Below are 56472 nucleotides of genomic sequence, written 5' to 3'. Positions count from 1 at the left end.
GTAGAGACCGTTTCTCTAGACGTGGCAGAATCCTCGATGCCCTATGCCAACCTCTATATCTGGCGGGAAAAGCGCAAGGATGCTCCGGTTCATGCCATTGGCGCAACCGTGATTCACAACGGCCAGAAAGTTTTGGAGGTTAAGCCGATTCACTGTGCCGGATATCGGCGACGACAGTTAGAACGCTATGTCTCTCAAAAGATGCTGCCCTATCTCACGGAACGCTATGGAATCACCCACTTTTCCAATGAGATTCGGTTAGAGCCTATTGAGTGTCCCATTCCTGACTGCCCTTTGAAGGGAGGCTTTGATCATCTTGGAGTGGGCGATGGTTAGTGTTCGTCAGCTGGAGTTAGATTTGGGTGATGCCTTTGAAGATGCCGCCTATGTGCCGGAAGAAGCGAATATTTTAGAACTTTGGCAGCAGTTTGAGGGGGTAATGATGGAGCTGCCGTGGCGCGAGCAGTTGCGGCTCGGTGGGGAAGTACTAGCCCAGCTGGCTGATATTTGTGAGGCCAAGTCTGAAATCCTATGGGATGACTGGCAAGATGTTCATAATACGAATGGCCCCGTGTTAGATGGTGTTAGATGGTGACTGGCTTAAGGGAATCACCCTACAGACTCAAGAATTGGACTTTTCAGACCTGGTACAGCGTGCCAACCAACGCGATCCGTTTGAGCCCGTGGCCGATGATGAGTCTGTAGTGGGGGATGTGGATAAAGCCTCTGTTCTGGCGTTAGTGGATGCGTTAACTGAGGAAGCGGTTAAGGAGCAAGCGCTGGCCGTGGCGCATTCAGAGAATGTATCGGTTTGGATCGACAACTTATCGATGCAAGGGACCGGCGTTCCTCAACGATTAATTGATCTACAACGACAAGTAAAGATGCCATTGGTGGAGGTGTGGATGGCGGCACTCCTGGGTGACTTTAGATTGGAGCAGCGTGGCGGATTTTATGGGACTGAGCACCTTTGGATTGCTTAAGATCTGTCCACTTTTGGGTTCAGTCTAATAACTCTGGCTAGTTTGCATTCAAACAGGCACTGGGCGAGGCGGTCAATAATTCACAGCCTCGCCCGGTGCCGCTGGATAATTAGCCGAAGGCCGCCATCCTCAAATCCTCAATGTAATGCACTCCTTTGGGTATCAAGCGGTGGAAGCAGTGGCTGACATAGTTCCGGCGACCAATCACTACAACCTGTTGGCCCGAGCGTTGGCAAGTTTCGATCAAACATCGAAAGTCACTGTCACCCGTCACTAGCACAACGACATCAGGTTGTAAGGTGCTGCATAGTTGCTGGCAGTGTTGGATGAGCAATGCATCGAGCTTATTTTTGCCGTTGCCTGCAATATCAATACACAGCCAGCCATCGGTCAGAAGTTTTTGTGCTTTCGTTTCCTTGAGCTGTCGCCAGTTATGGTAGGCCGATAACTGGGAGATACGCCCTAGTGTTTTGGCGAATGCAATGATCGGCTGGCTGTCCTTGAACAGATTAATATTTTGCCCATCGGCAAAGATCGCCACGGTTGGTGGCGCTTTTTTCTTGCTTTGAGACATGATGAGTCCTCTGTGATACGAGGCTCAGAGATGCTTAAAAGAACGCTAACTATGGCTATCCAACAGTATGGTTCTTGAAAAAACACACCGTTGGGTGGCTACAGCTAGAACTACATAGCAACCGAAGATAGGCCCTGTCTGCCCTAGCAGTTGGGGCATTTTCTTGGGTTACCCGTATAGCGCGCACCTGCGATCGCTATGTAGGCCTAGTTATAAGCTTCGCGACTTTATCAGCGGCTGAGCTGTCCAATAGTATAGCCGTCTATTTTTTGAGCCGCCAGGAGCTGCTGATTATGGGGGGCAATCCAGTTTGGTTCTGATGTCCTCGCAGATCCAAGTAAAACAAGTTTAACCAGGACAGCTTCCACCGTTTGACACTCCGTAAGTTGCTTCTGCAACCATTGGATTACTACCAGATCAGGCCTAACTCTGAACCTGACGTGCGACGTCGCACGTCAGGTTAGCTCCTGAACTTGGGCGACTAATTCATTGATCTGATCAAGGATAGTGCCGACCTGCTTATTCTTCTTTCTCAAGACATCGCCCTTTAATAGTAGACTCAGCCCATCAACGGCTGTTGTGGCCCGTTTCATATTTGGAGATGGCTTTTTCTCTTTGGCAGTGTTCTTAGATTCTGCTTGTTGACGCTTGGCTTGACGGATTTCCTTTACTGGTGGATTCACATCAATAATCCACGACAGTAAATCGTCACGATCTTCATCGTCTCTGACGCTACCTATCTCAAGGGCTTTCGAGGCATCAATTTGCCCTGCGTCTAATGCCTGCCTGACATCATCGGGTAGGCTTTTGAACTTAATTAGTTTTGTGCGGAAGCTGGTGAGTTTGCCACCGTTATATCGGTCAAGGATCGCCTGATACATTACCAGACGAGTTTTGATATCCTCTGATATACCATTGCCACGTTTGGCAGAATTGCTCATCTGGTTTAGCTCTTGCTCAACCACATCTGGGGTGGTTGCAGTTTTATCGGCCATCAGTTCCAGGTAGCCCAAAAGTACCTCAAAGGCATTGAGGTTTTTGCGCACCATGTTCTCATCGAAGCGGATGCGTCTGACTTGCTGTGGGCTTAATTCTTGAATTTCAGCACGAATGATTTCGTGGTCCAGTTCTTCACAAGCGGTGACGCGACTGGCACCAAAGACCAATTCATATTTAAAGCCTTGGGACAGGGCCTCACTTTTTGGAGGTAGGGGAGTAACTAAGACTGCTCCGCGAAATCCTTCTTCTTGAATAGCGGTCTTTAACTTTTCGATCTCCTGGGGATCAAAGAAAAGACGTTGCTGTTTGGGTCGCCAGATTTCGGCAATCGGCAGTTCAACGAAAGAATTATCTGCTGTTGGATTCTCAATGGACGCTATGGTCTGGGCCGTATCCTCAGAGGTTAAATTTCCTAAAATGTTGCCTACCATTGAGGTAGAGCGTAGTTTAGTTGCTGAACTCATACGGTTACCTCAACTTGCTGGGCAATGGCTTTAGAAATTGCTCGCATGACTTTAAGACAGTCATTTTTAGGATCGAATTGGGCAAGGGGTTGATGCGCTTCCTGTGAGTCGCTCACTGCAGTGCGCACGGGTACTGGATCAAATACGTTCATGCCGTCAAACATGGGTAGCTGCAGCTGTGCTGCAATTTCATGAATGGCATCATTGGCCCTGCGTGAACCAGAGGTTCGTTTGTCGTACATGGTTGGAATGAGACCCAGTACTCTCAGGTCAGGATTGACTTTTTGGGCAAGTTCAATGCTGACTCGAAGCAGGCCCATAGTTGCCTCGACTGCTTTGTAATTGGTGCTGAGGGGGACCAATAAGAAGTCGGCAGCTACCAGACAATTGATGGAAAGTAAGCCTAAGCTGGGAGGACCATCAATAACGATGACATCGTATTTATTGTGTGTCTGCTCAAGGGTATCTCTGAGACGATACTCTCGACGTAGTTCGCCAGCTAGTAGTAATTCTGCCTGAGCAAGCTGAAGATTTGCAGGAACGAGATCGCACCAATGGTTGGAATCAATGGGCAAGGGTGCTCGGTTCATTAAGCTGTCAAAGATGGTTGCTTCTAAACCGTAGGCATCGAGGCCAAAAAAAGTGGTCAGTGAGGCTTGCGGATCCATGTCGATCGCAAGGGTGTTGACATGCTGCTCCCCAAGTAAATGGGAGATATTCATCGTCAGCGTAGTTTTGCCAACTCCCCCCGACATATTAAAGAAAGCTACTACTGTCGCCATGTTTAGGTATGGAGGATGCGGTGGAGGGCTGACGTGCGATGTCGCACGTCAGTGATTGATGGTCAACATACTAATGTAGGATGCGACATCTGCACACACTAAATCCGAGGATTTTTAAATTGAAAAACTTATCGAGTAAGGTGCTCGCTCACTCTAGAGTCGCTTCAGAATTCACAGTATGTTACGTGACAAAAGTCCCCTGACATGGCTGCCAGGGGATACGGACTGTGCTATTTAGAGGATTTGAGAGATGGGAGAGCGGGTGATTTCTCACCGTTTATTTCTCTGTGTAGGGATTCAGGCTGTTCCAGGTGTATTCCAAAGTAGTTTTGTGATCTTCGTTAGTTTTTGTTGTGTTGTTACTCACCTGCTTCAGTGCATTTCAATGGCCTGTTGCACAGCTTGTTGCCGTCGGGCCTGGTCCCAGCGGATAGAGTTTAGAGTATTACCAAGACCAGGGGCATTCCAGCGACCGCTATCAGGATCGAGAAAAGCGCGGGTTCTGGCCCAAATGATTCGGTCAGCTTCACTCATGGATTGCTGGCGGGCAATGGCAAGCCAGTCAATATAACCCCGATCCAGGGCGGCCAGCGGTGCTTGATTAGCTAGATCTATGCCATTAAGTTCTTCGGCTAGGGAAAGGGAGACCTGGTGCTGGCTGGCCTGTTGCCGTAGGTCAAGCGCCTGTTGGTATAGTCGCTTCAGCTGTTTGGTATCGGCATCGGTGGGAGACCTGGCCCCATGCTGATAGGAAAAGCTGCCCAGGTTCCATTTTTGGTTGCCAGGGTCTACATGGCCATAGTAGGCAGCGGTGTAACCACCATCGGGGGTGCGGGTCCCCTCGGCACTGCCCACAGCGCGAGCAACGAGGGAGTTGCTGCCACTGTGGAATAAGGTTTCTAAGGCATAGCGGACGACTTGGGTAATTGGTGTTGGGGAGGCCTGTGTGGGGTTGGGGACAAAGCTGAGGCTAACTGCGTCACTGCGGGGGGGTGCCTTTGCGGTCTTAGCTGGAGGTGAATCAAAGGTAAGGGCGATGTCCTTGGCCGGGGCCGGAGTGGCCCATAGGAAAATGAGGCCGATGGGTATCGACCAGGAAAGCGACCGGTGCATGGAGGTTACTCCGTTAGAAATTGTTCAATTAGCTCAGTGGCAGGTTCGATCAGAGCCCAGGTGCCATCGGGTTCTTTGCGAAAAGCAGCAAAAACTAGTCGCTCTGCGCGACCAATGGTGTGACCTTGGGAACGCTGTCCCAGGTTAGGACGGTTGATGCCGCAGAGGCGAAACAGGTAGGCAGGCACTTCTGGACTGGTGAGGGCAAGACAGTGATCATCCATAGGTTGGAGTTTGCCATCAAAGGGCATCTGCACTGGGTCACCGCCCATTTCCAGGGTGATATCGCCGAGACCGCTGCTAATGCGGTAGTTGCCCACCTGTTTGCCCACCTGGAGTTCCCAGGTTTGTTGGATGGTGATGGTACGTGGTAATGGTGGACCTGACTGGCAGGCAGCCAGCAGGGTGAGCAGTGCCCCGCTGGCTATCTGCAATGTGCACCTAGTGTTGAAGCTTAAAGCCATAGCCCACATACTCCTCATCTTCGTACAGCACTACAAGCCAGGTATTGGGATCAAAGGCCAGGGGATAGGCAGCGCGTTCGGCTGAGACTCCGGCCCGCACTTCGATGGCCGTTAGGGTGCAGTAGGGGTCTTCGGCAATCGCTTCGATGGCCTGACGGTTTTCTCGTTCGGGGACGGTGAGTAGCTGGGTGAGTTGTTGTCGTGAGAGAACGGCCTGGCTGGATATTATGTCCTGGCAGAGGTCTTTCTTAGCGGAGGCGGCTTTGGCTTGGAATCGGAGGCCGAAGCCAAGACTAAAGCTGAGTAGCATGAGTAGGCCACTGGTGATGAGGCGGTAGCGTCGTTGTCGTCTAGGGCGTCGTTTGGATCGTTGTTTAATTTTGGGGTTCATGGGGTGCTCCTTGCTGGCTGCGTCCAGGTGATGTGAGTATAGATGCATTTTTCTACAAGAGACAAGGGCTAAATCCTTATGAAATCAGGGCTTTAGGCTTTGTGCAATAATCTCTAAGGCCGTGGCAACAAGGGTTAATCGGTTAAGAAAAAAGTTGACATTATTTTTGCAACAACAATGTCATGGCGACGTAGGTATGGAGCGGTAGAATCTATAAATGTTGTGATCGCAAAGAAGTCAAAAGTTACTCTATAGCCTTCACGAAATACGCCAAGAGCATCATCTATTGCTCATGTGACGACCAATGGTGTTGCTTTTGCTCTGGTTGTCATCAATGAGGATTTTGAGAATCCCTATCAGTGAGAATCTGTGCAATAGGTGCAAATCCTGGGTTCTGTTCTGGTTTCAACCAGCTGTTAGCACTATAGGTATATAGCGAGGCGTCCTGTGACATCCTCAAACCGGTCCAATTGGTTACTCGAATGACATCGGTGTCGAGCAAGCCATAGTGTTGTTTAAGAGCTGCCCAGATATTACCCTCGATTTCAGTCAATGATGGTCCTCTAAAGGTGACTGATTCATTGCCGGAGACTGCCAGAGTAATGTGTGCTGGATCAAAACGATTGGCTAGCGCAATCATGGCCGATAAAACTGATAGCTCATGGGCGGAGGTGACAATGACGAATGGCTTATCTGGGTAACCATTCATTTCATGCCGCAACCATTGCTCAGATTGCTGAGCGTTGAATTGACTACCGACAAAAATGTCGCTATTGATGATGACTAGCTTAAACTGGTGACCGAGTTCCACGACCCTATTGATTGGTTTAACGATATTCTAGATGATCTATCCGTGGGCAGTTCACAAGTTTCAGAGCATATAAGAAAAGCGTTAGACATGTCCTTTGGGCTGCACGCAACTCTACAGCTGTGGTTAATGCAGTTCAAAAAATGACTCTTGTCCTAGATGGGGTAAGTAGGTCTTGACCAGCACGTCTAGCGAGTCTTCATGGCCAATGTGGATCCAATCATCAATTCTGCCAAGGTAACAATACCGCTCCGTTTGAAAGCGTCGCTTTTGCTTGTCAATCAGGGTAAAACGTAGGTCAGATGTATACCGAATTGACTGCTGGATAAGCTGTTCTATCGTATCGGCATCTCGATTAAACTGATCTGCGGTTGCTCTGACAAATTCTGATAACTGGTCAGTGTTGTTACTGGAGGTAAAAATATAAATAATCTCTTTTTTGACATCGATTATAAAAGGCTTGACTTTAGAAAAGTTCTCCATACCCTGCTTGACGACTTGCACTTCGGCATCTGTAATAATCTTCTTTGGAATCCTACGCAAAAAGACCTGGGTATGAGGACTTTCGTAAATTTCAAACCCATCAGGAATTTGCTCGACCAGGTTTCCCTCGGATTTCTTTGAGAAAAAGTACTTGGACTTGCCGGTTTTTGTGGTGCCCTGATGCAGATAGTAGGTCTGTAAACTGCGGTTGGTGTAGGTGATGGTCATTTGTCTATTCCTGTTCTCCCGCCGTGTTCCGTTAGCATACGACAGTGTGGTTAGGAGACAGAATGTAAGATTCAGAAGCCTCCTGTATTCTGCTCCTGACTTGAGCCCCTACCCCCAACGATGTTACCGTCAGGTCGCCATTGCCATTGGGAGCTTGCCAGATGCCTCAGTACACTCAGGAGTATCGCCAAAAGATCTATGAAGGGTTTGAAACGACTCGGTTGCTGAGTGCGGTGGATCATGTTGATCAGTTGAGGCAATTGTTGGGGGATGATGAGGATTTTCGGCCACCTCAGATTCGTCAAGACCTGCTGCGGTTACATCAATTGGCGATGGAGTTTGTGAATAATGGCGTTATGAGTAAAGGGCCGGAAGTATTTGATCTGGCGTTTGATTTGGATGCTCAGATATTTACGATTCGTGAGGCGCTAGATGAAATTGAAAAGACGATCCAAACTTTGACTGATCTGGCCCCAGATCCAGATGAAGATTATGAGAATGGTGAGGACTGACTGACTGATTAATGATTTTGTTCAACAAAAAATCCCCCACCAATTGGTGAGGACTCTAGAGTGTGTGTAGGGAGAGTCTGAGTAGGAAAAGGGTGCCCTGAGAATGAAGCCTTTCACAGATTACGGAGTCTGCACCGGGCACCCAAGCTTGTGCTTCAACTTCTGTCAGGTTCGTTAAGGCAATGGATATCTCTTGAGCATTGAGCAACAACAGCTCACCTGACGCGCAAATAACGAATGCATCCGTCATTTGCTTGGCTTGAGTACCGCAACAGCTCAGCAATCTGTTAGCGGATGGACTTAGTACGAGCATCGAGGGCCTCTAGGCGAGCTTCCTGGATGTTGTCGACAGCTTTGGTGCGTGCATCCAATGCTTCCAAACGAGCGGCTTGAATATCTTCAACGGCTTTAGTCTGGTTGTTGAGGTGTTCTAAACGTAGCTTGTGAACGGTGTTCTTGGTACGAGCGTCTAAAGCCTCTAAGCGAGCTTCTTGGACGTTGTCGATTGTCTTAGTGCGGGCATCGAGTGCTTCTAGGCGAGCCGCTTGGATATCTTCGATGGCCTTGGTCTGATTGTTGAGGTGCTCAAGGCGTAGTTTGTGGACGGTGTTCTTGGTGCGGCGGTCGAGTGCTTCGAGGCGAGCTTCTTGAATATTGAAACTTGTGGGTTCAACGGCGGAGGCGACGGGTGCGATCGCAGCGGAGGCAACAAGAATAGTTAAAGCGGAAAGGATAGTGCGTTTCATGGTTAAAGCTCCTTGGGAATCAGTGATTAACTTCATTGATTCCTAGAATGCTGGGGGTACCTGAACGCTGTCTGACCGATACCTGAAGGTTGCTTAAGGGGTTTCTGAGATTGGCTGAGGGAATGTGGTGATAGAGGTCACAAGGAAGGTTAGGCGGTTGCGATACTCCTCTGGAGTGGCTTCACCAACGCGCCAGTACTGACCGGCCAGTTCGCAACTGGCCAAGATCCATTCAATATAAGAAGCCCCCATGAACCTTAGCGTCCATGGGGGCTTCGATTTAGATATAGAGGGTGCCTAAATTTAGAGGTATCTAAAATTTAGGTAAGTAATACAGTGTGCTGTCTACTTAGATATAGGGTTCGAGATAGGAAGTTATGCAATAGTATGCTTTGTCCGTGAATCCACTGTATGCCGATATGTGGCAGACCAACCCCCTTGGCAAAATAACCCTATCGCCTGCTTACACAACCATCATTTTTGCTTAGGTTGGGTGTGTGATCACAGCGTAATGAGTTGTTTTGATGTTGACTAAAGGATTCTTGGGTTGCCTTTTGCTGTTGCCCAGTGAGTTGTAGCGTTGGGCGATTGAGCTTGTGAAGCTTTAAAGCACAACAGCACCCAGAACAATCGACTGAGGGACTCTTCTACATTAAACAAGACTTCTCAGAGTTGTTGTATACCAGGTGAACCTACTATAAACAGGGCTCTCTAGTGCAAGTAAGAAGAAATATCAGTGCTGTGTTTGGGTGCTGTGTTTGAACTGTCGGATGATTCTATCGAAATATCTATCGTTAGACCTCCTTGTGTAGCGACTATGAGCTTTTCAACTCATGTGTACAGCATATTCTTGTAGTGCTTCAAAATCTCTTCTCTGATACAAACGTTAATGTTGTTATTTTTCACTGCTGTTTCTGCCTATCAGTGAGATAGCTCTATGGAGTGTTGTGGTTGATGTCACCGCGAGCGGTAATGTCATCCGTTTAGAATCAAGCCGTTCAATTGTAGGATAAGCACTGATGCGCCGACCGAAACAGCTAATTGCCAGCCAGGTAGTCGCCCCGTTGCCTAGATCGCAGCCAGCGACGGGCAAGCTGAAGTATTTTCGACCTTTGCCGTATCATGTGGCGTTGAGTCAGGCGGCGCGGTTTGAGGCGTGGATGCAGGATGTGGATGAGGTGGGTGGTCCGGCGGAAGCGGTGGATAGTAGTGATTTTGATCCGAGGTTGATGGAGTGGTAAGGGGTGTTGCGATCTCAACGCTAACACTGCAATTCCTACCAACACAGAACTGCAACGCAGAACATCGCTACGATGGAAGCGTGAGGGCGTGGGTTGGCTCTAACACACAAAAGCTCGAACCTCTTGGCCCAGGCTTTTGCAATTTGGATGATTGTCAGTTGTTAAGCAGTCTGTATTTGTACATTCTCTGATGCACGTATAAACACAGCCGATCCATCGCTATGCTGCGCAGCCAAACAAACTATCCAAATAGAGCTTGTTTACATGGGGCTGATTCACCCCATTTTGCATGAGAAAGAGAGAAAGTGCAGCCTGCATTACGCGCTCCTGACTCCATAGCTCATGGGTATTTAAGTAGTCCTGCATCGATAGATGTAACGTTTCGGGGACTTCTACCATAAGGCTAACAGTGGCTGTGGTTACAGCAACGGTGGTTGCAGTAGCTGTTGTCATAAGTCTCACACCTCATTAATTCTAGACACAACAAATTAGGGCCTGGTTGTATAGTCTTGCCCTATCGCAGCTATAAGCGGGGTAGCCGCATCGGGAACACAGGACGAAGGAGACTTAACCAGGTCACCTCAATCAGTGGAGCTTCATTGTGCAGGAGGGCCTAGTAAATGGCAATGTCTGTCTCTCTTTATATTTTTCTAATGCGAAAAAATGCCTAACGAAACCAAGAGGGTTAGGGGACTATTTTCGTTATATTCATTTACAAATTGAGACTGATCCCCATGCATTTACGTTTTCCCCAGATTACGGGAATGCCTTGAGCGTTGGTAGCAACCTGGGGAGAACCCTGCTCGACCTGGGGAAAAGCTAAGGAAAACCCTGGGGAAAACTCCGTCTATTGTTAAGAAAAATAAAGTGGTGAATTTACGCAGGTTGGCCTAGTTCATGAGAATTTTTTGACGTTCAAACCTATGACTAGTAAGGGTTTACTGCCCTAGGTCAACCCTACTTTGGTTTAATCGTCTTCAATTGCAGCAGCGTGGCTGAGTGCTGGTTTGGGTTCTTGCCGACCTTTTTCGCTCAGCGCTGGGTGGCGGTCGTGGGTTATTCAGCTTTAGTGCGCTCGGTCTCCGACGGTCCTACGCGGTTTGTTGTCTCGGTTCCGGTCACTGTGCCTCAGGGGTCTATCCGGTTGCCTGGCGGCCAGCGAGGTGGGCGCGTCCGGGTGGTGGTTCATCCGCCGTCTGCTTACTAGCGGCGTGGGGCTTCGGCCCCTTTTTTACTGCCTCATTAACCAAAAGCGGTGCTGTTCAATCCGGACAGCACCGCTTTCTCTTAGATCAAAGTGTTATCAAGCTTGAACGGCCTATGCAGTAATGGAAGGAGCAACCAAAGCAACAGGAGCTGCTTCACCAGCGGCCAAGTCGAGCGGGAAGTTGTGAGCATTACGCTCGTGCATGACTTCCATACCCAGGTTGGCACGGTTGATGACGTCAGCCCAAGTGCTGACCACACGACCCTGAGAGTCGATGATCGACTGGTTGAAGTTGAATCCGTTCAGGTTGAACGCCATCGTGGAGATACCCAGTGCAGTGAACCAGATACCGACGACAGGCCAGGCACCCAAGAAGAAGTGCAAGGAACGGCTGTTGTTGAAGGATGCGTACTGGAAGATCAAACGACCGAAGTAGCCGTGTGCTGCAACGATGTTGTAAGTCTCTTCTTCCTGACCAAACTTGTAACCATAGTTCTGGGACTCAGTCTCAGTGGTCTCACGCACCAAGGAGGACGTTACCAGAGAACCGTGCATCGCGGAGAACAAGGAACCGCCGAAGACACCGGCCACACCAAGCATGTGGAAGGGGTGCATCAGGATGTTGTGCTCAGCCTGGAAAACAAGCATGAAGTTGAACGTACCGGAGATACCGAGAGGCATACCATCAGAGAATGAACCCTGACCGATGGGGTAGATCAAGAACACTGCAGTTGCAGCTGCTACAGGAGCCGAGTAAGCAACACAGATCCAAGGACGCATACCCAAGCGGTAGGACAGTTCCCACTCACGACCCATGTAGCAGAATACACCGATCAAGAAGTGGAAAATTACCAGCTGGTAAGGGCCACCGTTGTACAACCACTCATCCAAGGAAGCAGCTTCCCAGATGGGGTAGAAGTGTAGACCGATAGCGTTGGAGGAAGGAATAACAGCACCAGAAATGATGTTGTTTCCGAGAATCAGAGATCCTGCAACGGGCTCACGGATACCGTCGATGTCAACGGGCGGAGCGGCGATGAAGGCGATTACGAAACATGCAGTGGCAGCAAGTAGCGTGGGGATCATCAGCACACCAAACCAACCTACATAGATACGGTTGTCGGTGCTAGTAACCCACTCACAAAATTGGTCCCACAAGCTAGCGCTTTGGCGCTGTTGGAGAGTTGTAGTCATAACAAAATAATGGCGGTTGTGCCTAACTAAACCGATGGCTTAATCAAGCGGAACAGGTATGTATGTAATTAGATTAGCAATTACCGTAAACTTTTGTAAAGACAGCCGCCCATAAATATGAGAAACCCCTGTGATAAGACGCTCTTATTACAGGGGTGTAACACAGACATCCCCATGTCCTGCTTCTAGTCTAGGGTCTATGCATCGAAAGGTGCTCGATGATAATCAGGCTGAGGGCACTGATCACACTGAGGGTCCAAAACCAGCCAGCTGTGGCTGTTATGCCGAAAACGCCATCATCTCGGCAGCCCGTTACCCATAACGACCAGGCTTGGGACAAGTTAATGGTTTCGAAGTGATTAAAACTGGCTCGAAATACAATCGGTTTTTGTAGCTCCGCATCGCGCACATCAAAGTCTGATAGCTGACCGACTCTGTTGAGATCTAAACGACTCATAGGCCACGCTCCCCATCCTGGTTCTGCGCTACATACGCTAACACCCAGGCCATAAGACCTGGGTGTCATGCTTGAAAAAATTAATGTGTGGATGCCAGTGGCTTAGAAGGATGCGCCTAGCCATACAGCCATCAATGTCCCGATGCTAATGCATAGCACTCCGATGATGTCTTGAGCGTTGAGCCGCTCAGGGGTTGCCATCTGTGCAGCGTAAACAGCGACCTTAACATCGTCATGAGGGCGGCGAGTGTGCATCGTAAATGTCCTTAGCGAATCAACAGCTTGTAGGGCAGCGTACCCTGCGTCATCAAGAATAAATAGGGCGACAGCTGCGCCCTGGCCTGAGCTGAGGTAACCGAGGAGAGTCGGCTTTGCAATCCCGCTCAGCAGTCATCACTAAATTAATTATACATGAATAAATGTAAACTTTTTAATTTTTTATTGACATATGAGCGATCTGTCTTGGCAGATATGGTCTTTCTGGTCGTTGCCGTAAGCCTTGAGTCTGTCAACTCCATAAAAAAGCCCCCACCATATCGGTCGAGGCTTGAAGTGTGTGTTGTAGGAACGAGAGAATTTGAAGAGAGAAGGGTGCCTCATGAAAGATAATGAAGCTTCACGGATGTACGGAGACGCACTCGGCACCCAAACTTGGTTAGCCTGAATACGCCCCGCTCTGTCAGCGGACGACGGACTTAGTACGAGCATCCAGCGCATCTAGGCGAGCTTCCTGGATGTTGTCGACAGCTTTAGTACGAGCATCCAACGCTTCCAGACGAGTAGCTTGAATATTCTCGACGGCCTTGGTTTGGTTGTTGAGGTGCTCCCGACGTAGCTTATGAACTCTGTTCTTGGTGCGAGCATCCAACGCATCTAGGCGAGTCTCTTGGATGTTGTCAATGGCTTTGGTACGAGCATCTAATGCGTCTAAGCGGGCTTCTTGAATGTTGTCGATTGCCTTAGTGCGGGCATCCAGTGCGTCTAGGCGAGTGGCTTGGATATCTTCGATAGCCTTGGTTTGATTGTTGAGGTGCTCAAGGCGTAGTTTGTGGACAGTGTTCTTAGTGCGGGCGTCTAGAGCTTCCAGGCGAGCGGATTGAATATTGAAGCTAGCGGGCTCAGCGGCGGATGCGATGGGAGCAACGGCAGCGGAAGCAACGAGAATAGTTAAGGCGGAAAGAAGTGTGCGTTTCATGGTTAAAGCTCCTTGGTGAATCAGTGAAGTGTTTGTTTGCTTCATTGATTACTAGAATGCCGGGGCTACCTGAACGCTATCTGACGGATAACTGAAGGTTGCTTAAGGGGTTTCTGAATTTGGCTGAGTAAGTTTGGTGATGGGGGTCACAGAGATGGTTGGGCGTTGCGATCGCAACTCTGATTTGTTTTAACGGAATTACTGGACTACCTGACGACAAGACCTCTTCTGAAAATGAATCAATCTGATATTGAACATCGTGATCAAGTGCTGCGCGCCTATTTTGCTGGAAGTGATTGGGATTTGGTTGGAGAGTATGGCCTCAATCGGGAGTTGGTTTTGAAAAGTTCTCAGCTGCTACCCAACTAGCCTTTTCTGATTGATGATGAATGGGAGTATGACCCAGGTCGAGCAAATGAGGGGCGAGGGGATTTAGTCTTTACGGATGGGAATGGTCAGTTTGCTGTTGTGGAGGTGAAATATCTCGATTTGGCTGATCAAGCTGGTGCAGAAAATCAAAAGAACGGCAAAAATCGAAGAACTAGCAATACTAAGAAACGTCGCAAGGTAGAAGGCCAGGCGAGTGACTATGCTAAGAAACTACGAGCGAAATTAGGTAATGCTCAGCCAGTAGAGGCTTACTACTTCACTAATGATGACAAGAATGAGCTAAAGCGTTTGAAAAAACAGGATGCTCTATAAGTTTTTATTGTGATCGCAACCTGTACTCTTAAACCTATGGTAATTGCTCAACTCCCCCGGAGGGGATTGTTTTCCTAGAGCCGAATCTGTAACGTATTTGAATGCAAGAACTTCCTGATCTAAGCCAGTTAAGTCCAGAGGCAAAAGATACTCTGATAAGGATGTTATAGCGTTTCCCATTCAGATAAGGTAGAACTCTAGTATTGCTCAACAGAATGAAATTGCCAGTATATGAAGCCGTATTCAACTGACTTGCGTCAGAAAGTTGTGGAGACCTATCTCGCCGGTGGCATTTCCCAACGTAAGGTCGCTGAACGCTTTAGAGTCGCTCCCAGTTTTGTGGGTAAAGTGCTCAAGCAATATCGCGACACGGGCCGTGTTGAGCCCAAAGTCCGTACCCAGCAAACCCCTCCAAAACTCAATCCAGACCAATTAGCCATCCTTGAACAATTGGTGCATGACCATAATGATGCGACCCTGGCCGAGTTGCGGAAGAAACTCCATGACGCCACTGGCGTACTCATTGGACGGTCTACCGTAGACCGCATGATCAAACGGCTGAATCTGACCCTCAAAAAAAACGCTCCATCCGAGTGAAAAGGAAAGCGAGCGTGTTCAGCGCAAACGCTTTGAATATTGGCAGTTGGTGCAGGGGATTCTAGCGAAAGACCTGATTTTTATCGATGAAGCCGGGGTCAACCTGGCGATGACACGCTTGTTTGCCAGAGCTCCGAAAGGTCAACGAGCCCATGGCAACCGTCCGAATAAACGAGGCAAAAATGTATCGTTAATCGGAGCCATTAGCCTAAATCGTGTGATTACTCAGCTCTCCATTTTGGGAGCTGTTGACAGTATTACCTTCGAGGCATTTATTTCCCAAAAGCTGGTCCCTAATCTGTGGAAAGGCGAGTGTGTCATCTTAGACAACTGCAAGATTCATCTTGGAAAGGATGTGGAGGCCATGATTAAAGCGGCTGGCGCTCGATTGATTTATCTACCGCCCTACTCTCCTGATTTTTCACCGATTGAAAACTGTTGGTCCAAGATTAAGACTCGATTACGGGCCATTGGCGCAAGAACCTATCCCGACTTAGAAAAAGCTGTTGAGGAGGCCTTTGAAAGGGTGTCATTAGAAGATCTTTTAAGCTGGTTTACCCACTGCTGCTATTGCACCTCACTAGACTAGGAAACGCTATATGGGAAGAAATGCAGAGTCTGCGTCAGCGTTTAGACGAGATAGAAAAGCGCCCAAAAAAGACCAGCAAGAATTCAAGCAAACCGCCGTCACAGGACATCAAAGCCAATCAGAAAACCCGCAAAAAAGGTGGCGTGCGGCGAGAGGCTAGCGTAGGGCGAAAAGGCGGGGGACGTCCGTTAAGCCCAAATCCAGACCGCACCGTAGAAGCCCGAGTGACGGCATGTTCAACGTGTGAAGCTGAAATTCCCGAAACCCATCACCAATTGCATAGTCGTTACGACAAGTTGGAGTTGCCCGAGATCAAACCGATAGTGACCCGTGTGGAACGCTATCAAGGAACGTGTCCGTGTTGTGGGCAGCAGGACTTGGCTCCGGTGCCGGACGCCTTGGCCGGTGGATCACCTTTTGGGGCTAGTATCGAGAGCTTGGTGACCTATCTACGGTATGGTCACGCCATCAGCTATGAACGGTTGCATCAATTGCTCGACGAGATCTTTAATCTCTCTATCTCCGAAGGAGCCTTGGCCAATCTGTTAGCGCGAGTACGGCATCAATTAATCGAGCCTATGGCCGAGATGCATGCTCACCTCCAGCAGTCACGACTGATTTGCTCGGATGAGACCAGTGCTCGGGTGAAGGGCCACACGGAATGGGAATGGGTGTTCCAAAATGAGGATGTCTGTTTTCATGTGGTGTGTGCTACTCGAGGGGCAAGTGTCATCTACGATGTCCTAGGTGACCATCGTCCTGAGGTATGGGTCTCGGATTTATTTAGTGCTCAAAAAAGTCATCCCGCCGCCCGTTGGCAAGTGTGTCTGGCTCATCAGCTCAGAGACTGCCAATTTGCTATCGATGCGGGAGATGCGGTGTTTGCCCCGGTCATGAAGCACCTATTGTTACGGGCCTTATCCATTCACAAACGCCGTGAGTCATTGGCCCCCTCGACACTCTATCAATATCGATTGGATATTAAACGGCGATTACGACGGATCCTGGACCTGCAGCCTGACCAAGCGGATGGCATCCGATTACGCAACCGATATAACGATATTCAAGAGCACTTATTTGTCTTCCTGGAAGATGTGACGATCCCACCCACCAATAATTCCAGCGAGCAAGCCATTCGGATGAGTACTGTCTTCCGAAAAGTAACCCATGGGTTCCGGTCTGAGTGGGGACGCGATTTGTTTGCCGCTGTTCGCTCGGTCATTAATACTGGAAAACGGCAAGGATTATCGGCTCTCAAGGCTATTCAAACTGCTCTCTCTCCTGGCTTATCTCTCTTTCAACCGAGTTGAGCAATTACTCAAAATCTCACTAGAATCCACGAAGAGTCAAGCAAAGAGGCCCTTTATGAATGTTCCATTTTCAGGTGGCTGCGCTTGCGGTGCTGTCGGAGCCGGAGGATGGTCCGCCGGCCCGGCGGTATCGCGCCGGTGATTTAGAGGGTCATCGCTGAATGTTCATGCAGCGTAACAGAAACGCCGCCTAACAAGACAAATGCAGCCGACGCTCGCCCCTTGTGCGGCTGATTCGCGGCGTTATACCTCCCGGCTGACTGTAGCTTAAGGAGAGGGGAAGCAGGGAGCTCCTGGCTTGTTTCTCCTCCTCCTTTGAAAAAGTCAGTATCCCCAAGACTCAACAGTCTCCTGATTAGTGTCCATCCAAGTACGCGCTGCCTCGCGAGGGGTGAGTCCGTCAACATTGACCATTCGGTCCATTTCGGTGACATCTTCGACACTCAAGCGAACATTAGAGAGACGTTCCAAAGATTCCGGTGAGAGTTTATCTGCTAAACCTTTATGCCCTAAAAGATAAGCACTGTCCGGGTCTCCGTAGGCATTTAGGGGCTCTTCGAGGGCGCGCACATCATACGCAGCATTAACCCACTGGGGCTGCCAGAGGGGAAAGACAACCCAGGTACCGGCAGCGATCGCATCTTCAAACGTGCTCAGCCAGTCAGCAGGCGGAGCCGCGACCAGTTCATACCCAGCTTCATCTAGGCCATAGGCTTCAACCACGCGCCGTCCTCCAGTGGTCAGACCAGTGGCCTCAGGTAATGAGGTAATCTGGTCGGGAAAATTCGCGCGAACGTCTGGATCGGTGAGATCGGCAATGGAGTTGACCTCATCTTCTGGCACATAGGACGGTACAACCCAGAAAAATCGCGCGTCTTCATAGAGGGGTGCGATGGGAAACGTGACGTCTTGAACGGGCTCGTACAGAGCAGCATGACCATTGGGCAACCAGGTCGCCGCGAGAATATCAACGTCACCCTCACCCAGCATCGGAAAGATTTCTGCATGGGAGCCTTCTGTTACCTCAACAGTGTAGCCATCGCGCTCTAGTAGTTCTTGGACTACCCCGCCCTTGACTGCATAGAACGACAGACCGACCTGCCCCAACTGAATGTTTGTGGCCTCAGCTGCGTAGGCAGCCATGGGAACGAGCAGTGCGATCGCAGTCGTTGCTGCGCCAATCATAGTTTTCATAGTTTTTCCTCAAAGTGGATATCTCTTTGATGTGGACGCTCTATTGGCCAAATTCTTTATGTAAAGAACGGTTGAGTGCAGCCGCGTCAGATGCTTGATTACAGACTATTCGATCTAGAATCTCCTGTGAAGAGGCTGAATTTCACTTCTCTTTTTACTTTTTTTCATTAATCCGACGTGAAAAGTCTGTCAAACATCCAAGCATTTGTGCGGGTTGCAGAGGCGCAAAGCTTTACTGGGGCCTCTAATAGTTTGGGCCTCTCGGCGTCGGCTGTCAGCAAAGCCGTTGGCCGCTTAGAAGCCGACTTGGGCATTAAGCTATTTCATCGCACTACCCGTAGCATTAGCTTGACACCAGACGGGACGAGGTTTTACGAGGGTTGCAAACAGCTTTTATTCGACCTCGATCTGCTCGTAGCTGAAATTCAGGGGAATCATCAACTTGCCCCGAGGGGGCAATTAAACCTCAGTGTCCCTGAGGCATTTGGGCGAGTATGTGTGGTCCCTGTGTTGAGGCAATTCCTACAGGCATTTCCAGACCTAATGCTAGACGTTTCAATAGACGATCATGCTGTCGATCTAGCTGCTGAGGGGATCGATGTCGCGATCCGCACTGGGCCACTGAGCGACCGCGCCAATCTGATCGCAAGTCGATTAACTACCTACTCGATGGTGGTGTGCGCTTCGCCGGAATATCTATCCCAGCATGGGTCGCCACAGCATCCAGAACAGTTGCCGCAGTATGCTTGCCTCAATTTTCGCAATCGAGCAACGGGGCGATTCTATCCCTGGACGTTTTCGGTCAATGGCAGCAGGGAACAGTATGCGGCGACAGGTGCCTTGGTGGTAGACAATTCGGATGCGATTGTTCAGTCTACGATCGCAGGTTTGGGCCTCAGCCAGATGCCAGAATTTCTTGGAGCTGAAGCGCTTTCTAAGGGAGATTTAGTAGAAGTTCTTCAGCCCTATCGACCACCAGAAATTCCGGTCTGGATTTGTTATCTTGACCGACGTTTTGTAGCCTCTAGAATTCGAGCATTTGCGGATTTTATGCTGGGACGAAAAAACGATTTTGCAGCGATGCATGTGCTCTCTAAAGGCAATAATCACGGCATAACAAGTCGATGAAGCGAGCGCACGAAAGTTGGTGGTGATGCAAAGGTTATCTATCGCCGCTTATCTTAGTCGTTAACCTCAAATAGAGTTGCGAGGCTCGCAGCCAATCAAAGCGAATCTACACCCCGTTGACTAGGTGCCGCCTTTGAGCAAACAGTCTGTCTTGGGAGTATTATTTCCAAACAAGACGTTTAATTAACGTATCCCTTGCTCCGAAGGCTTTCAAGCTATTTGCGCTTAGTGAACTGAAAATCTTGTTTGCGAGCCCTTATCAATCACTAACGACATTTGGATGTTCGCCCACTACATCAAAGACTTTTTCTTTTTTCAATGGATACACCTCTTTGTTCCTGCCTTGCGCCCCTCTCTCGTTACTGTTATGTGCTCCTTTCAGAGGTGAAGAGCGGCTTCGTTGCCATGCGTCCTGGTGAAATCATACCCGAAGCCTCCCTCTTTTCGAATCATGTTCATTGCCTCACATCCTTTGAGGGTGTGCCTGGCTGTATTGAATGAATCAAACACTATCGAGCAGCACCGCTGTTTGTAAGAGACTCAGATCCGACAGTTTCCTCCTCGCTCAGCACATCAGACGCAAAAGCCTCGGTGATGTCTTGCATCATGTCCATTTCTGTCGCAAACAGCATTTGAGTCATCATCACGATGGCCGTGTTCTGGCTCGGTACGGCCGTGGCAATGGCCGAGGCCGCGCTGGCGAAGCCGTAGGTGCCAACGGGTTCGATATTGGTTGACCGAATCCAGACGCGTCCACCCGCACCAAACCCTTGCCCCTCCGAGGAGAAGGCACCGAAACCATCGAAGCTGATGTTGTCTGGAAGAAGGTTAGATATAGCAAGGGCGACGGCGGCGTTCGGCAGAGCCTGCATGCCTTCGACCTGCCCACCATTCGCCAGTGCGCTCATGAACCGTAGATAATCTTCTGGTGTCGTGATGAGGCCTGCCCCGCCTGACGGGAAGGGCGGCGCAGCGGCATAGGCACTCGTGTTCGGCGTCTCGTGGACAACGATCTCGCCGTTCAGTCACGCATAGTTGGTGGTCAGGCGGCTGAGATCCTCGGGTGCAACCACAAAGCCAGTATCGTCCATGCTGAGCGGGGCGAAGATGCGAGCCTGAACGAAGCTTTCGAAGGACTGGTCAGCCGCTGTCTCAATCACGGCAGCGAGGACGTCTTGCCCGATGCTGTAGTGCCACTCGGTGCCGGGGTCGACGCGCAGCGGCAACTCCGCGACCTTTTCGGCGAAGGCCCGCAGCGAACCAGGCTCCTCGCCATAGATCGGGGCTAGTGGATGCGGCAGACGCAGGCCGGGTACGATTCCAGCGCGTGCATAGGTTTCCGATAGGCCACTTGGGATGGTGCTGTATCCAAGGCCGGACGTATGGGTCAGCAGATGACGGATGGTGATCTCCCGCGCGGCAGACCGCGTCTCTCCATAGCTATCCGGATCTATGAGAACCTGCATGTCGGCGAAGGCCGGTATGAAGTCGCTGATTGGCTGGTCGAGAGCGATAACGCCGTCGATGATCAGTAGGATAGCTGCAAGGCTGGTAACCGGTTTGGTCAGCGAGTAGGCGCGGTAGAGGCTGTGCTCGTCTGCCTCTCGGTCACTCTCGAAGGCTAGTGTGCCTTCGCGGATCCAGACCGTCTCGCCGTCCGGCAGCAAGACGCCAATTACCATGTTGGCGGTTAGGTCTTCGGAAATGGCACGCTCGGCGACGGCCTCGAGAGCAGGCAGGCGTGATCCATCTTCGGTGAGCATGACCTCGCCATCAAGGAGAGAGACACCGATCTTCTGATTGGCGGTAAGGCTTTCTGATACGGTGCGTTCCGCCACCGCCTGCACAGATGGCAATTTCGGTTTGGACTCGGCCATCGCTACATCTGGGACAAAAAGGGCAATGGCAATGGGGACTGTCTGGCGGAAGATGGTGCGAAAGAGGGACATGGAACTTCTCTTGGTAGTAGGAAATAAAAAGAAAGCAGTGATTTGGACAGAACAAATGCGTCAACGATTGGCGAGATTTAGTGCTGTGGCAAGAGCAACGCAGGCACTAGCCGATCAATCGTGTTTTGTTATGGAACGGTGAGGGTATTTTGCTAACTCCGATTTACGCTTTTTCTATGGGGTATCAAGTAGTTGAGTAAGATAAACGTTGAGATCGCAAAGAGGCTACCCGCGTAAAAGACACCTCTGATTTCCCATGCACTGAACGCTAACCCGCCCAATAATGGCCCCATTGCCTGTCCCAGGGGGACTGCAATGGCGACCACTGCCATAAACCCGGCCCGATGAGTGTTTGGGGCCAGTTCTGCCAAGAGGGCTTGGGTTGTGGGAAATACGATGCCATGGGCTATCCCAAAGAGGATGCTGGGAATGAGTAACATCCAGATGTGCTCAATGGCAGGTGTGATAACAAGTGCCAACGTATAAACCAAGAAGGAAATCTTGATGAGTGTCAATTCAGAGAATGATCGCGCAAATAACCCCAGCTGTGATGAAATCAATGCAAACGACAGTGCCATGCTGGCCAACAAGATACCAATCACGATCTCAGAAGCCCCCAGGGACGCTGCCACGGTGGGAATGTAAGTCAAGTAGGCCCCAAATAAGAGAACAAAGAGCGCAACGACGATGAATATCAGTCGAATGACCCGACCCCGACGAATACTGCCCCAAATAGTTCTCAAATAAACCTTAAAATCAAAATCTGAGGATTGTTCCTGTTGGGGCAGTCGCAGCGATCGCCACAACCAAATCCCCACTAGAAAGGCCAGCAGTGGTAAAGCAAATGTGTAACGCCATTCCATGGATGCCAATCCACCACCCAGCAACGGATACACCGCTAAACTCAACCCGATCATGCTGGCATTCAATCCCATCGCTGCGGTCAATTGCTTCCCTGTATAGAGATCACCGAGCAATGCCAGTGCTAAGGCCTCTAAACTCGCTGCCCCAACCCCTTGTAAGAAGCGCCCCACCAACAGGAGCTGAAAACTTGGCGCAAAGGCGCAGGCAATGCCCGCGATCGCAAACAGAAATAATGACGGCACTAAAAGGGTTTTCCGGCCAAAGCGATCTGCCAGGACACCGCAGATAGGTGCTCCGATCGCAATTGGGATAACAAACGCCGTTGTCACCCAACCAATCTGCTGGGGGGATAGATTAAAGGCTTGGACAATTCCAGGCAGGGCAGGATTGACGCTCATTGTCCCCAAAAGCTCCATCAGCGTAATACTGATAACGATTTGAAGATTCACGTCTCGATAAATAGGGGGAGTGCTTCTAGCGACAGGATTCAACTTGTTAGACATCTGCAATTTCCTTTGATGACTCATCATGCTGACTGCTCTAGTGATGGGGTTCAACAATACTGGTCTATTTTTCATGGGGATTTTTTTTAGGGAGAAGCGACTCGACCGCAACACCATCAGTGATATAGGGCATCATGAGGCTATCTCCTTGAGCAGGGACTCGCATCAGGTCTGCGATGCCCACTCGCTCCATAAACTTCCGTTGCATGGTTGCTTGCAAAGCTACAACTGCATCAGCGCCATGATCCTGGGGGTCTACGATAGTGCGAAAAGGACGCTGCCCTGGGGGTGTTTCAACCAGGCGGAGCACAGTGTTAGCCACATCTTGAACGTCGGCTTTACGCCCTGTCTCGACGATTTTCCCGAGTCTGTCGACAAGCTGGTTAGGAAGGTCAGCAATCGGGACGTAGGTATGAACGATATCCTCATCGTGAGGACGTTGCGCCCCTGGGAAGTGATTTGTCCCTGAGATGTATGCTCCAGGCTGCAAAATCGCGGTATCAATCCCAAATCGAGAAAGCTCATAGTGCATCGTTTCGGCAAGTTTGTCCTCGGCTGCCTTACTTGCCACGTACGGCCCCTGAAACGGACTGATAATGTCACTAGTCACACTGCCAACGTAGAGCAAAAGCCCTGAGCGCTGCTTGCGCATGTGTGGAAGTACAGCTCGATTGACACGGAGTGGGCCTACCGTATTAACATCGAAGACATTTAGAACCTGTTCAGGGGTGAATGCTTCGGTAATCCCAAAAACAAGCGTGCCTGCATTGTTGATAACAACATCGATCCGATTCTGTTCTTTAACAATGCGGTCAACTGCATTGCCACAGGAGTTAACATCGGTCACATCCAGTTCAATAGGATAAATAGCCAGCCCCTCAGCGGCAGCGAGATCATGGCAAGCTTGAGCCTGGTCAGCGTTCTTGGTGTAGATGCTACGCATAGAGGCGTAAACAGTATGCCCTGCCCGACTCAGCGTTTGAGATATGACCTGACCAAATCCACTAGAAGCGCCCGTGACAAGAATTACTTTTCGGTCGTTCATAGTTTTATCCCTTACCAGTAACCACCATTGGCCCCAATAATCTGCCCGGTTACCCACGCTGCTTTTGGGCTAGCCAAAAAGGAGACAACGTGAGCAACATCCTCTGGTTCACCAATCCGTCCGAGCGCAGCTTGTTTAGCAAAGTGTTGGACCAGTTCGTCACTCTTCCCGTGCATAAACAAGTCAGTTCTGGTCGGACCCGGTCGAACTGCGTTGACCGTGATTTCACGGGAGCCAAGCTCAACAGCGGCCACCTCAGTCAGCTTCTCAATAGCCATTTTGCTGGCGGCGTATGGACCATAGCCAGGAATAGGTGCGCCTTGAAAGCTAGCTGAGACATTCACAATGCGACCGCCATTGACAAGGCGTCGAGCCGCCTCTCTAAGCATCAGGAAAACTCCCTTAAGATTGGTTTCCATGACGGCGTCATAGTCTTCTTCGGTGAATTCGGCGAATGCCTTACGGACAGCTAGTCCAGCATTATTAACGACAATCCCTACCGGGCCAAAGGCAGCCTCAGCTTCCTCAAACAGTCGAGCAATATCGGCTGTTTGAGAGACATTAGCTTGGACCGCCACTGCGCGTCCGCCGTTCTCAGTAATATAAGTGACGACCGCCTCAGCTTCGGCACGACGACCGGCATAGTTGACAACAACGGGATAGCCATCAGCGGCAAGCTGGCGAGCAATACCAGCTCCAATGCCGCGAGAAGATCCTGTGACGATAGCAGTGGGTAGAGTTGTCGGTGACATAATGACCTCTGAGTTGGAGACTTTGAAAAGTTGTCTTTAGCGACACTATCTAATAAACCAAACTCAGACGGCGCTCAACAGAGCACTGCTATGGTATCAATGTGCAGATTTATGGCATTTAGCCAAATCGTAGGGAGTGGGGGTGGGAAAGGGCAATTACAGGTGGAAGCTTGCTCGAAATTGTCCTGGCGAGTCTCCCTGTTGTGCCTTAAACCAACGACCGAACACAGAAGGGTCACTGAATGAAAGGACATGGGCAATTTCGGCAATGGTATCTTCTGTATGGATGAGAAGTCGCTTGGCCTCTAATATCAGACGATCTCGTAAGAGATGCCCAGGTGTTGTCCCGGTTATTTCTCGTACACTCTGAACCAGGTGATTGGCGGTTACGCCAAGCATATTGGCATAGTCTTGCACCTGCTTGCGGTCTAGATAATGTTCCTCAGCCAGAAGATGAAAGTCCCTGGTGAGCTGAGCCGCAGCACTCACTGACCGATGAGACGGAGAAGCTTTATAGGCGCGCAGCGCTTCGATCAGCGCTGCGGTGAGATAGGCTGTCACTAGCTCTTCGCGTTTTTCTCCAGGCTGGTAAAAAGCATCCAGTGCAGCTTCGGATAGGAAGTCGAGATGTTGTGCACGGGAGGTCATTTGCAGTAATGGTGGCCCTTTATAGGTCGAGAAAAACGGGAAGTCACGCCGGAGATTGCCCTGACCAATGCGGAGCGCGACGGCCTCCTCAAAGAAGCAAATGACAATTCCGCTGATGTCTTGAGACACTACCCATGTATGGATCTGCCCAGGTGAGACAAACACCAATGTCTGCGGCCCAATCTCATAAGAGGCAAAGTCATGAAAAAGTTTGATGCCGCCTTCTCTAAACCAGAACACCTCGAAGAAAGCATGTCGATGAGGATGCTGTCGTTCCGGCCATTGTTGGAGACCTGTCTCAAAACGTCCCACATAAATTTGCTCAGACGTGTAGGCAGGATCAGCAGGGCCAGGAAAGGGTTGAAATAACCGGTCAGTCTTTTTTTGTTGGGTCATTTTTAGTTGAACCACCGCTCGAGATATCCTCCTTTGACACTATCAATGGCGTTGTCAAGTTAAGCTTGATGAGACAATTTTAGATCAGGCTTGTTGAGTGAGTGTCATCGGCTCGAAATTGTCAGGATTTGAAATGGGCCCCGAAATTCGCTTAGAACTGAAAAGTTAAATCCACTATCTTCCAGAGATAAACTGAGGAGATATTTCCAATCTATTCGACTTCTTACTGAGTCTGCCGCTTGGCGATCTGAAAGATTCTCGATGAATTGCATGACCGTAATCAAGGCCAACCTCCAAGGACTTTCTCCTGGACGACCTTGATGGGCGTATAACTCTGAGACATCTTCGTCTTTGTACAGCACACCTAATTCCTCTCGTAATTTGAGGTAGATATTTCCTTTCTTAAAGGCGGCACGCGCAACACGCGCTGTTTCTGCTGGGACAGGGGAAATTGGGTCAGGGGAGGCATATGGTTCACACCTCTTGTGGGCATTATCCCATTATCCTCTTCTTAAAATTGCGTTAAACTCCCTTATCGTAAGACTTTTATTGGCTTTCAATGGATTCGCCAACAGTATCACAGGGGGTCCCTTCAGTACCAAAGTCTAAAGTTCTGAAGGGAGAGTCGTGCCTACGGAGCTTCTCACAGCGTGGCAAATTTGTTTTTTGAACATCCATACCAATATTGCTAGCGTTGCCAGCAAGATGCCCGTCAATCCATAAGTGGCTTGCATACCAATGCTCTGGCTAAACGGCTGCGCTACGATAGGCGAGAGAAATTGACCTAAAAACATGAATGTCGTCAGGCCACCCAGTGCCCTCCCTCGCATGGCATTGGGAACCTCGTTGGAGACCCAGACATTTAAATTAGGCATCATCAGCCCCAGGCCAATGCCTGTCGGCATCAAGATCAAGAGCACCAGCCAATAACTACCCACTAGACCAATGCCGATATACCCCACTCCCATCAGCCCAAATCCCATCGCCAAAATGCTGATGAAGCTAAAGCGCTGTTTAGCTTTGCCATAGCGCATGGAAGCGAGAGCGCTGAAGAGCGTGGTGCAGGCGATCGCAAGCCCAGTTTGTGTCGCCCCAACACTGGCAATCTGCTGCAAATGGAATGGTAACTGTACTGGAATCAGATAAAAGGCAATCTGCTGAAGCAGTACTGAACTGTAAATGAGCCCGAGCAGCTTGAGCGGCATTGGTGTTTGAGGCGAAGATGCAGCACCTTTTACATCAACCTGAGGACGGGGCGGCTCATAAAGCACGAACAGAATCGTCGGTAGCAGCAACCAGGAGAACAAATAGATTAAAAACGGGAATCGCCAGCTCAGCTCAGCGATAAAACCGCCAACTGATAAAAACAGAACGCCGCCAAACCCCATAAATGCGGCCTGCAATCCCATAAAATTAGCGCGATCGTCTCCCTGGTAGTAGTCTGCAATCAGTGTGGTTGCACTGATCATAATGCCCGCCACCGCCAGCCCCAGCAGAGCACGTCCACCCAGAATTGCGAACAGGGAATTCAATACAAAGCCTGAGCTACCTGCCAAGCCGTACAAGATAGCCGATCCCAACAACAGTGGTTTGCGACCAATCGTGTCAACTAGCTGTCCTGCAACAGGAGAACCAATGACGATAAACAGAGCGGGCATCGTCAACACCAAACGCACCCAAAATTCTACATTTTCAAGTTCGGCAAACTGTACCTGCATCGCTGGCAGAGAAGGAGCGATCGTGGCTCCCGACATCACCGTAAGGGTGCTTGCCAGTAAGAGCGTTGCCTTAATGACAAACGCGTTGGGATTCGGTTGTGAGGAAGGGACTGTGCTGGCCATGGGGATACTCCAATTGGCTAAGAGCTAAACAATACGAAAAAGATGGGGAGACGGCAATCACATTACGAGGTGTCGTCATGAGGAAATCCAAATCCAGGCTTTCGGAACGAGTCGTTTCTGGGTCGCTGTGGGCGAAGAGAGGTTAGAACGAAAAAACTGTTCGTAAGGTAAAAGCCGCAATCGTACCATTGCTACTCTGGTTTGCAGGATTAGTCACGACCTGGATTAGGGGCGTGACACGGATGCGATCGCAAACTGGGAAATTGTAAAACGCTTCGAAGTTGCTTTGAGTAGCATTGCCGACTGCATCTTCAATAAAGGGTTGCCCAACGGCAAATCCGGCGATCTCACCTTCGGCAAAAAGGTCTTGAAAGGTAATCCCTGCCGACCAATAGTGAGGATGAATATCCCCAATGGTGGTGTTGGGATACGACCCAGAGCCATACCGTCCAAAAAGACCGATGTATTCACTGAGGGCAAGTTCGGCATTGACCCCTAGCACACTAAAAGCACTGCCGAATACCCGTCCACCACTATATTGCAGCCGCACGGCAAACTCTTCGCTGGGCGCGTACTCCAGCTCAAACACCCCTTGATAGGGATCGCCAAACAGCCCACCTGAGGCACCTCCACCCCCAACTGGAAATAAGCGAATATCATCTGGGCTGCCTCCCCCAAAGACCGCTTGGTTCTCTGGCAAGCTGTTGTCCGCATCACCAGCGATGTAGACAGCCCTGAAACTGAATGGACCGCTACTGGGATTCCAATCAACTGCTGCGCCCGCACCTCGTCCTCTGGGAAAGAGAATAAAGTTGTTGACCAAAGCCTGAGTTGAGAAATCCCGGAAACTCGCCCCTGCATAACGATTTTTGTCCACGGTATCGGCGGCAGTCATCGCCCCACCCACAGTAAGGCTCACATCTTCAGAGGGAGCGAAGCGATAGTACGCCCGAGCCAAACTGACTCTACCATTGCGCCCCTGGTTTGAGAAATCTAAACCACTACCAAAGTTCGGTTCCAATAACCCGGTAGTGTTGTCGGTTGTCCCATCACTCCCCGTCACCAAGCGAATCTGTAGGAGGTCACTCCCTCTAAAACTAGTGTTGAAGTTTAGGCTAACGCGATAGATGAAATTAGCATCGGGTTGATCATCTGTGATCACAGCTCCCCTGGGCGCAATAATGCGATCGCTGCCAAACCCGCCCGTGTTCACTGCAAAGATAGCTTGCCCACTAAGGGTAGTCGTGGTCGAGAATTGGTTATTTTCAATGTCAATCAGGCGCGTTTCTAGACCATTCAGATTTGACCTTATCTGTTTTAAATCTTCGGCAAACTCAGTCTGCAGTCGCTGTAATGTCTCAAATTCGGCCTCGGTTAGCTCACCCCTTGCTAAAAATGGCCCAAGATGGTGCAACAGGAAAATAAGTGATGCAGCAAACTCATTGCGAGATAGAGGGCGATTACCTTGGAAGGTACCGTCAGGGTAGCCAGTCATAGCCCCATAGGTTTCGATTAAAGACTGTAACGCTTGAAATGCCCAGTCTGTGGGTTGCACATCAGATAGTTGATCTACCAAAAGGACTTGTGATCGCTCAGATGACGTTTCGGAGGAATCTGGGAGCTGACTGGCCAACTCTTCTACCGGGAAACTCTTTAAGTTTGTAGAATCAATGGCTAGAGATTTAACTTGGGCGTTAGGTTTGGGCGTTAGTGTCAAGACAGTTTGTTCATCTGTGGCTAGCGCAGCATGACTACTCAATACCAGACTGAAGCTAACACTGACAGCTAAGTAAAATTTCACCTTAGTTCACCTGCTATTTATGTTGGCAACGACAGATGCGGGTTTGGGCGAAGTAGTTTGATGCAATATCTTCAGAAAGTCCTGACCTTTGACCGCTCTGGTGAAGGGTTTAGCCTTCCATCAGCCAGGTAAAGCGGAGGAAGCGACAAAAACTCCACAACTCTCTGAAGACATTGCTTTTCTGCGCTGTCTGTGTCTTTGTCGTCGCTCTCCTTCAAGACACAGCAAGGGAACACAGCGGCACAACTCCCCGCCAGCGCATAGCTAAAGCTTTTGTAACCTTCAACTACTGGTTCTTCACAAGCCAGCCCAGTTACTATGCTGCTGATAAATCTCACCCACCTCGGCTGCGTTAGGTCTTGTCCAATCTCCCATCAGCTCTGAGGCAAGGGCAGTCCAATTGATCATCACTGCACCTGCTTGAGCTAATCGCATTATTGCAGTTGGCTGATCAAGCCGCGAGGATGTCACATCCCATCCTGTCTAGAAGAGAGAGATTATGAGCTATGAATTAATGAATTTCTTTTATTAGGTTGAAGTCAAAGAGTTAGCGGATGATCTCGACAACGTCGTACAAACCGTGTTCATTGTTTGCATAGTCTTGCCAGTAGTTTGTCTCTGGGTCAAATCCTGCCTTTTGGCCAAGGGATTTAAAATCATCACGACTGTTCCATCGGGCCAGTAACGCAATCGTAGATTCGTCGGTACTAGAACACATGGCTGCCCACTGCAGACCGGAAATCATATCCAACACGCCTGGCATCATCTGACTAATGACCATCGCCAATTCAGATTGCGCTTTATTTGGCTTCATCTTGAATTGACTAAACATCACCACATCTCCCTGCTGGAACTTTGGCGACGCTGCTCTGGTCTCGGTATGCTGCACCTGGCAGGCAAAGGATTGGGCCGACTGCCCTGCCGGGATACTTAAAACATGCTCTTTCGCGTAGGATTCAAAACTGGTCAAATCTTTGCCGTTCCATTGCGACAGAGCAATGACCTGACTGTCATCCTGGGCTTTGAGGATAGCCGAGTCCTTAAAGCCAGGAACGCTGGCGAAGGTAAATGCTTCAGCTTCAGATACCTCTGACAGAATTTCCGATTGAGTTTCTGAAGTGGTCGGATAGACGGTCACAACATTGACCAAATCCGGAGTTTTATCGAGAGAAACCGCTGCCTGCGCTGTCTGGGATAGCCCAACGAGCACACTCACAACAACTAGGGTAACGACGGCAAACTTGGCCAACTGACGAGTCAACAAACTGAGCATGATGATTTGACCTCTTAAATACAACAAGATCTAGTGGGTGAAAATGAAATGAGCCGACAGCAGAACTCAACTGAATGGAAATATCGTATTGAGATATGGTTAAGAAACTATGGCTATAACTTTACGCAATCAGCGGGCTGACAGTACCCATCTGCAAGACTGGCTTGACCTGTCCAGCTATTCAAATTTGACCTGTACTAGAGGTTAGGTGAAGTCTCACCTAGCGATCAGGTCGCACCGGGTCACTATCTTGATATGAAAGTTAGGGAAGCTGCACTGCTTTAGAGTAGAGCTAATCACATCTTCAATAGCGGTGAGTTGCGCTATGGTGCCTAAGTCAACCCAGTCTCAGAACGAAACCTGTCCTGACTATCAGGATTATTGTGCGCTCCAAGCCCAATTACTCGAAGAGCAAAACCGGGCTGCTCAGGCGCGCGCTCGCTTACTGTCTACGGTGGCGCAAGTGGCAAATCTGCTGCTTAAATCCCCTGACTACACCACAGTTTTACTTGACGTAGTGCGGCTGTTAGGGGAAGCGGTAGGGAGCGATCGCTGTGCATTTGTCCAGTCAAAATCAGCCAGCGATTCCGGCAGGATATTTTACAAAGTTCTGTCTGAGTGGTCTCGTGAAACTATTTTGAGCTCTCTGGTATCTAGTTTAGAGCATGAATCAGTTGAAGAAGATTATCTTGTAATTGATAACGATCTCTTGGGTCTTCACAGGCAATTAGAACAGGGAGAGATTGTTAATTATCTCGCTGATGAGCTTCCAGAAAGCTTTCGCCATCTATGTAATTTACAGGGAACGACCTCAGGGTTAGTTGTCCCTATTTTTGTACAAGAAGCATTTTGGGGGCATGTCTATTTTGACAACTGTGGTGAATCCTGCCTCTACGATGAAGCCGAAATCGCCATTCTGAAGGTCGCTGCCGACAGCATTGCTGCTGCTATTGAGCGTCAGGCAAAAGATGAGGCGCTACAGGCTTCAGAAAAACACTTTCGTGAACTATTTGAGGCTAGCAACGACAATATCCACTTTGTTGACTTTGAGCCACCTGTTTCACTTGCTTTGCCCATTGAGGAACAGGTTGATCAAATTTATCGCTCTTTCCGATTTACCGATATCAATCCTGCTGGTGAAAGACAACTTGGCCTTGATCGATCAGAGATTGTTGGTCAATCCCTAACGGTCATGCATTCACCCAATTCAGACGGGCATCGATCGTTAATGCGTCGGCTAATCGAAAATGGCTGGCAGCTCACCAATGCAGAATCAGAGGATATTGGGCCTGACGGCAAAAAGCGCCATTGGCTTAGCAATCTATTTGGCTCTACAGAAAATGGGCATTTAGTCAGAGCGTGGGGGATTACAAGTAATACCACCCCTTTAAAGGAAGCACAACAAGCTCTCCTTAAAGCAGAACAGGACCGCACTCAGCGTCTGCGAACGATTGCCACTCTTGCCAACAAACTTCTGCGCTGCAGTGACTACACCACCGTACTGCCGGAAGTTTTAGAAATTTTAGGGGAAACAGCGGGGAGCGATCGCAGCTCGCTGGCCCAAAACGTCCTCGATCCGCAAACGGGCAAAGCCGCCGTGAAGCTGCATACTCAGTGGTGTCGCGCTGAGGTACCGGCTTCCACCAAAGCGATTCCTGAACTGAATTCGGCGCTGCTGTGGAACTATTTCCCGGACTTTGAGACGCGGCTGTCTCAGAGTGAAACGATGTGTGTGCAGGTGGCTGACGTGGCCGAGCCCGCCCGTAAACTGATTCAGGCGCTCGGCAACAGTTCCATTATGATGGTGCCGATTATCGTCAATGCCCAATTCTGGGGGGTGTTTAGTTTTGACTATTGTCGCGAAGCGAAACAACTGGATGAGGCGGATCAGACCATTTTTGCGATCGCCGCTGATAGCATTGCCGCTGCCATTGAGCGCGACCTAAACCAACGCGAACGAGAGGAGATGAGGCAGCAGCGGGCGATCGAATTAACGCAGGTCAATAATGTGCTAAAAGCCAGCCTCAATCGCTTAGCCAATGAAGCTAATTTGGATGCTTTTTTAGGGCATATCCTTGCCAAAATCACCCAGCAGACGGGTGCAGCTATCGGCCACGTTTTTATCTATGAATCAGTAAACAAAACCCTGGAACTTCATTCATGTGTGGAACATGGAATTCTCCACAGAGGGGCCTATGATTATCACCCAACGTTATTTAAAGCTCCCTTCCCCGCCGATATCAACCCAACTTTTGCAAGAATGTGCGAAACGCAAGATATCGTTTTATTGAGCCCTGATGAAGATCATAGTCTCTATTGGCCAGGCACTTTAGAGTGGCTTGTTGGACTGGGTATGAGAGAAGCCACATCCTTTGCCTTGATGTCTGGCGATCAACCTGTTGGGTTATTAGGGCTAGCCTTCACAGAAGAAACACACTTTACAGATGACAATATAGCGCTACTTCGGGCCTTAGCCAATCAAGTTACTCTTGCTATTCAGCTAACCCAACTAGCGGAAACGACGAAACAGGTGGCGGTGTTAGCGGAACGAGATCGCGCCTCACAGCAGCGGGCTGCTGAACTAGAGGAACATAACCGAGTGCTGCAGGGGCGCGATCGCATTCTAGAAGCCACCGCAACCGCAGCCAACGCCCTGCTGACCACTGAGAACTTAGACGATGCCGTCAACACCGCCCTGCAAATTATTGGCGAAAGTTTAGAGACTGATCGCGTGGGTGTTTTTGAGGTTGAACCTTTCGATCAGTCTTCCAACTTGTCATTAGTGGGTTGGCAGTGTTTGTATGAGTGGCATTCGTCTCATACTATTTCTCAACTCTTGCATCCTGAAGGAGGGCAGGGTAATTCTGAAGGGATTGAAACTGGGGTTGAGCGTTTATCAAACGGTCAAAGCATCAGCTACTTCACCGCAGAGCTACTTGAACCTTTTCGCAGTTCGATGGCTGCGGTTGGCGTAAAGGCACTCCATAGTGTTCCGATTTTTATCGAGGGCCAGTTCTGGGGAGTCCTTGGAATCCATGATTGCCGCAGCACCAAACATCGAGAATCTTCTGAGTTAGAAGTATTGAAGGCAGTGGCAGCCGGTATTGGCAGTGCCATTCAGCGCGAAAGACTTCGCCTCGAAAAGCTACGCACCCAAAAAGCCGTTTTGCGTGCAGAACAGGCGAGATCGCAAGAACTTGCCCATCTCAACACCGAACTTCAGCAAACCCTTGATCGCCTCTCAGAATCGGAAAAGCGCTTTCGCACTCTGTTCGAGCTGAGCAGTGAAGGATTCTACTATGCAGAGGTGAATCCACCTTGCCCGGTCACGCTTCCTTTCGAAGAACAGTGTGCCTGGTTGTACCAAAACTTTCGTGTGGTGGAAGCCAATCCTGCCTTTGCTGCCATGTACGGCGTCAACGATCCCGATACGCTAATCGGGCTGAGAAATGTCGATGTGCATGTTGCAGACTCAGAAAAGAATGCGGCTTTTATTCCAGCAATCATTAAAAATGGCTACCGTGGCCATAATCTAGAAACCGAAGAGATTGATCCACAAGGACGGCGGCGTTACTTCCTCAACAGCGGTGTTTGCACCGTTAGCGAAGGTCATATCGTAGGGTGCTGGGCCACCCAGGTAGATATCACCGAGCTACGCCGTACGCAAGAAGCCCTATTAGAAGCCGAAAAAGACCGAGTCACCGAGCTAGCTAGAGCCAACGACGCCATCAGCCGCACCCTCAATGCGCTCACCGCAAATCTTGAAACTGACAAGTTCTTGAGCCTACTGCTAGCAGAGCTGGCCCAGCAAGCTGGGGCCTGTAAGACTTATCTATTTCTCTACGATGCTGATACACATACGCTAAACCTACACAGTGCCGTTCAAGAGGGGCAGGTGTACCTAGATGCGCCACCAACAGCCCCTGACATGTTCCGCCATCCGATTCCGGCTGACACCACCGAGGCCTGGCAGATGATTCTAGATGCGCCCAAGCCGCTAACATACTTCGAACTCGGTCTACCAGACTCTGAAGATCGCCGCATTTTTTGGCCCGAGACTATCCCCTGGCACTGTACCGAGGGGCATAGCGACGTGGCCTGTGCCCGCATGAAAGTGAAAGACCAGCCTATCGGATTTATTGGCTTCGCCTTTCGTCACCAAATAAGGCTATCCGATGAGCAGCTTGAATTTATTCAGGCCCTTGTCAACCAGGCGACCCTAGCATTTCAGCTCACTCGTCTGGCTGAGCAAAGCCGGCAAGCGGCCCTCACTCAAGAGCGCACCCGCATAGCCCAAGAAATTCACGATACTCTAGCCCAAACCTTTACTGGCATCACTGTACAGCTCAAGCTTGCTCAGTACCTGGTTAAGCAAAACCTGATTCGTACTGCTGACAGCGAGGACTGCAACCTCGCCCGAGTCAAAGACATCCTTGATCACATTGGCAACCTGGCCCAGACTGGACTCGCCGAGGCCCGCCGCTCGGTCTGGGCCGTCTATCCGGTCGATGAAACCCAGACGGCGCTCCCGCAGGAACTCGCTGACCACATCGAACAGGTCACCAGCGGCACCGACCTGCAAACCCAGGTGACCGTCACAGGCACTCCCCAGCCGCTGTCCTATTTCGTGAGTCGTACCCTCCTGCGCGTCTGTCAGGAAGCTATCACCAACGTCCTCAAGCACGCCAATGCTACGACGCTGACAATCTCGCTGTCCTATCAACCTCATCAGGTCAGTCTGCATATCTGCGACAACGGCTGCGGCTTCCAGCCTCAGGTCAAAACCGAGGGCTTTGGGTTGGTAAGTATGTCCGAGCGAGTAGACCAAATCAACGGTCAACTCTGCATCAGCACCCAGCCAGGAGAAGGGACCGAGATTTTCGTGGAGGTTTCCACATAATGACCGAGTCGATTCGCGTATTGGTTGCCGACGACCACCCCATCGTTCGCAATGGTATCGCGCAGATGGTGAACCTGGCAGATGGCATGACAGTAGTGGCGGAGGCTACGACCGGATTGGACGCAGTTCAACAGTTTCGCGAGGTTCAGCCCGATGTCACGCTGATGGATCTACGAATGCCAGATATGAGCGGGGTTGAGGCCATTACCACGATTCGCCAAGACTTTCCCGATGCCCGCATCGCCATCCTCACCACCTACGACACCGACGAAGATATCTTTCTCGGTTTGCAAGCAGGGGCAAAGGGCTACTTGCTCAAAGATACTGAAATCGACGACTTGCTCGACGCCATCCGTACCATTCACAGGGGCAACAAATACATTCCCCCTGCCGTTGGGGCCAAGCTGGCCGAGCGCATGGGCCTACCCCCGCTCAGCGAACGCGAGCGCGAAGTCATCCAGCTCATGGCCGAGGGCAAAACCAATCAAGAGATTAGCGAACAGCTTCACCTTAGCGAGAGCACCGTCAAGTTCCATATCAGCAACATCTTTAAAAAGCTGGGGGTGAGCGATCGCACCCAAGCAGTTCTTGTTGCCCTCAAGCGCGGTATCACCAACTTGTAATAGGAGATTGGGAAAAATGGGGAAAGCCTGACGTTACCCTCATTTGAAGCAGCCCAACTATCTATATCAACGTCAGATCCGCTAGATAACACCCAATTTCCCTGTTTATTTATCTCTACTTACTTATCTCAAATATTTGTAGACGAAATCGGCAGGTAGACCGTAAATCGGGTCCTCCCAGGTTTAGAATCAAAGGTAATCGTTCCGTGATGGCGATTTTCGACGATACGACGCACCGCATCCAGGCCGAGCCCAATGCCGCTGCCGACTGGCTTAGTGGTGAAAAAGGGTTCAAATATGCGGGATTGAATTGCTGTCGGGATGCCTGCCCCAGAATCGATCACCTCGACGCGCAGGCGGTCTGCCTCCTGGCAGGTTGAGATTTCTAGCACTCCCTCGCCAGCAATCGCCGCAATCGCATTATCAATCAAGCTGGTCCAAACCTGATTTAGCTCACCCCCAAAAGCGAGGATTTGCGGCAGGCTGAGATCGTAGACGCGGCGCACCTCAATCTTCTGGTTTAGCTGGCTCGAAAATAACCCCAAGGTGTCTTCGAGGCCGTGATGAATATCAATAACCTGCTGCGGCCCCCGATCAAGGTGGGAGTAAGACTTCATTGATTGCACCAGGTCGTTAACTCGTTCGGCCCCCTGTAAACCCGCTTTGAGCATTGACATCACATCAAGCGAAAGAGACAGCCAGTGCAGTCCTTGCTCCCTCAGCTCGGTCGGGTCATCTCGCCAGCGCGCCATGAGGTGGTCTAAGGTCGCGGGCTGGATGCCGCCAACCGCCAGATTTTCTGCCAGTTGCCAACCTTTCTCGACGCCGTAGTCGTCTAACCACTCCAGCAGTTGCTCCTCGCGATCGCTCAGCATCATGACATCAATCTGCCCCTGAAGAATCGCCTGATAGCCCTGCTCCCGAACGTCTAACCACTCTTGAGTATGCTCAGGATCGACGTTCCGCTGACCGTATGTCAGGGTCATTCGCTCTAGGTCTTGAATCGCGGGCACAACGTCTCTTAAAGCCCGGACCACCGCCGCTGCCGGATTGTTCAGCTCATGGGCCAACCCAGCGGCCAGCGTCCCCAGCGCGGATATCTTTTCTCGACCGAAGAAAAACGACTCTAACCCCCGCAGTCGTTGCTGCACTTCTTCAAAGATCGCCTGTTCAAATTCGCGGCATTCGTGCAGCAGGGTCAAAAAATCTGTCCCAGAAAGCTGGTGCAGGCAACAGTCCGTCAGGGTGCGGACGGTCGCTAACACCGGCTTGCCGCTCAAGACCGCGATTTCTCCCAGAAAGTGCGGGGCATCAAAGCGGCCAATCGGCATCTCCACCCCTTCTGTCATGCGGGTAACGCCAATCTGCCCCGACACCAGAATAAAAAATCCTCGCGAAGCCGCGCCTTCCTGCTCGATGCTGCTGCCGTGCTGGAGGTTGAGTTCATGGGCGCGATCGCAAACCCATTGCAGGCGAGCCTCAGACAGTGTCTGAAAGGCGCTGAGCTTGAGTAAGTCATCGATACATAGCATTGGCCTCGCCCCGCGATCTCGCCTGTACCCCTATCGTGTCAGATAACCCCCGTTAATGAGGACGACGCTACAGACCTTCTACAATGCCGGTCGTTTCCCCTATAAAACTCCGAAAGGAGACTATTAGCAGACTTCAAGCGTCTCCTTCCGAAGGCCAACAGCGTCACAGGCAACCTTATGCCTGAAGATAGCCATTATTGATGTACAAAGTTTCTCCGTTCATCCACATCCCCTCCGGCGAGAGCAGCATCCGCACAGCAGGCATCATCTCCGCCACTGTACCTAATCGGTTCATGGGTGCCAGCTGACTAATAAAGGCGACCGATTCTGGTGTTTCTTGATTATGAAAGAAAGGCGTATCGAGTGGGCCAGGGTTGATAGAGTTGACCGTAATTGAACGTGGGCCTAGCTCTTTGGCCATCGCCAGGATCATGCCGTTCATAAAGGCTTTGCCACCGGTATAAACGCCATACTGTGGCGGTGGGCCACCGGTTACAGAAGACGCAATGCCGATGATGCGCCCACCGTCCTCAATTCGACGACTGGCCTCGCGGAAGCCGTAGAATGTCGCATCGACATTGACCCGCTGCATTCGCACGTAATCTTCATCAGACAGCTCAGCGACAGGCCCCTTCACTAAGGCACCCGCGTTGTGAACAAAGATATCCAGCCGACCGAAGGTGTCAGTCGCCATATCAAACATGCGCATCACGTTGTCTTTCTGCCCAAGATCGCCAACTGCAAGCGCTGTGTTGACGCCATACTCTTGACACATGGCAGCGGTTTGCTCAGCCTGGTCGCGAGTTTCGGGGCGATGGTAATGAACAACAACATCGGAGCCCATGCGAGCCAGTTCGACGGCGATCGCCCGACCGATATTGGCACGGGCACCTGTCACGATGGCTGTCTTGCCTGATAGCCCATCACCAGCAGCCACCTCTCTAGTGATTTGCTCTGATGCCCCGACGACTTGAGCCGGTGCTGGAGAACCCAACGTGCTAACTCCTGCAGCTGCGAATCCAGCAAGTCCGATCGCTTTTAGGGCGTCACGACGCTTGGGACCCAATCGATAGTTTTCCATGATGCTCAACACTTTTTAAAGCTGACACCAATCAGAATAATTGCCCAGCACCGAGCATTAAGAGGGTATCTTTGCTCTGATTTGCGGGTGATCTTGCGGTTTTGCTGCGCCAGCATTGCGCGACTGTCTTAACACGTTAAGGCGATCACCCGAATATGTTTCAAGTCGATGAGCAGCCAATTAAGCACGGCTGCTCGTGGCTCAGCGACAGGTCTGACGATAGGTACTTGGGTTGATGCCCATCTGCCGACGAAATGCCTTGGCAAAGGCAGCAGGATCGCTATAGCCCACCTCAGTCGCAACCATCGCAATCGTAAAGTAGGGGCGATCGCGTAATATGCGCGCGGCTCTTTCCATACGTAGGCGACAGACAAAGGCCGCAGGTGTCTCTCCCGTTGCCGCCTTAAACTGACGAGCAAAATAATAGTCGGACAGCAGCACTTGCTTAGCCAGCGTCGTCAGCGTCAGCTCCTCGCTCAGATGTGTACGCACATAGGCTTCAACACGGCGAATCAGGTTGGCTGCAAGTTTGTCGTTGTGGGCCTTGAGCGCGGGCTGCCTGGGGGTGTACTTAGAGACAAGATGAACCGCCACGGTCTGAATCAGTTGCTCCGCATAAAGCCTTCCTGCTGAGGCTTCTGACTCTAGCTCCGAACCGAGTGCCCGCAGCAAATTTTCTAAAACCGGATCTGAACTGAGGGTGTGGGGAATCAGTTTGGTGCTGGTGTAGTCGAGGTCAAGGGTTTGGGATGCCGCCTTTATCTGAGTTGGCTCCAGCATTAAACTGAGGATGCTAGTTCCCTCCCCGTCAGATGATTTCCAGGTGGTGCGTCGATCCTGCGCTGTAAATTCTGCCGACGTTATCAAAATATCGCCAGGAATCAATACCTTATTCAGGTAGGGTTTGTTGCCTTGGATGCGCTCTGTCAGATAGACCGGCGTGAGGTGATAGATAACCTGATAAAAAGGCATTTCACCAGTTGGAGTAAATTCAGGCTGATCGGGAAGATTGCGTACAACATGGACGTGACCAGCTATCCAGGGGTCAGGTATGCCAACTCTACTGTTTGCAACAAGTCCGTCCGCAAACGTGGATTCCCAAGCATCCAAGCCGGGAGCACTCTGCTGCCTTCCCATAGCCATTCCTCATCTCCTACATGCCGTTCATTGTTTTTAAGCTATCAGACTTGGTTGTGCCCGTTATCCATCTTCAATACATAGATGTCGTCGACTTTGTGGACATTGCTTCACCCGCGATCTAACGTTGTCCATCACCTGCTGTAGATGACCGCGAAGCGCTCAGTCGATCACCTTCAGGCGGTCAGGTGCATGGGTATGTGTACGCCCGGCATGGGCGTGAACTAACGGGGTGAAAGTCCCCTGTAGGAGGACCCCGTCAAAATGCTCGAAAGTTATAGGAGCCGAGAGACGAGTACTACTAGCTTAAGGCAAGGGCGCTCCCGTGAGGGAGGGTCTGAAGGAAGCCAGCGGCAAACCTGCGAGCCGACGAACAGAAACGTCATAGCCTGAATAATTCATCAGCATCTCAGTAGAGTGCAAAATCACACTCACTTCGGGCTCATGGCCACTTTTGATACTGGTGGCGAAACATTCCTTAACCTACCGATTGCTCCATCAGTTTGACGAACTGAGAAGTACGTGTGGCCTCTTGGGGCACACCATTCAGCCAGTTATGGATGCGCTTGACATTAATTGCTGTCGCTGTCATCAGATGTTGCAAATGGGTTTTAGCCAAGCCGATATAACGCGCCCGACGTAACCCATGGGCCCGGACACCTTCCGACAGGGTTCCTTCGATACCTGCACGTCGTGCATACTCTTTTTTGTACGCAGACGTTTTCTCTTGTTGTCGTCTCATTTCCAGCGCTTTATACTGAGCTTCTGGGCGAATTGTTACGGTCCGTCGTTTGCGCTGACTACGGGTACATAATTCTAAACTCGGGCAAACAGAACAATCGGCACTAGCAAATTTGATTTTGATGACCTCATTATCTCGACCATCAATAGCAGGTGTCCAAGAGGCACTTACTTTTCCCTCCGGACAGGTCAAGGAGTGGTTGTTCCAATCGACAGTAAAGTTAGCGGCTGCAAATCCTTTCGCATCGTTAGCCTGCCATCGATGGTCGGAGCGAGTCGGCCCAAATAAGTCTACTTGATAGTTAGCCTGAGTTGTAACCAAGAGTTCAGCATCGAGATATCCCGTATCTACAATATGTTTATCTGGAAGTAAGTTGTTGTTGTCGAGTGATGTATGAATGACCTCAGTCATCTCTCCGTCATCAACTGGCCCTGCTGTTGTTTCAACGTTAGTAATCAAATGCAATTCACCAGGTTCACACGTCTCACTTAAATGTACTTTATAACCAACCCAAGATGTTGTCTTTTTCTTCGCATAGTGGGCATCTGGCTCATAAGGAGAACTGATCATTACTGATGCAGGAGGGATCTCACCCTGTATGCGCCAGCGAATCTTGTTGTTGAAACAATAATATTGTTGAATCCACACTCGTCGCAATGTCTCTACTGCTGGAATGTGACGTAACCACTGAGGACTTGTGCTTTCAAAAATAGCATTCAACAATCGAAGTCCATCGTTTCCATAAAGTTCCGCCTGTTCTACTCGTTTCTTTTTAGACTTGGGCAGATGATAGTCTTCAATTCGCTCACTATAGCGTTCTACCCACTCCGGCTGACTCTGAGGTCGCAACCAGTCTGGTGCGGCCACTGCCAAGGCATTTAACGCCGCTCGAAGTGTTTCTCCGACACATTCCAATCGAGTAACTGCACGAATGGCCGCTAAGACATGGGTTGAGTCTGTTCGTTGACGAGTTCGGGCTTTGAGCCAACCTTTGTCCTGGCACAGGCTCAGAAGTCGCTCAAATACTAGGCACTCAGCTTGTGCTGTAATCAGGCGAGTTCGAAACTCGCTCAACACGGTATGATGAAAACCCACGTCAGTCAACTCCAGACAAAGCAAATATTTCCAGTCAATGCGGCTGCGCACAGCATCAGCCGTCTGCCGATCTGTTAAGCCTTCGACATACTGCAAAATCGTGACTAATGCTAGTCGCCAGGGAGATTCGGCGGGTTGACCTTGAGTCGAAAAGATTTCACTGAAATCCTGATCGCTTACACACTCACTTAACGTATCGGCTAGGGTGAGGCAGAGGGTACCTTTTGGGAAAACTGCATGGGCGACTTTAGCGGTTTCTTCAGGGACAGTATATTGCTCTTGTAGTTGTAGTGACATTGGACAAAACCCCTGATAGCAGTGATGTCTGACCATCCTACGGAGTTCTTAATTAATGTCCATTCTTACGTTAAGGAATGTTTCGCCACCAGTATCACTTTTGGTGATCGCGCTACCCTCACTTGAACCATCGCCTCAGGAGACTATTTATTCGTCAAAATCAGTCGCTTGGCCAATAGATCCAGCCCAGCGCGACCAAACATTTGTCGTTTAAGCATTTTTAATCGATTATTTTGACCTTCTACCGGTCCATTGCTAACGTCTAAGATCATGCCTGCCTTGACCGCATCATAATCGTCTTCTATCCCTTTAGCGAAACTCTGAAATGTCTTTATTGTGCTATTCTTAGCATTCTCCAACCAGCTGTCTAGCTGCTTGGGAAGTCGCTGTCGGACAAGGTCTATAAATCCCTGAGTGAGCCGGATTGTCTCCGAGAGTTCAACTCGTTGAGTCAGGCGTTCCAATAGTGTTTTTTGCGTGTCAGTTAACCTGTCTGGTCGCTGGAGGACTAACCAAGCCGCACGTCTGGCACTTAACGGTTTTTGGGGCTTGATAGTCATCTTCGGGGCCGGGCCTCGACCGGGCAGCTCCTTTAAAGAGTCGGGATGGGGGAGTGGTTGAGGCTGAGCTGACCGTAGCGTATGAGTATAGCGGGCCACGGTTTTATAGGTTCCTGAATACCCTTGTTGTTGAATCTCCTTAAAGAGCTGTTTAGTGTGCTGACGTCCCCGGCCCCATTTCTCGATGAGATAGGACTTGTAGGGATCTAACATGCTGCTGCATTGTCGGCTAGACGACTGCCATTCTGGAAATGTCTCGTGAGACAGATAGGTGTACACCGTCCGCTTACCCATCCCTAGATGATAGGCAATGTCTTTGATTTTGTAGCCTTGTTTGCGTAGGCTGTGGACCTGTTCATAGTTGTCTAACCGTTCAGCTCGCTTTTGAGCCGTTTTCCGTTGTTGGGCTGTTTGGGTGTCAGAGCGTTGTGGTTCCGAGACGTTAGATACCATAACACCCTCAGCTTGAAGCTGGTCTTGCTCAACCTGTTTGAGGATTTTTGAGTGCCCCTTCAAGGCCTTTTCTAGTGTCTCTTCAAGATTGTGTAACAGATGAAAGCGATCTGCGACCTGAATGGCATCGGGAGCGCCCTGAGTCATCCCGCGTTTGTAGGTCTTGGACCGGTCCCGTGACAAGATTTCGATGCCAGGGTGGCCTTCTAACCAGGTTGCCAAGGTTTCTGCTGTTCGGTCTGGCAATAGGGCAATGGGATGGTTCGTTTCGAGATCCACCAAGATAGTCCCGTAATGATGACCTCTACGGAAGGCAAAATCATCCACACCCAGAATCTTGGGGGTGACGATGTTGGGCAGCGACAAGCTAGCAAGAAGCCGCAGAAAGGTATTCCGACTATAGCCATATCCCACCTGATAACTTAATCGAGCGGTCGCTGAGCCGCCCAATTCCAGTCCCATGGCGATGAGATGGTTTGTGTAACGAGCCGTGCATCTCGCCCACGGGGCGACCAGGCTGGGTAATCGCTCGGTAAAGATGCGTCGCGGACAGGCGTCATTGAGATAGAAAAACTGACACACCTCTAATAAGAGAGTGAGGCTGAACTGGACCGGTGATAACGAACTGGTGAGTTGCCGTCTCTAACTCCCAGTGTTTCAATGACAAGGCTGACGAGTCAGGGAGTAGATGCTGGAGGAGATTCATGATGGGACGTACGCAAAGGCCATCCCTATCTACGCCTTGCTATCTCATTTGGATCACCAAAAGTGGCCATGAGCCCGAAGTTTGGTGTGACTGCCTGCCGAAGTTGTGTGAATCAGCATTCAGATAGCGATTACCTTTGGGAAAGACTTGATGAGCAATGCGAGCGGTTTCAGCTGGCACTGAGCCAGTGGGTTGAACTTGTAGCATGAGTCCCCATTCCTCCTAGCTAACGTCACCACCCCATGTAGTGGGGAATTGCTAGCTCAATTCTGCCACGGACACCGTGTTTTGACTTCGCCAACAGTATCCATGTCGGGTAAAGGAGGCCATGTCGCCATGCCTCCCTCCCCTCAGAACGGCTCGTGATGGTTTCCGCTCAAGCCGCTCAAGCCTTCTGCAATTCAGCAAGATTCCCGCCAGCATGGATGTGCTGGTGACATGTTTGATGAAGGTGAATCAGGTTGTTAGCCCCATCAGTTCCTCCGTCTTTGATGCGTATCCGATGATGGATATGGAGCGGCTCGCCGTTGAATAAAAGGTCACCACAGACGGGACATCGCCAATCCTGGGCTAAGGCTACCTGGTGGTACTTAGACCCCTTGGCCCAATACGTTTTACCGTATCGAGTTTGGCGATGCTGCCAGTAGTCATGGAGTGAAGGATCATCTGGAGAGGCGGTTCCTTTGACTTTGATATGACGCTGGATAGGCATATCTGCCACCTTCATCAAGGTCAATGTTCTCAGGCCGCCTCGGCGGTTTCCAGCCGTTGCGAAGAAAGTCCAATGTCGTCCCTTATGGAACTTAAAGTATTTCCTGGCAACCCATTTTCCTCCTTTATTCGGATGTCGTTTTCGGCACCATCTCCAGAGCGCTTTCCAGAGTTGGTCATCCACATAACTGAACACCCGTTTGCTGACCCCATGACGGTAGTAGTTTCCCCATCCCTGTAATCGTGGATTGAGGTATTTGATGACAGACTCAGGTTTAGCTTGAGCGTTGACCTTCAGCCAGTCTCGAATGCCTTGGATAAAAGCGGTCACTTTCTCCTTCTGCGGAACGCAGAGGCATTTGCCCCCCAGGTGCCGAATAGTGAAGCCTAGAAAGTGACAGCCTTGTTGGACGTTCACAATCTGAGTTTTATCCGGGTGGAGTTTGAGTCCTCTTTCCCCCAACCACTGCTCTAAAACGGGGATGATAGCTTCAATGTCTGCCTTGCGCTTAGCGGTTACCAGAAAGTCATCGGCATAACGACAGTAGCCGTAGGTCGCTGACTTCTGTCGATAGGGTTTCTGCCGTTTGGCTGTCGGTGACGACTGTTTGAGCGTGACACTGGTATAGCCTGACAGCAGAGCGCCTAAATCGTTCAACACAATATTCAACAACAATGGTGAGAGACTTCCCCCTTGGGGAGCCCCTTGTGTTGTTGGATGAAACATCTCAGCCTCAACATAGCCTGCTTTGAGCCATTGCTTGATCAATTCTCGACCGGGTACAAGACCAATCGCATCGAGGATGAACTGATGGCTCAGATTGTTAAATGCGCTTTGGAGATCGGCGTCGAGAATCCAGGTATCACCGCCCTTTCGTAGTCTAGAAAAGCACTGTTCAATGGCATCGTGACACCCTCGCCCTGGCCTGAACCCATAAGCATGGGCTTCTAGCCGGGCTTCCCAGCTTGGCTCCAACGCGTTTTTGACCATTGTCTGAGCGACGCGGTCAGTGATACAAGGAATTCCTAAAGGTCTAACTTTGTTGTTTGCCTTTGGAATATATACCCGTTTTGTGGGCTGTACGCGCCACAGGGTATAGGCTTGCATCTGCTTGACTAAGGCGACCCGTTCCGCTGAGGTGCGGACAATCTGACCATCTAGGCCAGCTGTCTGCTTCCCCCGGTTTTCCTGGGTCATGCGTCGGATCGACAATAACAGGTTGGCGTAGCTGCGTAGCATCAGTTTCGTCAGGCTTCTCACCCGATTCCACTGAGCTTGTTGAGTTGCTCGATAAATTCGTTGTCTTAGGTTCTTCACCCGCTTCTTGATGGTTTTCCAATCGATGGTTGTCCAGTCTTGAAGAGGTGTCCTTGCTCCGATGTCCTGACGGACTCTATCTTTCACAATGGATTAAGTTCCCTTACTTCGAGTTATCGCTGAAGACCTGCCGGAATTTTGCTATCTTTCGATATGAGGCAAAGCTTGAACCTCTATCTCCCGCATTACCAGGAGCCTTCGCTTCCTCCGGCATCCTCTACCCGCTGGGTAGTTCCGCCTTCCTTACGGTTGGCCTACTCTGACCAAAATCAGAGAACCCATCGGGCTTACTGTAGTTCTAAGTGTGTGAGATACGTTCGGGGTAGGTTCCGTCTAACTCCGATGGGAATACAATCTGTCGCTCAACCGAGTAGCACGCGATTGAGCCACCCATACACCTTTTGGTTAGAGTGTGTCAGCCTGATTTCACTCTGCGGTTCATGACGAGGCGTCAACGACGGTTCACTTGCGTTAACCTTACCGAACTTTCCCTTGCCCGCTCCCGGCTTAGGCTGCCAGGTTAGGTACTTCCGTGGTCTGCTCTCCGCTGGATTCATTACTTACTACCAACGTGACCGGAGTCGATGACTCTTTTACGTGGGAACAGTGGGACAGATTCCACTGGGAGAGCTGGCTCTCCACTCAATTTGGGAGGATTAGTCTAATCCTCTAACACTCAACTTCTACATCGCACTACTACTCAAACCCCGTGGTAGGGACGTTGTGCTCTCAACTTCAACCCATGAGAATTCGTGGCGAGTGGTTGAGAGCTGAACCTGATTGATTGCAATGGATAGAGACCAAACGTTTTTCCTAGAGCACGCATCAAGGCTATGACTAGTTGCGTCGCGCGGGCAGCAATTCAAAGTGAATCATGCAGCAAGAAGATTAGTTGCCGCCGCCAGCAGATGCGCCTAAGGGCGCAGCGTTTGTAGTATGAGTCTCCAACTCAAGGTGAGACTATTCTCTATGGCAAGTTAATCACACAGGTTTCCTGTTCTTTCTCTCGACAACTCGTGATCTCATCTTTATTCTGTTGTCGCAGATGTGACCAGTAGATCATATTGCTTTGCCCCCCGAAGAGACTTATGTTTTGAAGTTTTCCCGTTTCCAAGCCATTTAACCGTCCGATAGACCAGCCCAAGCAGGCCATTCCACCACTGAAGAGAAGTGCTATCACCAGCGTTACCCATTGCACTAAGGGGCGATCAGCGCTCAAGGCCTTGGTCTGGTGAAGTTCGGTCTTGAGATAGCTGAGGTCGGATGTCAGTTCTTGTTTGCTGGGTAGATCGGACTGCAGTTGTCGGATCGAGTCCTGCATCAGCCTGACTAATTTCCCGGTCTCCGCTTGCATTTGCGTCGACGATTCCTTGGATAGCTCGACCAATGTCCTGTAGTAATTGGCGAGCTTGGCGTAATTGGAGGCCGTCTGCTCCACCCCCTGACTGGTGGAGCGGAGAAACTTCAGGAGTTCGATGTCGATGTCTTTCCATGCCTTCATCTCCTCGGCCAGGTCGGCCACGGGTTTGAGTACGGTAATCAACGGATCATCGGGGTCCACACCCATGGCCCCGGCTAAGCGTCGCTGCTCGTCGGTAATCGTATTCACGGTGTGATGGCTCCCTAAATGCTGGGCAAATATCCAGTGGATTCAAAGGCGGCATAGGCGGAGCGCAGATAGCTTTTGACTGCGGCCTGCTCTACCACGCCAAAGCCTTTCCCTCGATGGCGCAAACTGTCGGCATAGGTAAGCCGTTGCTGCAGGACGGTACTGGCCACTCGCACCGGTAACTTGGGTAGCTCAATCACAGGCGTTCGGGTTTCGCGAATCAATGCCTGGAGGTCATCGGATTCGTCAAAGAAGGTCCAATCACCATACTTGAGGTTCTTCACCACCACATGGGGAATGCGCCGGTCAAAGGAGGATAGAGAAATCTCTAAACTTTTGAGGCTGTCAAACTCGCCAGTGACTACAAACCACTTCACCAGCTCGATGTGGTTGTCGGTAGCTAGGGTGAGAATGTCGTAATCCCGCAGCCATAGCCGAAAGGCTTCATAGACCGTGGCCGGTAGATTCACGACGGCGGACGTCTGGGCATCGACGACGGCATTCACAATGGCATTGGCCCTGGCCCCCATGGTTTCATCTTCAGAAAACTGGGCCACCATGACATCGGAGTAAATGCCCTTGAAGTCTGGGCTGTTCACATCGGCTTCCACCCCGATTACCGGCTGTTTCCGATCCAGGAACCACTGATAGAGTGTGCGGCAGAGAACACTTTTACCCACGCCTCCCTTATTCCCATCGGCAAAATGAATCCGATGATTAACCCGACGATTCACGCTGGGATTCACCTCAGCGTTCACCGTTGAATTAACGCTATCGTTACCCTCACTATTTCCGTTGGTGTTATCGGTAGATGTATTCGTTGATGATTTAGTACGTTTACGTGTGGTGACAGTCATCGTATCCCCCTAGTATGCGGTTTTCACCTCATCAAATGGTTCTGGCAATACCCGTTTTTTAGTTACCGTCTGAGACGGTGGTGTATTGCTAGAGGATTTCTCCACCGCAGGTTTGGGTTGGCTGTTCCTACGGTTTCGTTTAGATGACCCTGACGTTTTTTTTGTAGACCCCTGGCGTTCTCGCTTGAGCTTGAGCATGTATTGCTTCAAGCTACCCGCCGAGATATCGATACCCGATTTCCCTAACCGTTCTGCCACTTCGCTGTAGGTGTGGTTTACCAGGGCAGCCTCAATATCCTCAAAAAGCACCGCCACCGCTTCACGTTTGTTGAAGTGGGTGCGAGGTTCTTTGGCAAGAGCCGCGAGTTCCTGTTGGCAATCCGCAAGGGTGTCAGCAGAGTAAACAGTATCGGACATGGCAGGAGATAACCAGAGCTTTTCCCAGGGTGAGTGGCATTCCCAGATTGCTCCATAAAAGTACGGAATCCCTTAATTATTGAATTAACTTTAGTTGCCACGATATTTGTTCTCTAGAACTTGGGAGCTTGTAGCGTTCCCATTGTTGTTTCCAGAACGTTTCTCATTCATTCACTCGACTGTTAACGAAGTCATTTCCTAATGATTAACGGGAGCATTTCCTGAATTGTTTTCGAGGCAGTACTGTTGAAAACTCTTTGTAGGGATTCGTATTGATGGCTGTACTGATAAACCATGGGTTAATTATCAGGATCCTTGGATAGCCGTTTATTTGTGAGGCTTGAGTCCTGGTGTGAGAATGTTCGTAGTTAGTATCTATTCACGTGAATTCACATGAATTCGCATGATTCACACGATTCATAGGATTCATAGGAATGCCTGGGTATGGGGAGAATGCTATTCACCTCAAGGCTTACGGCGGGTGTAACGTTTCTCGTCTAACTCTGTTGTGGTGTAAACGAATGTAGCGACTCTGTTGAAACCTCCTGATGGTTTCTATGGGATCAGTAGGAAGCCATGGGAGCTGCGCCCCGTCCACGGCAGTGTAGGATTCACGCCGAATTAACGATGGACGGAGCTACGCGGCTCAGACATTACGCCCAGGCTGGGCAGGCCCAAACGTAGAAAACCCCATCAAATCCTGACAGGTTAAGCGCTTTAACGATTCAAACCCTGAAAATCTCTCAGAACTCTATTTCTGTCGTTTTTCTATCTACCGCGCCATGCTGTCCATTGCCAATGTGTCAGCGGCCCAGGCCGAAAATTACTATGAAGCTGACGACTATTACACCCGAGATTTGGATGATGTCGATACCGGCACCCCCAGCGCCACCTGGTATGGAAAAGGAGCAACTGCCCTTGGGTTAACCGACGACTTTAACCAGTCCACTTTCCAACAATTGCTCCATGGCGAAGGCCCGAATGGGGAATCCCTTCATGCCCGCAAGATCGATCCAGACCATCATCGGGCGGCCACTGATTGCACATTTTCTGCACCCAAAAGTGTGTCTATTGCCGCACTAATTCAAGGCGATACTCGTGTGCTTGCTGCCCATGATCAAGCAGTCAGAACGGCCCTATCGATTCTTGAAACTCGCTATGCCCAAACTCGGATTCGTCGGCCCCAGAGAGAACGGAAACGGGTGACCACCGGCAATGTGGTTGCTGCTATTTTTCGTCATGAAACCAGTCGCGAACAGGACCCCCAACTTCATAGTCATTGTGTGCTGATTAATGCCACCCAATTAGACAATAGCCAGTGGCGCAGCCTCAGTAACGAAGCGATTGTGGCCCACCAAAAACTGCTGGGGGAAATCTACCAAAATGAGCTGGCCTATCAACTGCGTCATCATGGTTATGACATCACCCCGACGGCCACCGGTCAGTTTGAATTAACCGGCTATGGTCCTGAGCTACTCAATACCTTTTCCACCCGTACCCAGCAGATCGAAACGTACCTGGAAAAGTGGGAACAGAAACTCACTGAAACTGGTGGTGCCCCACTCCACCGCAGCCAACAAAAACAGGCCACCCTCGACACCCGCCGTCGTAAAACGACTGTGCCTCGTTCTCTCTTACTCACCGGCTGGGCTGAGACGATCCAGGCCCAAGGATTGAATCTGCCAGAGGTGCCCACCCAGGACATTGACCTGAACCAAACTAGTCAAACTGCTGCCCATGCTGCCGCCACCCTGGGCCTGGATCATGCTGCCGAACGGGAGAGCGTTTTTAAGCAAGCCAAAGCTGAACGATTTGCCCTGGAACATGGCCTTGGCCAGCAAAGCTTTGCCGATCTCCACCAGGCTCTGCGGCACCATCCCAATCGCATTGTTATTGATGACCAATGGCTCACTACCCATACCGCCCTGGAGCGAGAACGAGAAACGATTCAGATGATGGTGGGCGGCCAGGGCCAGGTGGACCCGATTGCCACACCGGAGGAGGTTAACCAGCGACTGAGTGATGCTTTGAGTCTGACTCCTGGTCAGCGTGAGGCTATTTGGCTGTCGGCGACTACGTGCGATCGCATCATTGCCTGGCAAGGTGTCGCTGGTTCCGGTAAAACCCATAGCCTCAATCTCTATGCCCGCATTGCCCAGGACCAGGGGCATGACGTCACCGGCTATGCCCCCAGCGCCCAAGCCGCTAATGTTCTCCACCAGGACACTGGCATCCCTACCAATACCGTCGCCCACCTGCTCCATACCCCAGATCCAGACCCGTCTCAATTCAAACACTCGTCTACAAAATTCCCCATTTGGATCGTGGACGAAGCCGGACTATTGAGCGCCAAAGCTGCCCATACCCTACTGCAAAAAGCAGAAGTCCACCAGGCTCGTGTTGTTCTCGTGGGAGATACCCGCCAACTCTCCGCTGTTGAAGCTGGAAACCCCTTCAAATCTCTCCAAGAAGCAGGCATCCAAACCGCCATCCTTAACCAATCTCGCCGCCAACAAACGGAGGCTCTCAAAACTGCCGTTCACCACATTGCCCAGGGGGATATTCCCACCGGCCTCCAACAGTTAGACGAAGCTGGATTTATTCAAACAGTCCCCCTGGCTGATCGCGTTAGTGCTCTGGCCCAGGACTACCTCAGTCTCACTCCTGCCCAGCGCAAGAAAACACTCATTCTCAGCGGCACCAATGACGACCGCCTGGCTATTACCCAAAAACTCCGTCATGCCTTGCAACAAGAAGGCCGATTAGAGTGCGATCTCTTTACCTTGCAATCTCTACGTCCCAAAGATCTGACCCAGGCCCAGGCTCGTTACGTTAGCCACTATGCCATCGGCGATGTGATCGTGCCGGTGAGAAATTACCCGCGTCATGGTCTGGAGCGGCACCAGCGCTATACCGTCACCGCCATTGACCCCACCCATAACCATCTGATTCTCCAAGCCCCCGATGGTCAAACCCTCACCTTCAACCCTGTCCACTGTGCCAAGAAAACCAGCTACCGCATTCAGCAGCTCCCTATTGCTATAGGCGACCAACTGCGGTGGACCCGTAATGATCGCGATCTGGGTATTCGCAATGGGCAGCAGTTCACCATCACCGCCCTCAATGACCAGGGCCAGGCCCAGATCCTCACCGCAGACGGCACTGCCCGCAGCCTCAATCTCAGAGGCCATCACTATATCGACTATGGCCTGGTGAGCACCACCTATAGCAGCCAGGGTAAAACTGCTGAGCGCGTCCTGGTGGCTGCCGACAGTACCCTCACCCAAGAAGCCTTTTATGTCGCCGTTTCCCGAGCCAAACGTCACCTGACCCTTTACACCCCTAACAAAGACGATCTACTCCGCATCGCCCAACGCAGTCGAGCGAACCAAAACGCCAGCGACTATTTGTCCCTCTACCAGGTGACCCACCATGGCCAGACCCCGCAAACCCCAACCTCAACCCCTAACCGTCGAGATGACGGAAGGCGCATTGGAGAGCGCCTTGCTCGCCAGCTTACAACCGCTCTACGCCGAGATAGCCGAGCTGAAAACCCAGCTAGCTGCCTCGCTCAAAGCACAGACCGTCTCGCAGCAAGCCTTGACTCAGGTGCTGCTACTGCTTCAAAAACTCGACAGTCGTCAGACTCAACAGTTCCAGAGCTTACTCGACAGTTTGCAGCTGCCCTTCGGCACCGACGCCAGCAGTGGCTTTTAACCCAACAAGACCGGCAATGGTATGAGCATTATGCCGCGCAACAACCACCGGAACAGCCGTATCATCAGGACCAGATGATTGTCCACCAGTATCTCCAGGAGCACTGTGGGCATCAAGGTCAGCCTACCCAGGCGCAGCGGCGGCAGGCGGCTCGTATTTTGTTTCAAGGTCCATTGGCCCGACAACTACGACAGCAAGAGGGTCGGACGGCTGCTGTGGAGTATGTGAAGCAGCAGGTGAACGCAGTCATGCAACAAAGAATGCATATGCGTCAGCAGCAACGGTATGTGGGTGTGGATATAGAGCGGTAGAATCTAGAACCGTTGCTGACGGCGGCAACTAATCTTCTGGCTGCATGATTCACTTTGAATTGTTGCCCGCCTTGCAGCTAGGCTGCGGTGTGACATTTGGAAGATTAGGCTGAAACTTTCTACTTAATCTACCGGATCAGAGGATTAGGCAGAAAGTTTCTCTCTAATTAATTGTTAAATTAGCAGCGAATAAAAATGTTATCTAGGAGGTTAACAGTATCATATTAGTTATCTTTTAGGGCTTGGGAAGCCTAAAAGAGAGTTATCCCCGCTACGGCTCAACTTCATTCGTTAGCCTGTTTCGTTTAAGAGGCTGTTTGATAATTCACCAGAAGTATCAAGCAGCCTCTGAGTTATATATGGAATTACGAATATGACCACTAAATCCATATTCATTAGCTACCGCAGGTCAGATCGACCGAATCTAGCATTCTGGCTACATGATGTTCTCCAAAACACTTTCGTGGATACTGAAGTGTTTATTGATGAGAAAGGTCTTCAAGCTGGGGATAAGTGGGCAGAACATCTTGCAAGAAATCTAAGATCAGCTTCAGTTCTGATAGTTGTTATTGGACCAGATTGGCTACGAGCACAGGACGAATATTTCCGTCGACGTTTGGATGAGCCGAGTGACTGGGTTCGTAAAGAGGTTGAGTTTGGAATCACAAACAACTTAGTGATTATTCCATTATTAGTTTCCGATGCGAAACTTCCCGATGTAAGAGCTTTGCCAGAATCTCTTGTCCCTCTTTTAAGCAATCAGTCATTCAAATTGAGAACGGAATACTGGCGCGAGGATGTAAATGAACTCGTTACCGCTATAGAGCAAAAAGGATTTCAACGAGCAATTAATGCTGAAACACGCAATGTTGATTATCCTGCGCCTGGTTATCAGCCTGCTACGCCTCTTTCAGAACAAGAACTTGATGAAGAACTACTCACACTATCTCAGTGGCAACGAGTTAACAGGAAGTTGCAAGCCGGCATTTCAACGGAGTTGATTCGGAAATACGAATTTGAAACTTTTGAAGCTGCAATGCATTTTATGTTAGTTGCGTCGCGCAGGATTTCTAGAGTTAATCATCATCCTACATGGCAGAACTTGTGGAGAACGGTTACTGTATGGTTGACAACCTGGGATAATGGATTAAAGCCTTCTTGTTATGATATTGAGATGGCAAAATATTTAGACAGTTTGTACTTGGACTACGCACTACGTGATTCCAAAACAACGTTAAATATCGGGTCCAGTATTGCTAGCACAGATTGATCTCATGGTTGAACAAGGGATGTTTCCAAATCGCAGTACAGCCCTGCAAGCAGCAATATCGGAATCTTTGAAGAACTTAGAGAACGTAAAACAGCAGTAAACTCGACAAACGCAGCCTAACATAGGCCCTGAGGCGGACGAGGTCAATAGCAAAGGCTAAACTTCTTTTTCTGCTTTAGCTTTAGCGGGAATTCAGACGTTCAAAATTGACCTAATAGTTAGTTGTTCAGGGAGACTGAACCTGCTCTATTAGATGGGTCTGCTTGGCTGAATGATCATTGATACGGGTTAGCTGTTCATCAGATATTGCTCCAAGTAACTGCATAGAGTGATCGATCTTGTTTTGGTTGTTATTGTGTGTGTTTTAAGTGAAATTTGTTCTTCCTATGCTTGTTGTTTAGGTTGTTGTTGAACGCCTAATAGCTTTATTAGGGGTGACTTTTTGCGTCTTAGCGCAGCCAGATATTTCTCTTCATCATAGGGCACACCATCTTGCCAACAACGTCAGAGAATTCTCCCCCACTTATAGGCCAAGGCTCGAATCGCTTTTTGATGTGACTGACCCTTGCGCCGTTGCTGTTGATAAAACGCCTGTGACCAAACCGAGCGAGGTCTGGCATGAGCCACCCACTCGACAAAGGTTTGCCTTAGAAAGATGGGGCAAGACCAATGCCAATGAACCCATCGCTTTTTACCACTCTCTTCTTTGACTGGTGCAATGCCAATGTAGCTCAGAAAAGACTGAGCACAATTAAAGCGAGTTCGGTCTTCACCAAAGGCCGCTAACAATCGTGGCGCTAAATGGGGTCCGGCTCCCGGCAATGCCTTAAAGAGGTCTGCATCCGGCAGCGATTCAAATAACGAGGCAATTTGGCGCTCAAACACAATCAATTGTGACAAGACGACTTTCAATAACGCGACTAAGCCTCGCATTAAAGCTTGGGCTGGAATGGTGATAGCGTCGTCTCGCGTCAACGGTGGCCCAGCGTCTTGAATTTGCTGAGTTCGTCGTTGAATTGTGGTTTTGCGGATGATGTGATGGCTCCGAAAGAAGTCTCTCAAGACATCAGCCGTGGCGGCTTGAGCCGCGTGTAAATTTGGAAACGCTTCAAGAAATTCACAATACGCAATGGTGTCTTTATCGTCAAACCAATCGAGCACTTGAGGAAAATAGGATTTGAGCGCGGCGGTGATCCGATTCGTCAGCCGTACCTTCTCGCCTACTAACATGCGACGGGACTCAACCCATTGTCTCACGCACGATGCTTCGGGCACCCGGCTGTCCAGATATCGAGTTTTTCGCCATGTTTTTGCATCAATTCAACGATCAGTTTGGCCTCGATTAGATCCGATTTGGCCCGCGAGGGCTGAAACGCTTTGCGATAGTTCGCGACCGTTCGAGGATTGATGGGCACCAGCACCAAATTCTCATATTGACATAGTGCATAGAGGAGAGGACCGCGTTTCTGCTCCAACCCAACCAGCAACTTGGACCCTCCATAGGTTTTTCGTAAGCGATTAACCCAATCAGCAATAGATTGGGGTTTGGATTGAATCGTGCAATGCTCCCAGGTTCCATTCTGGCAATCATAGAGTGCAATATCATGTTTGCGATCTGCCCAATCAATCCCGATATAAGCCGCATACGCTGTTGGACTTTGGTTGAGGTTCATTGTGTTAAATTGAGAGTGTTTTTGTTTGAGGGAGAGTCTGCCACCAGTCGCTTTGCGAAGAGATTATGGAAAGGGTTATTTCCCTGCTCCCTGAGGATTCGTTAGGCCGCGATTGGATTGATTTGAAGGGCGATTCGATATGTTAGTAGTCATCGTTTGACTGGCGCTGCATAGTCGTCCCCACAAACTGGCAGGGTCTCTCCTTTCTTGACTCTATACTTTTTTCCAGAGTTAGAGCATGCAACGAAAGGAGCGATTCGATATGTTAGTAGTCATCTACACTGTCATCCCATGCACAGTCGTCTCCTCCCGTCTTTCTATGCTCGTCCCCCCATAAAGACGCTGTAGTCTGACTAGGTTCAGTCGGAGTCGCTCTGCGACACACTCTTTCACCTAGCAGCCGAGCTAGGACGTTAACCTCAAATAGCGTTGCTGCGGGTAATGGCAAATCGTCGCCGGGATTCTCCGTTTAAGCTGGGGGTAAACCGACTCTCGTGATGCCTGCTACCCATGCGTATTTTCTCCTCAGCCCAATTGTCTAGGCCCCGGTTAGCTCTGATGCTGGCTTCTGGCTTGCTCGTTTCAACCCCATCTTGGCCGGTGTATGCGGCTCCCCTAGAGGCCCCTCAACGCCTCGTTCAAAACAGTCTTGAGGCTCTTAATCAGCAAATTGTTGAACTCTCCGAGCAAGGCCGCTACGAGGAAGCAATTCCCCTCGCTGAGAGGCGGGTTGAAATCGTGGAAGCGCAGTTGGGCCCCCAGCATCCGGAGGTGGCAGCAAGTCTGAATAACTTGGCAGAACTCTATCGATTGCAGGGTCGCTATGAGGAAGCGGAACCGCTGTATCAAAGGTCGCTCGGGATTTTGGAAGCGCAGTTGGGCCCTCAGCATCCGGAGGTGGCCACCAATCTGAATAACTTGGGCTTACTCTATGAATTACAGGGTCGCTATGAGGAAGCAGAACCGTTGTATCAAAGGTCGCTCGGGATTTTGGAAGCGCAGTTGGGCCCTCAGCATCCGGAGGTGGCCA

The 56472-nt window shown here is 50.3% G+C and carries 50 protein-coding genes and 4 pseudogenes; 17 read left to right on the top strand and 37 right to left on the bottom strand.

The genetic code is table 11. The features are described from left to right. The 3 genes and pseudogenes from N836_RS45695 to N836_RS77430 all read left to right on the top strand — a co-directional run. Positions 1-336 (top strand): annotated as a pseudogene (locus N836_RS45695) (hypothetical protein); the annotation flags it as partial. Continuing rightward, positions 329-595 carry a hypothetical protein gene (locus N836_RS77435; RefSeq protein ID WP_023071354.1) on the top strand — a complete coding sequence of 89 codons (267 nt, stop codon included), beginning with the start codon at positions 329-331 and terminating at the stop codon, positions 593-595. The pseudogene N836_RS45695 and the gene N836_RS77435, both read left to right, overlap by 8 nt. Beyond that, positions 579-983 (top strand): hypothetical protein, encoded by a 405-nt coding sequence (locus tag N836_RS77430; protein WP_023071353.1) that lies wholly within the window; start codon positions 579-581, stop codon positions 981-983. Before N836_RS77435 ends, N836_RS77430 begins: the two co-directional genes overlap by 17 nt. Before the next feature lie 109 nt (positions 984-1092). Here N836_RS77430 and N836_RS45685 read toward each other — a convergent pair whose 3' ends face one another. The 8 genes from N836_RS45685 to N836_RS45650 form a co-directional block, all read right to left on the bottom strand. Further along, positions 1093-1557, bottom strand: coding sequence for an NYN domain-containing protein (locus N836_RS45685; RefSeq protein WP_023071352.1), 465 nt, complete (start codon positions 1555-1557; stop codon positions 1093-1095). 455 nt (positions 1558-2012) lie between these two features. Continuing rightward, positions 2013-3020 (bottom strand): ParB/RepB/Spo0J family partition protein, encoded by a 1008-nt coding sequence (locus N836_RS45680; RefSeq protein ID WP_023071350.1) that lies wholly within the window; start codon positions 3018-3020, stop codon positions 2013-2015. Then, complete coding sequence (locus N836_RS45675; protein ID WP_031291876.1) at positions 3017-3802, bottom strand: ParA family protein; 786 nt, start codon at positions 3800-3802, stop codon at positions 3017-3019. The genes N836_RS45680 and N836_RS45675 overlap by 4 nt, the downstream gene beginning before the upstream one ends. 372 nt (positions 3803-4174) lie before the next feature. Further along, a complete protein-coding gene (locus N836_RS45670) occupies positions 4175-4915 on the bottom strand; it encodes a hypothetical protein (RefSeq protein WP_023071348.1) in 741 nt (246 codons plus the stop codon). 5 nt (positions 4916-4920) lie between these two features. Further along, positions 4921-5379, bottom strand: coding sequence for a hypothetical protein (locus N836_RS45665; RefSeq protein WP_031291875.1), 459 nt, complete (start codon positions 5377-5379; stop codon positions 4921-4923). Then, positions 5357-5770, bottom strand: a complete 414-nt coding sequence (locus tag N836_RS45660; RefSeq protein ID WP_023071346.1) for a hypothetical protein — start codon at positions 5768-5770, stop codon at positions 5357-5359. The genes N836_RS45665 and N836_RS45660 overlap by 23 nt, the downstream gene beginning before the upstream one ends. A 331-nt stretch (positions 5771-6101) precedes the next feature. Continuing rightward, positions 6102-6581, bottom strand: a complete 480-nt coding sequence (locus N836_RS45655; protein ID WP_023071345.1) for a hypothetical protein — start codon at positions 6579-6581, stop codon at positions 6102-6104. A 123-nt stretch (positions 6582-6704) separates the two neighbouring features. Further along, positions 6705-7289 carry a hypothetical protein gene (locus N836_RS45650; RefSeq protein ID WP_023071344.1) on the bottom strand — a complete coding sequence of 195 codons (585 nt, stop codon included), beginning with the start codon at positions 7287-7289 and terminating at the stop codon, positions 6705-6707. A gap of 161 nt (positions 7290-7450) precedes the next feature. On the opposite strand from N836_RS45650, the gene N836_RS45645 reads away from it, so the two are divergent. After that, a complete protein-coding gene (locus N836_RS45645; protein ID WP_023071343.1) occupies positions 7451-7801 on the top strand; it encodes a hypothetical protein in 351 nt (116 codons plus the stop codon). A 287-nt stretch (positions 7802-8088) separates the two neighbouring features. Here N836_RS45645 and N836_RS45635 read toward each other — a convergent pair whose 3' ends face one another. Then, the gene (locus tag N836_RS45635; RefSeq protein ID WP_031291873.1) at positions 8089-8547 is read right to left on the bottom strand and encodes a hypothetical protein; all 459 of its coding nucleotides are present in this window, start codon (positions 8545-8547) and stop codon (positions 8089-8091) included. Between the two features lie 93 nt (positions 8548-8640). Then, entirely contained in the window at positions 8641-8799 is a 159-nt protein-coding gene (locus N836_RS76380) for a hypothetical protein (RefSeq protein ID WP_023071340.1), read from the bottom strand. A gap of 767 nt (positions 8800-9566) precedes the next feature. On the opposite strand from N836_RS76380, the gene N836_RS45630 reads away from it, so the two are divergent. After that, entirely contained in the window at positions 9567-9788 is a 222-nt protein-coding gene (locus N836_RS45630; RefSeq protein WP_023071339.1) for a hypothetical protein, read from the top strand. A gap of 219 nt (positions 9789-10007) precedes the next feature. Here N836_RS45630 and N836_RS0137270 read toward each other — a convergent pair whose 3' ends face one another. Next, entirely contained in the window at positions 10008-10241 is a 234-nt protein-coding gene (locus N836_RS0137270; RefSeq protein WP_023071338.1) for a DUF2811 domain-containing protein, read from the bottom strand. Positions 10242-10803: 562 nt separating this feature from the next. Here N836_RS0137270 and N836_RS74435 point away from each other — a divergent pair. Then, a complete protein-coding gene (locus N836_RS74435; protein WP_235071042.1) occupies positions 10804-10995 on the top strand; it encodes a hypothetical protein in 192 nt (63 codons plus the stop codon). 111 nt (positions 10996-11106) lie between these two features. On the opposite strand, the gene psbA is transcribed toward N836_RS74435, so the two are convergent. From psbA to N836_RS45610, 4 genes are all read right to left on the bottom strand, one after another. Further along, the gene (gene psbA / locus N836_RS45620; RefSeq protein WP_023071336.1) at positions 11107-12189 is read right to left on the bottom strand and encodes a photosystem II q(b) protein; all 1083 of its coding nucleotides are present in this window, start codon (positions 12187-12189) and stop codon (positions 11107-11109) included. Positions 12190-12379: 190 nt separating this feature from the next. After that, positions 12380-12646 carry a hypothetical protein gene (locus N836_RS45615; RefSeq protein ID WP_023071335.1) on the bottom strand — a complete coding sequence of 89 codons (267 nt, stop codon included), beginning with the start codon at positions 12644-12646 and terminating at the stop codon, positions 12380-12382. Between the two features lie 102 nt (positions 12647-12748). Next, positions 12749-12901, bottom strand: a complete 153-nt coding sequence (locus tag N836_RS76375; RefSeq protein WP_161634935.1) for a hypothetical protein — start codon at positions 12899-12901, stop codon at positions 12749-12751. 424 nt (positions 12902-13325) lie between these two features. Next, positions 13326-13841, bottom strand: a complete 516-nt coding sequence (locus N836_RS45610) for a hypothetical protein (RefSeq protein WP_031291868.1) — start codon at positions 13839-13841, stop codon at positions 13326-13328. A 234-nt stretch (positions 13842-14075) separates the two neighbouring features. Between N836_RS45610 and N836_RS77845 the strand changes: the two genes are divergently transcribed. The 4 genes from N836_RS77845 to tnpC all read left to right on the top strand — a co-directional run bounded on the left by N836_RS77845 (position 14076) and on the right by tnpC (position 17039). Beyond that, positions 14076-14210, top strand: a complete 135-nt coding sequence (locus N836_RS77845; protein WP_023071333.1) for a hypothetical protein — start codon at positions 14076-14078, stop codon at positions 14208-14210. A gap of 105 nt (positions 14211-14315) precedes the next feature. Then, a complete protein-coding gene (locus N836_RS77425) occupies positions 14316-14543 on the top strand; it encodes a hypothetical protein (RefSeq protein WP_235071041.1) in 228 nt (75 codons plus the stop codon). 231 nt (positions 14544-14774) lie between these two features. After that, positions 14775-15729 (top strand): IS630 family transposase gene (locus N836_RS75185; protein WP_200867392.1). Its coding sequence is split into 2 segments (ribosomal slippage): positions 14775-15115 and positions 15114-15729, totalling 957 coding nucleotides; the frame shifts between segments, so codons are not numbered across the junction. Beyond that, positions 15711-17039 carry an IS66 family transposase gene (gene tnpC / locus N836_RS45595; protein WP_442785772.1) on the top strand — a complete coding sequence of 443 codons (1329 nt, stop codon included), beginning with the start codon at positions 15711-15713 and terminating at the stop codon, positions 17037-17039. Before N836_RS75185 ends, tnpC begins: the two co-directional genes overlap by 19 nt. Positions 17040-17363: 324 nt before the next feature. Here tnpC and N836_RS45590 read toward each other — a convergent pair whose 3' ends face one another. After that, positions 17364-18233 (bottom strand): glycine betaine ABC transporter substrate-binding protein, encoded by an 870-nt coding sequence (locus tag N836_RS45590; protein ID WP_023071328.1) that lies wholly within the window; start codon positions 18231-18233, stop codon positions 17364-17366. Between the two features lie 177 nt (positions 18234-18410). Here N836_RS45590 and N836_RS45585 point away from each other — a divergent pair, with 177 nt between their 5' ends. Beyond that, positions 18411-19361: a LysR family transcriptional regulator gene (locus N836_RS45585; protein WP_023071327.1), complete on the top strand. Its 951-nt coding sequence runs from the start codon at positions 18411-18413 to the stop codon at positions 19359-19361. A gap of 509 nt (positions 19362-19870) precedes the next feature. Here the strand turns inward: N836_RS45585 and N836_RS77420 are convergent. From N836_RS77420 to N836_RS45545, 10 genes and pseudogenes are all read right to left on the bottom strand, one after another. Beyond that, positions 19871-21043: pseudogene (locus N836_RS77420) on the bottom strand (serine hydrolase domain-containing protein). Positions 21044-21462: 419 nt separating this feature from the next. Next, positions 21463-22677, bottom strand: a complete 1215-nt coding sequence (locus N836_RS45575) for an MFS transporter (protein ID WP_023071323.1) — start codon at positions 22675-22677, stop codon at positions 21463-21465. Between the two features lie 64 nt (positions 22678-22741). Then, positions 22742-23722 carry an SDR family oxidoreductase gene (locus tag N836_RS45570; protein WP_071789026.1) on the bottom strand — a complete coding sequence of 327 codons (981 nt, stop codon included), beginning with the start codon at positions 23720-23722 and terminating at the stop codon, positions 22742-22744. 11 nt (positions 23723-23733) lie between these two features. Next, on the bottom strand, positions 23734-24474 hold the full coding sequence (locus N836_RS45565) for an SDR family oxidoreductase (RefSeq protein ID WP_023071321.1): 741 nt from the start codon (positions 24472-24474) through the stop codon (positions 23734-23736). Between the two features lie 156 nt (positions 24475-24630). Then, positions 24631-25533 (bottom strand): helix-turn-helix domain-containing protein, encoded by a 903-nt coding sequence (locus N836_RS45560; protein ID WP_161634934.1) that lies wholly within the window; start codon positions 25531-25533, stop codon positions 24631-24633. 125 nt (positions 25534-25658) lie between these two features. Continuing rightward, positions 25659-25970: pseudogene (locus N836_RS74430) on the bottom strand (transposase); the annotation flags it as partial. A 153-nt stretch (positions 25971-26123) separates the two neighbouring features. After that, entirely contained in the window at positions 26124-27359 is a 1236-nt protein-coding gene (locus N836_RS45555; protein ID WP_023071319.1) for an MFS transporter, read from the bottom strand. 142 nt (positions 27360-27501) lie between these two features. Further along, positions 27502-29160 (bottom strand): iron uptake porin, encoded by a 1659-nt coding sequence (locus N836_RS45550; protein WP_023071318.1) that lies wholly within the window; start codon positions 29158-29160, stop codon positions 27502-27504. A 297-nt stretch (positions 29161-29457) separates the two neighbouring features. Further along, complete coding sequence (locus tag N836_RS76370; RefSeq protein WP_023071317.1) at positions 29458-29595, bottom strand: hypothetical protein; 138 nt, start codon at positions 29593-29595, stop codon at positions 29458-29460. Positions 29596-29707: 112 nt separating this feature from the next. Continuing rightward, on the bottom strand, positions 29708-30433 hold the full coding sequence (locus tag N836_RS45545) for a hypothetical protein (RefSeq protein ID WP_023071316.1): 726 nt from the start codon (positions 30431-30433) through the stop codon (positions 29708-29710). Positions 30434-30758: 325 nt separating this feature from the next. Between N836_RS45545 and N836_RS45540 the strand changes: the two genes are divergently transcribed. Both N836_RS45540 and N836_RS45535 read left to right on the top strand, forming a co-directional pair. Continuing rightward, positions 30759-35333, top strand: a complete 4575-nt coding sequence (locus N836_RS45540; protein WP_023071315.1) for a GAF domain-containing protein — start codon at positions 30759-30761, stop codon at positions 35331-35333. Further along, complete coding sequence (locus N836_RS45535; RefSeq protein ID WP_023071314.1) at positions 35333-35956, top strand: response regulator; 624 nt, start codon at positions 35333-35335, stop codon at positions 35954-35956. Before N836_RS45540 ends, N836_RS45535 begins: the two co-directional genes overlap by 1 nt. Before the next feature lie 128 nt (positions 35957-36084). On the opposite strand, the gene N836_RS45530 is transcribed toward N836_RS45535, so the two are convergent. The 9 genes and pseudogenes from N836_RS45530 to N836_RS45490 all read right to left on the bottom strand — a co-directional run bounded on the left by N836_RS45530 (position 36085) and on the right by N836_RS45490 (position 48471). Continuing rightward, positions 36085-37488 (bottom strand): ATP-binding protein, encoded by a 1404-nt coding sequence (locus N836_RS45530; RefSeq protein WP_023071313.1) that lies wholly within the window; start codon positions 37486-37488, stop codon positions 36085-36087. Between the two features lie 175 nt (positions 37489-37663). After that, positions 37664-38569 (bottom strand): SDR family oxidoreductase, encoded by a 906-nt coding sequence (locus N836_RS45525; RefSeq protein ID WP_023071312.1) that lies wholly within the window; start codon positions 38567-38569, stop codon positions 37664-37666. 201 nt (positions 38570-38770) lie between these two features. Continuing rightward, a complete protein-coding gene (locus N836_RS45520) occupies positions 38771-39706 on the bottom strand; it encodes a helix-turn-helix domain-containing protein (protein ID WP_161634933.1) in 936 nt (311 codons plus the stop codon). A gap of 478 nt (positions 39707-40184) precedes the next feature. Next, the gene (locus tag N836_RS45515) at positions 40185-41840 is read right to left on the bottom strand and encodes an IS1182 family transposase (RefSeq protein ID WP_023071310.1); all 1656 of its coding nucleotides are present in this window, start codon (positions 41838-41840) and stop codon (positions 40185-40187) included. Between the two features lie 143 nt (positions 41841-41983). Continuing rightward, positions 41984-43465: pseudogene (locus tag N836_RS45510) on the bottom strand (ISL3 family transposase); the annotation flags it as partial. 479 nt (positions 43466-43944) lie between these two features. Next, positions 43945-45675 (bottom strand): group II intron reverse transcriptase/maturase, encoded by a 1731-nt coding sequence (gene ltrA, locus N836_RS45505; RefSeq protein WP_023071307.1) that lies wholly within the window; start codon positions 45673-45675, stop codon positions 43945-43947. Positions 45676-46555: 880 nt separating this feature from the next. After that, a complete protein-coding gene (locus N836_RS45500) occupies positions 46556-47197 on the bottom strand; it encodes a hypothetical protein (RefSeq protein WP_152532074.1) in 642 nt (213 codons plus the stop codon). Between the two features lie 14 nt (positions 47198-47211). Next, positions 47212-48054, bottom strand: coding sequence for a mobilization protein (locus tag N836_RS45495; protein ID WP_023071305.1), 843 nt, complete (start codon positions 48052-48054; stop codon positions 47212-47214). A 9-nt stretch (positions 48055-48063) separates the two neighbouring features. Continuing rightward, on the bottom strand, positions 48064-48471 hold the full coding sequence (locus tag N836_RS45490) for a hypothetical protein (protein ID WP_023071304.1): 408 nt from the start codon (positions 48469-48471) through the stop codon (positions 48064-48066). A gap of 782 nt (positions 48472-49253) precedes the next feature. On the opposite strand from N836_RS45490, the gene mobF reads away from it, so the two are divergent. From mobF to N836_RS78135, 3 genes are all read left to right on the top strand, one after another. Continuing rightward, the gene (gene mobF / locus N836_RS45485; protein ID WP_023071303.1) at positions 49254-52499 is read left to right on the top strand and encodes a MobF family relaxase; all 3246 of its coding nucleotides are present in this window, start codon (positions 49254-49256) and stop codon (positions 52497-52499) included. Positions 52500-52872: 373 nt separating this feature from the next. After that, positions 52873-53769, top strand: a complete 897-nt coding sequence (locus N836_RS72910; RefSeq protein WP_023071302.1) for a 4a-hydroxytetrahydrobiopterin dehydratase — start codon at positions 52873-52875, stop codon at positions 53767-53769. A 4-nt stretch (positions 53770-53773) separates the two neighbouring features. Next, positions 53774-53869, top strand: coding sequence for a hypothetical protein (locus N836_RS78135; protein WP_161634932.1), 96 nt, complete (start codon positions 53774-53776; stop codon positions 53867-53869). Positions 53870-54273: 404 nt separating this feature from the next. Here N836_RS78135 and N836_RS77415 read toward each other — a convergent pair whose 3' ends face one another. Both N836_RS77415 and N836_RS77410 read right to left on the bottom strand, forming a co-directional pair. Further along, on the bottom strand, positions 54274-55026 hold the full coding sequence (locus N836_RS77415; RefSeq protein WP_235071038.1) for a transposase: 753 nt from the start codon (positions 55024-55026) through the stop codon (positions 54274-54276). Then, positions 55023-55442 (bottom strand): IS110 family transposase, encoded by a 420-nt coding sequence (locus N836_RS77410; protein WP_023071300.1) that lies wholly within the window; start codon positions 55440-55442, stop codon positions 55023-55025. The genes N836_RS77415 and N836_RS77410 overlap by 4 nt, the downstream gene beginning before the upstream one ends. Before the next feature lie 558 nt (positions 55443-56000). Between N836_RS77410 and N836_RS45475 the strand changes: the two genes are divergently transcribed. Continuing rightward, positions 56001-56472 (top strand): tetratricopeptide repeat protein (locus N836_RS45475; protein WP_031291855.1); only part of this gene is annotated, 472 nt, incomplete at its 3' end.

The organism is Leptolyngbya sp. Heron Island J (assembly GCF_000482245.1).
Taxonomy (GTDB): Bacteria; Cyanobacteriota; Cyanobacteriia; order Phormidesmidales; family Phormidesmidaceae; genus Leptothoe.
This window is presented reverse-complemented; position numbering and strand designations above follow the sequence as displayed.

Excerpts from the sequence above, each read along its gene's own strand:
- N836_RS77435 (WP_023071354.1), top strand. The coding sequence starts at position 329 with ATGGTTAGTGTTCGTCAGCTGGAGTTAGATTTGGGTGATGCCTTTGAA.
- N836_RS77430 (WP_023071353.1), top strand. The coding sequence starts at position 579 with ATGGTGTTAGATGGTGACTGGCTTAAGGGAATCACCCTACAGACTCAA.
- N836_RS45685 (WP_023071352.1), bottom strand. The coding sequence starts at position 1,557 with ATGTCTCAAAGCAAGAAAAAAGCGCCACCAACCGTGGCGATCTTTGCC.
- N836_RS45680 (WP_023071350.1), bottom strand. The coding sequence starts at position 3,020 with ATGAGTTCAGCAACTAAACTACGCTCTACCTCAATGGTAGGCAACATT.
- N836_RS45675 (WP_031291876.1), bottom strand. The coding sequence starts at position 3,802 with ATGGCGACAGTAGTAGCTTTCTTTAATATGTCGGGGGGAGTTGGCAAA.
- N836_RS45670 (WP_023071348.1), bottom strand. The coding sequence starts at position 4,915 with ATGCACCGGTCGCTTTCCTGGTCGATACCCATCGGCCTCATTTTCCTA.
- N836_RS45665 (WP_031291875.1), bottom strand. The coding sequence starts at position 5,379 with ATGGCTTTAAGCTTCAACACTAGGTGCACATTGCAGATAGCCAGCGGG.
- N836_RS45660 (WP_023071346.1), bottom strand. The coding sequence starts at position 5,770 with ATGAACCCCAAAATTAAACAACGATCCAAACGACGCCCTAGACGACAA.
- N836_RS45650 (WP_023071344.1), bottom strand. The coding sequence starts at position 7,289 with ATGACCATCACCTACACCAACCGCAGTTTACAGACCTACTATCTGCAT.
- N836_RS45645 (WP_023071343.1), top strand. The coding sequence starts at position 7,451 with ATGCCTCAGTACACTCAGGAGTATCGCCAAAAGATCTATGAAGGGTTT.
- N836_RS45635 (WP_031291873.1), bottom strand. The coding sequence starts at position 8,547 with ATGAAACGCACTATCCTTTCCGCTTTAACTATTCTTGTTGCCTCCGCT.
- N836_RS76380 (WP_023071340.1), bottom strand. The coding sequence starts at position 8,799 with ATGGGGGCTTCTTATATTGAATGGATCTTGGCCAGTTGCGAACTGGCC.
- N836_RS45630 (WP_023071339.1), top strand. The coding sequence starts at position 9,567 with ATGCGCCGACCGAAACAGCTAATTGCCAGCCAGGTAGTCGCCCCGTTG.
- N836_RS0137270 (WP_023071338.1), bottom strand. The coding sequence starts at position 10,241 with ATGACAACAGCTACTGCAACCACCGTTGCTGTAACCACAGCCACTGTT.
- psbA (WP_023071336.1), bottom strand. The coding sequence starts at position 12,189 with ATGACTACAACTCTCCAACAGCGCCAAAGCGCTAGCTTGTGGGACCAA.
- N836_RS45615 (WP_023071335.1), bottom strand. The coding sequence starts at position 12,646 with ATGAGTCGTTTAGATCTCAACAGAGTCGGTCAGCTATCAGACTTTGAT.
- N836_RS76375 (WP_161634935.1), bottom strand. The coding sequence starts at position 12,901 with ATGCACACTCGCCGCCCTCATGACGATGTTAAGGTCGCTGTTTACGCT.
- N836_RS45610 (WP_031291868.1), bottom strand. The coding sequence starts at position 13,841 with ATGAAACGCACACTTCTTTCCGCCTTAACTATTCTCGTTGCTTCCGCT.
- N836_RS77845 (WP_023071333.1), top strand. The coding sequence starts at position 14,076 with ATGAATCAATCTGATATTGAACATCGTGATCAAGTGCTGCGCGCCTAT.
- N836_RS45590 (WP_023071328.1), bottom strand. The coding sequence starts at position 18,233 with ATGAAAACTATGATTGGCGCAGCAACGACTGCGATCGCACTGCTCGTT.
- N836_RS45575 (WP_023071323.1), bottom strand. The coding sequence starts at position 22,677 with ATGTCTAACAAGTTGAATCCTGTCGCTAGAAGCACTCCCCCTATTTAT.
- N836_RS45570 (WP_071789026.1), bottom strand. The coding sequence starts at position 23,722 with ATGAACGACCGAAAAGTAATTCTTGTCACGGGCGCTTCTAGTGGATTT.
- N836_RS45565 (WP_023071321.1), bottom strand. The coding sequence starts at position 24,474 with ATGTCACCGACAACTCTACCCACTGCTATCGTCACAGGATCTTCTCGC.
- N836_RS45555 (WP_023071319.1), bottom strand. The coding sequence starts at position 27,359 with ATGGCCAGCACAGTCCCTTCCTCACAACCGAATCCCAACGCGTTTGTC.
- N836_RS76370 (WP_023071317.1), bottom strand. The coding sequence starts at position 29,595 with ATGCGATTAGCTCAAGCAGGTGCAGTGATGATCAATTGGACTGCCCTT.
- N836_RS45545 (WP_023071316.1), bottom strand. The coding sequence starts at position 30,433 with ATGCTCAGTTTGTTGACTCGTCAGTTGGCCAAGTTTGCCGTCGTTACC.
- N836_RS45540 (WP_023071315.1), top strand. The coding sequence starts at position 30,759 with ATGGTGCCTAAGTCAACCCAGTCTCAGAACGAAACCTGTCCTGACTAT.
- N836_RS45535 (WP_023071314.1), top strand. The coding sequence starts at position 35,333 with ATGACCGAGTCGATTCGCGTATTGGTTGCCGACGACCACCCCATCGTT.
- N836_RS45530 (WP_023071313.1), bottom strand. The coding sequence starts at position 37,488 with ATGCTATGTATCGATGACTTACTCAAGCTCAGCGCCTTTCAGACACTG.
- N836_RS45525 (WP_023071312.1), bottom strand. The coding sequence starts at position 38,569 with ATGGAAAACTATCGATTGGGTCCCAAGCGTCGTGACGCCCTAAAAGCG.
- N836_RS45520 (WP_161634933.1), bottom strand. The coding sequence starts at position 39,706 with ATGGGAAGGCAGCAGAGTGCTCCCGGCTTGGATGCTTGGGAATCCACG.
- N836_RS45515 (WP_023071310.1), bottom strand. The coding sequence starts at position 41,840 with ATGTCACTACAACTACAAGAGCAATATACTGTCCCTGAAGAAACCGCT.
- N836_RS45495 (WP_023071305.1), bottom strand. The coding sequence starts at position 48,054 with ATGACTGTCACCACACGTAAACGTACTAAATCATCAACGAATACATCT.
- N836_RS45490 (WP_023071304.1), bottom strand. The coding sequence starts at position 48,471 with ATGTCCGATACTGTTTACTCTGCTGACACCCTTGCGGATTGCCAACAG.
- mobF (WP_023071303.1), top strand. The coding sequence starts at position 49,254 with ATGCTGTCCATTGCCAATGTGTCAGCGGCCCAGGCCGAAAATTACTAT.
- N836_RS72910 (WP_023071302.1), top strand. The coding sequence starts at position 52,873 with ATGACCACTAAATCCATATTCATTAGCTACCGCAGGTCAGATCGACCG.
- N836_RS78135 (WP_161634932.1), top strand. The coding sequence starts at position 53,774 with ATGGTTGAACAAGGGATGTTTCCAAATCGCAGTACAGCCCTGCAAGCA.
- N836_RS77410 (WP_023071300.1), bottom strand. The coding sequence starts at position 55,442 with ATGAACCTCAACCAAAGTCCAACAGCGTATGCGGCTTATATCGGGATT.